This window comes from Sunxiuqinia rutila, from assembly GCF_050589705.1.
Lineage (GTDB): Bacteria > Bacteroidota > Bacteroidia > Bacteroidales > Prolixibacteraceae > Sunxiuqinia > Sunxiuqinia rutila.
Window position 1 is genome coordinate 1 of the sequence record NZ_JBNGOT010000001.1, and the last position, 57,671, is coordinate 57,671.

At 43.1% G+C, this 57,671-nt stretch carries 56 protein-coding genes (1 of these 56 running past the window's edge); 51 read left to right on the forward strand and 5 right to left on the reverse strand.

Annotation, left to right across the window (positions count from 1 at the left end):
* The first annotated feature begins 365 nt into the window (after positions 1-365).
* From ACRD6K_RS00005 to ACRD6K_RS00110, 23 genes are all read left to right on the forward strand, one after another.
* A complete protein-coding gene (locus tag ACRD6K_RS00005; protein ID WP_369489152.1) occupies positions 366-779 on the forward strand; it encodes a Fur family transcriptional regulator in 414 nt (137 codons plus the stop codon).
* Between the two features lie 70 nt (positions 780-849).
* The gene (locus tag ACRD6K_RS00010; protein WP_430971575.1) at positions 850-1,155 is read left to right on the forward strand and encodes a DUF6660 family protein; all 306 of its coding nucleotides are present in this window, start codon (positions 850-852) and stop codon (positions 1,153-1,155) included.
* A gap of 68 nt (positions 1,156-1,223) precedes the next feature.
* On the forward strand, positions 1,224-1,688 hold the full coding sequence (locus ACRD6K_RS00015; protein WP_430971576.1) for a hypothetical protein: 465 nt from the start codon (positions 1,224-1,226) through the stop codon (positions 1,686-1,688).
* 36 nt (positions 1,689-1,724) lie between these two features.
* On the forward strand, positions 1,725-6,068 hold the full coding sequence (locus tag ACRD6K_RS00020; protein ID WP_430971577.1) for a CusA/CzcA family heavy metal efflux RND transporter: 4,344 nt from the start codon (positions 1,725-1,727) through the stop codon (positions 6,066-6,068).
* Positions 6,069-6,086: 18 nt separating this feature from the next.
* Positions 6,087-7,385, forward strand: a complete 1,299-nt coding sequence (locus tag ACRD6K_RS00025; RefSeq protein WP_430971578.1) for an efflux RND transporter periplasmic adaptor subunit — start codon at positions 6,087-6,089, stop codon at positions 7,383-7,385.
* A gap of 12 nt (positions 7,386-7,397) precedes the next feature.
* Positions 7,398-7,730 carry a P-II family nitrogen regulator gene (locus ACRD6K_RS00030; protein ID WP_053180236.1) on the forward strand — a complete coding sequence of 111 codons (333 nt, stop codon included), beginning with the start codon at positions 7,398-7,400 and terminating at the stop codon, positions 7,728-7,730.
* A gap of 94 nt (positions 7,731-7,824) precedes the next feature.
* A complete protein-coding gene (locus ACRD6K_RS00035) occupies positions 7,825-9,906 on the forward strand; it encodes a heavy metal translocating P-type ATPase (protein WP_430971579.1) in 2,082 nt (693 codons plus the stop codon).
* Positions 9,907-9,950: 44 nt separating this feature from the next.
* Entirely contained in the window at positions 9,951-10,328 is a 378-nt protein-coding gene (locus ACRD6K_RS19995; RefSeq protein WP_488621821.1) for an HYC_CC_PP family protein, read from the forward strand.
* Positions 10,329-10,399: 71 nt separating this feature from the next.
* Positions 10,400-10,981, forward strand: coding sequence for a hypothetical protein (locus ACRD6K_RS00040; RefSeq protein ID WP_430971580.1), 582 nt, complete (start codon positions 10,400-10,402; stop codon positions 10,979-10,981).
* 109 nt (positions 10,982-11,090) lie between these two features.
* Entirely contained in the window at positions 11,091-11,591 is a 501-nt protein-coding gene (locus ACRD6K_RS00045) for a hypothetical protein (RefSeq protein WP_158868925.1), read from the forward strand.
* Between the two features lie 44 nt (positions 11,592-11,635).
* Positions 11,636-12,238 carry a hypothetical protein gene (locus ACRD6K_RS00050; RefSeq protein WP_430971581.1) on the forward strand — a complete coding sequence of 201 codons (603 nt, stop codon included), beginning with the start codon at positions 11,636-11,638 and terminating at the stop codon, positions 12,236-12,238.
* Positions 12,239-12,357: 119 nt separating this feature from the next.
* Positions 12,358-12,771 carry a Fur family transcriptional regulator gene (locus tag ACRD6K_RS00055; RefSeq protein ID WP_430971582.1) on the forward strand — a complete coding sequence of 138 codons (414 nt, stop codon included), beginning with the start codon at positions 12,358-12,360 and terminating at the stop codon, positions 12,769-12,771.
* 82 nt (positions 12,772-12,853) lie between these two features.
* Positions 12,854-13,378, forward strand: a complete 525-nt coding sequence (locus ACRD6K_RS00060) for a hypothetical protein (RefSeq protein ID WP_430971583.1) — start codon at positions 12,854-12,856, stop codon at positions 13,376-13,378.
* A 51-nt stretch (positions 13,379-13,429) separates the two neighbouring features.
* Positions 13,430-13,663: an SHOCT domain-containing protein gene (locus ACRD6K_RS00065; RefSeq protein WP_291855483.1), complete on the forward strand. Its 234-nt coding sequence runs from the start codon at positions 13,430-13,432 to the stop codon at positions 13,661-13,663.
* 12 nt (positions 13,664-13,675) lie between these two features.
* On the forward strand, positions 13,676-14,062 hold the full coding sequence (locus tag ACRD6K_RS00070) for a DUF302 domain-containing protein (RefSeq protein WP_430971584.1): 387 nt from the start codon (positions 13,676-13,678) through the stop codon (positions 14,060-14,062).
* 45 nt (positions 14,063-14,107) lie between these two features.
* Positions 14,108-14,575, forward strand: a complete 468-nt coding sequence (locus ACRD6K_RS00075) for a hypothetical protein (protein WP_430971585.1) — start codon at positions 14,108-14,110, stop codon at positions 14,573-14,575.
* A gap of 5 nt (positions 14,576-14,580) precedes the next feature.
* Positions 14,581-15,372 carry a cation efflux transmembrane domain-containing protein gene (locus tag ACRD6K_RS00080; RefSeq protein WP_430971586.1) on the forward strand — a complete coding sequence of 264 codons (792 nt, stop codon included), beginning with the start codon at positions 14,581-14,583 and terminating at the stop codon, positions 15,370-15,372.
* Between the two features lie 6 nt (positions 15,373-15,378).
* A complete protein-coding gene (locus tag ACRD6K_RS00085) occupies positions 15,379-16,269 on the forward strand; it encodes a cation diffusion facilitator family transporter (RefSeq protein ID WP_430971587.1) in 891 nt (296 codons plus the stop codon).
* 13 nt (positions 16,270-16,282) lie between these two features.
* Complete coding sequence (locus tag ACRD6K_RS00090) at positions 16,283-16,486, forward strand: GDCCVxC domain-containing (seleno)protein (RefSeq protein ID WP_430971851.1); 204 nt, start codon at positions 16,283-16,285, stop codon at positions 16,484-16,486.
* Positions 16,487-16,945: 459 nt separating this feature from the next.
* Positions 16,946-17,365, forward strand: a complete 420-nt coding sequence (locus tag ACRD6K_RS00095; protein WP_430971588.1) for a hypothetical protein — start codon at positions 16,946-16,948, stop codon at positions 17,363-17,365.
* A 119-nt stretch (positions 17,366-17,484) separates the two neighbouring features.
* Positions 17,485-17,919: a hypothetical protein gene (locus tag ACRD6K_RS00100; RefSeq protein ID WP_430971589.1), complete on the forward strand. Its 435-nt coding sequence runs from the start codon at positions 17,485-17,487 to the stop codon at positions 17,917-17,919.
* A 10-nt stretch (positions 17,920-17,929) separates the two neighbouring features.
* Positions 17,930-18,472, forward strand: a complete 543-nt coding sequence (locus ACRD6K_RS00105) for a DUF6680 family protein (RefSeq protein WP_430971590.1) — start codon at positions 17,930-17,932, stop codon at positions 18,470-18,472.
* A 32-nt stretch (positions 18,473-18,504) separates the two neighbouring features.
* Positions 18,505-18,732 (forward strand): hypothetical protein, encoded by a 228-nt coding sequence (locus tag ACRD6K_RS00110; RefSeq protein WP_430971591.1) that lies wholly within the window; start codon positions 18,505-18,507, stop codon positions 18,730-18,732.
* Here ACRD6K_RS00110 and ACRD6K_RS00115 read toward each other — a convergent pair.
* Positions 18,722-18,919 (reverse strand): hypothetical protein, encoded by a 198-nt coding sequence (locus ACRD6K_RS00115; protein ID WP_430971592.1) that lies wholly within the window; start codon positions 18,917-18,919, stop codon positions 18,722-18,724. The two genes, ACRD6K_RS00110 and ACRD6K_RS00115, sit on opposite strands and share 11 nt — an antisense overlap.
* Positions 18,920-19,585: 666 nt before the next feature.
* Here ACRD6K_RS00115 and ACRD6K_RS00120 point away from each other — a divergent pair.
* The 20 genes from ACRD6K_RS00120 to ACRD6K_RS00215 all read left to right on the forward strand — a co-directional run bounded on the left by ACRD6K_RS00120 (position 19,586) and on the right by ACRD6K_RS00215 (position 42,228).
* Positions 19,586-19,960 carry a hypothetical protein gene (locus tag ACRD6K_RS00120; protein WP_133465059.1) on the forward strand — a complete coding sequence of 125 codons (375 nt, stop codon included), beginning with the start codon at positions 19,586-19,588 and terminating at the stop codon, positions 19,958-19,960.
* Between the two features lie 2 nt (positions 19,961-19,962).
* The gene (locus tag ACRD6K_RS00125; protein ID WP_133465058.1) at positions 19,963-20,367 is read left to right on the forward strand and encodes a hypothetical protein; all 405 of its coding nucleotides are present in this window, start codon (positions 19,963-19,965) and stop codon (positions 20,365-20,367) included.
* Between the two features lie 404 nt (positions 20,368-20,771).
* Complete coding sequence (locus ACRD6K_RS00130) at positions 20,772-21,464, forward strand: GTP pyrophosphokinase (protein WP_299578607.1); 693 nt, start codon at positions 20,772-20,774, stop codon at positions 21,462-21,464.
* Between the two features lie 251 nt (positions 21,465-21,715).
* On the forward strand, positions 21,716-22,090 hold the full coding sequence (locus tag ACRD6K_RS00135) for a response regulator (RefSeq protein ID WP_299578609.1): 375 nt from the start codon (positions 21,716-21,718) through the stop codon (positions 22,088-22,090).
* A gap of 125 nt (positions 22,091-22,215) precedes the next feature.
* Complete coding sequence (locus ACRD6K_RS00140; RefSeq protein ID WP_299578611.1) at positions 22,216-22,641, forward strand: deoxycytidylate deaminase; 426 nt, start codon at positions 22,216-22,218, stop codon at positions 22,639-22,641.
* A gap of 7 nt (positions 22,642-22,648) precedes the next feature.
* Complete coding sequence (locus ACRD6K_RS00145; protein WP_430971593.1) at positions 22,649-24,283, forward strand: S41 family peptidase; 1,635 nt, start codon at positions 22,649-22,651, stop codon at positions 24,281-24,283.
* 40 nt (positions 24,284-24,323) lie between these two features.
* On the forward strand, positions 24,324-24,809 hold the full coding sequence (locus ACRD6K_RS00150) for an RNA polymerase sigma factor (protein WP_430971594.1): 486 nt from the start codon (positions 24,324-24,326) through the stop codon (positions 24,807-24,809).
* A gap of 3 nt (positions 24,810-24,812) precedes the next feature.
* The gene (locus tag ACRD6K_RS00155; RefSeq protein ID WP_430971595.1) at positions 24,813-25,862 is read left to right on the forward strand and encodes a hypothetical protein; all 1,050 of its coding nucleotides are present in this window, start codon (positions 24,813-24,815) and stop codon (positions 25,860-25,862) included.
* A 121-nt stretch (positions 25,863-25,983) separates the two neighbouring features.
* Complete coding sequence (locus ACRD6K_RS00160) at positions 25,984-26,880, forward strand: outer membrane beta-barrel protein (RefSeq protein WP_299578619.1); 897 nt, start codon at positions 25,984-25,986, stop codon at positions 26,878-26,880.
* 87 nt (positions 26,881-26,967) lie between these two features.
* The gene (locus ACRD6K_RS00165; RefSeq protein ID WP_299578621.1) at positions 26,968-27,768 is read left to right on the forward strand and encodes an outer membrane beta-barrel protein; all 801 of its coding nucleotides are present in this window, start codon (positions 26,968-26,970) and stop codon (positions 27,766-27,768) included.
* Between the two features lie 112 nt (positions 27,769-27,880).
* Positions 27,881-28,591, forward strand: coding sequence for a dipeptidase PepE (gene pepE / locus ACRD6K_RS00170; RefSeq protein WP_430971596.1), 711 nt, complete (start codon positions 27,881-27,883; stop codon positions 28,589-28,591).
* Positions 28,592-28,671: 80 nt separating this feature from the next.
* A complete protein-coding gene (locus ACRD6K_RS00175; protein ID WP_299578625.1) occupies positions 28,672-30,270 on the forward strand; it encodes an aspartate:alanine exchanger family transporter in 1,599 nt (532 codons plus the stop codon).
* The gene (locus ACRD6K_RS00180; protein WP_299578627.1) at positions 30,267-30,971 is read left to right on the forward strand and encodes an HAD family hydrolase; all 705 of its coding nucleotides are present in this window, start codon (positions 30,267-30,269) and stop codon (positions 30,969-30,971) included. Before ACRD6K_RS00175 ends, ACRD6K_RS00180 begins: the two co-directional genes overlap by 4 nt.
* A 44-nt stretch (positions 30,972-31,015) precedes the next feature.
* Positions 31,016-31,792, forward strand: coding sequence for a DUF2797 domain-containing protein (locus ACRD6K_RS00185; RefSeq protein WP_430971597.1), 777 nt, complete (start codon positions 31,016-31,018; stop codon positions 31,790-31,792).
* A gap of 132 nt (positions 31,793-31,924) precedes the next feature.
* On the forward strand, positions 31,925-33,001 hold the full coding sequence (locus ACRD6K_RS00190) for a branched-chain amino acid aminotransferase (RefSeq protein ID WP_430971598.1): 1,077 nt from the start codon (positions 31,925-31,927) through the stop codon (positions 32,999-33,001).
* 264 nt (positions 33,002-33,265) lie between these two features.
* Entirely contained in the window at positions 33,266-35,107 is a 1,842-nt protein-coding gene (locus ACRD6K_RS00195) for an alpha-L-fucosidase (RefSeq protein ID WP_430971599.1), read from the forward strand.
* A gap of 138 nt (positions 35,108-35,245) precedes the next feature.
* Complete coding sequence (gene lacZ, locus ACRD6K_RS00200) at positions 35,246-38,440, forward strand: beta-galactosidase, LacZ type (protein ID WP_430971600.1); 3,195 nt, start codon at positions 35,246-35,248, stop codon at positions 38,438-38,440.
* A 110-nt stretch (positions 38,441-38,550) separates the two neighbouring features.
* Positions 38,551-39,477, forward strand: coding sequence for a pyruvate, water dikinase regulatory protein (locus ACRD6K_RS00205; RefSeq protein ID WP_430971601.1), 927 nt, complete (start codon positions 38,551-38,553; stop codon positions 39,475-39,477).
* 429 nt (positions 39,478-39,906) lie between these two features.
* Complete coding sequence (locus ACRD6K_RS00210; protein ID WP_299578638.1) at positions 39,907-41,160, forward strand: MFS transporter; 1,254 nt, start codon at positions 39,907-39,909, stop codon at positions 41,158-41,160.
* Between the two features lie 90 nt (positions 41,161-41,250).
* Entirely contained in the window at positions 41,251-42,228 is a 978-nt protein-coding gene (locus ACRD6K_RS00215) for an ROK family protein (protein ID WP_430971602.1), read from the forward strand.
* Between the two features lie 51 nt (positions 42,229-42,279).
* On the opposite strand, the gene ACRD6K_RS00220 is transcribed toward ACRD6K_RS00215, so the two are convergent.
* The 3 genes from ACRD6K_RS00220 to dnaG all read right to left on the reverse strand — a co-directional run bounded on the left by ACRD6K_RS00220 (position 42,280) and on the right by dnaG (position 45,819).
* A complete protein-coding gene (locus ACRD6K_RS00220; RefSeq protein WP_430971603.1) occupies positions 42,280-43,302 on the reverse strand; it encodes an NAD-dependent epimerase/dehydratase family protein in 1,023 nt (340 codons plus the stop codon).
* 65 nt (positions 43,303-43,367) lie between these two features.
* Positions 43,368-43,859 (reverse strand): pyridoxamine 5'-phosphate oxidase family protein, encoded by a 492-nt coding sequence (locus ACRD6K_RS00225; RefSeq protein ID WP_430971604.1) that lies wholly within the window; start codon positions 43,857-43,859, stop codon positions 43,368-43,370.
* A gap of 13 nt (positions 43,860-43,872) precedes the next feature.
* Positions 43,873-45,819, reverse strand: coding sequence for a DNA primase (gene dnaG / locus ACRD6K_RS00230; protein WP_430971605.1), 1,947 nt, complete (start codon positions 45,817-45,819; stop codon positions 43,873-43,875).
* Between the two features lie 236 nt (positions 45,820-46,055).
* Between dnaG and ACRD6K_RS00235 the strand changes: the two genes are divergently transcribed.
* From ACRD6K_RS00235 to ACRD6K_RS00245, 3 genes are all read left to right on the forward strand, one after another.
* A complete protein-coding gene (locus tag ACRD6K_RS00235) occupies positions 46,056-46,751 on the forward strand; it encodes an SIR2 family NAD-dependent protein deacylase (RefSeq protein WP_299578648.1) in 696 nt (231 codons plus the stop codon).
* Between the two features lie 168 nt (positions 46,752-46,919).
* Positions 46,920-49,271: a TonB-dependent receptor gene (locus tag ACRD6K_RS00240; RefSeq protein WP_430971606.1), complete on the forward strand. Its 2,352-nt coding sequence runs from the start codon at positions 46,920-46,922 to the stop codon at positions 49,269-49,271.
* A gap of 6 nt (positions 49,272-49,277) precedes the next feature.
* A complete protein-coding gene (locus ACRD6K_RS00245; protein ID WP_430971607.1) occupies positions 49,278-50,132 on the forward strand; it encodes a DUF4249 domain-containing protein in 855 nt (284 codons plus the stop codon).
* 19 nt (positions 50,133-50,151) lie between these two features.
* Here the strand turns inward: ACRD6K_RS00245 and ACRD6K_RS00250 are convergent, their stop codons facing one another.
* A complete protein-coding gene (locus ACRD6K_RS00250) occupies positions 50,152-50,847 on the reverse strand; it encodes a ComF family protein (RefSeq protein WP_430971608.1) in 696 nt (231 codons plus the stop codon).
* Between the two features lie 381 nt (positions 50,848-51,228).
* Between ACRD6K_RS00250 and ACRD6K_RS00255 the strand changes: the two genes are divergently transcribed.
* The 5 genes from ACRD6K_RS00255 to recO all read left to right on the forward strand — a co-directional run.
* Entirely contained in the window at positions 51,229-52,761 is a 1,533-nt protein-coding gene (locus tag ACRD6K_RS00255; RefSeq protein ID WP_430971609.1) for an SUMF1/EgtB/PvdO family nonheme iron enzyme, read from the forward strand.
* 16 nt (positions 52,762-52,777) lie between these two features.
* Entirely contained in the window at positions 52,778-54,115 is a 1,338-nt protein-coding gene (locus ACRD6K_RS00260) for a Gfo/Idh/MocA family protein (protein WP_430971610.1), read from the forward strand.
* Between the two features lie 251 nt (positions 54,116-54,366).
* Positions 54,367-54,954: a non-canonical purine NTP diphosphatase gene (locus ACRD6K_RS00265; protein ID WP_430971611.1), complete on the forward strand. Its 588-nt coding sequence runs from the start codon at positions 54,367-54,369 to the stop codon at positions 54,952-54,954.
* Positions 54,951-57,278: a type IX secretion system anionic LPS delivery protein PorZ gene (porZ, locus tag ACRD6K_RS00270; protein ID WP_430971612.1), complete on the forward strand. Its 2,328-nt coding sequence runs from the start codon at positions 54,951-54,953 to the stop codon at positions 57,276-57,278. Before ACRD6K_RS00265 ends, porZ begins: the two co-directional genes overlap by 4 nt.
* A 15-nt stretch (positions 57,279-57,293) precedes the next feature.
* Positions 57,294-57,671, forward strand: the 5' portion of a protein-coding gene (gene recO, locus ACRD6K_RS00275; RefSeq protein ID WP_430971613.1) for a DNA repair protein RecO. 348 nt of this gene lie beyond the right edge of the window; only the first 378 of its 726 coding nucleotides appear in the window; the start codon lies at positions 57,294-57,296; its stop codon lies off the right edge, out of view.

Genomic DNA, 57,671 nt, shown 5'->3' on the forward strand with positions numbered 1-57,671 from the left:
GGGGTACTGACACCCAACTTAAAATTGTACATTTATGTGCAATAATTATTGAGTTGGCTGTCAGGCTCTACTCTACGGGGCAAGTGAAAAAGACACAACGACAACCTGAAATGATAATTATAAAAAATGATATATCAGTGGATTTAGCTTTATGATAAGACAGTGCAAATTTGATGGAAATTTATTTTGTTTTTTTTCTTCCTCCGCAAAAAAGAAACCCCATCCACCTTGCAGCACATTTCCAAGCCCCCACAAGCCAACGCCCAAACCAAAGGCTTGAAAAAGAGCTGCAATTCTGCCTACGCACAGGTGCATAATTGTTACATTTAAGCTTTGAACAAACCGAGATTGTTAAAGTTAGTATAATGAAAAAGGACATAGACAACAAACTCAAATCCAAAAACATCAAACCAACCGCCATGCGCGAATTGGTTTTACAGGTTTTGACCGAACAAAAAACAGCTATCAGTCTGCCGGAATTGGAACAAAAATTTGAAAAAGCGGATAAGGCAACGTTGTATCGTACGCTTAAAACATTTCAGGAGAATAAACTGATTCATGCGATTGAGGATGGTTCGGGTTCGGTAAAATATGCTTTGTGCCAGGAAGCTTGCGATTGCCAACCCGAAGACCTGCATGTCCATTTCCTTTGCTCAAATTGCAATCAAACATTTTGTTTAAACGATATTCCTGTTCCAAAAATAAACCTCCCCAATAACTTTTCACTCGAAAGCGTGAATATGGTGGTGAAAGGTGTTTGTTCAAATTGCAAACAATAACTTTGCAACCGGGTTGCATGAACTTTGGGGTATCTTTGCCGTTGTAATTCAGAAAATACATGAATTTTAAATGAAATATGTAGCAGTAATATTATCAGTGTATATCATGGTTTTAACAGCCATGCCGTGCGATGATGTTCATGCTGCCAATACAAATTCCGTTTCTTTGGAATTGGTAAAAAAAAGCCCAAATCAGACAAATGACATTGATTTATGCTCCCCGTTTTGTTTTTGTCATTGTTGCCAAACCCTTTCATTCCCTTCATTTTTTCGTATTTCCAATGTCAATTTAGTAAAAATCACTTTAGATATCAAATTGAAAGAACCTGCATTTTCAAGCCCTATTGCCCCTATCTGGCAACCGCCCAAAATTTAATTTCCTTTCAGTTTATTTTAACCGGTAAAGCGTTTTATCGGCAGTATTAATCACTTAATCTTTTAAGTATGAAAAAAAAGAGATTAAGCAAGCAGCAGCTTTTAGAAAAGCAAAAGCTTGACGATAAAAAATTTAACAGGACAATGCTGATTAGTTTCGGCATCCTTTTCATTGGCGTTTTGTCTGTTCTTGTTTTTTATACCTACTGGTGCGACACAAGATTTGCCTGGCGTAAAATAGCCTGGTATAAACATGAAGTACCTGCCAATTGGATATGTATGAAGGGGGACAACCTGCAAATTCATGAAAGCCATAAAGCGAAATACAAAGGGGAAACCTATTATTTCTGCAGTCAGTCGTGCTTTAATCATTTGGTAAAACATTTCAATGAGGTAGCCTACACGACTGATCCGGTTTCGGGTGATACCTTACTAAAGGCAAATGCTTTAATCGGTCTAAAAAAAAGGAACAAAACCGAAGTTGCTTACTTCAAAAACAAACAAAACTTTAAAAAGTATTATGAATCGAAATAATAAAACGAAGTCAATAACAAATAAAATCAATAGGAAATGATAAACAAAATCATAGCTTTTTCAATAAAAAATAAAGCCCTCATTGGTTTAATGACCATAGGGCTTATCATCGGAGGTATCTGGTCAATGACCAAAGTGCCATTGGATGCCGTGCCCGACATTACCAACAACCAGGTGCAGGTGATTACCACCGCGCCCAACCTGGGCACCGAAGACATTGAGCAGTTTGTAACCTACCAGGTGGAACTATCGGTGGCCAACCTGCCGGGGGTTATCGAAATTCGTTCGGTTTCCCGGTTTGGGCTGTCAGTGGTAACAATAGTTTTCGAGGACAATATGGGAACCTACCTTCCCCGGCAATTGGTAAGCGAAGCCCTGTCCGAAATTAAGGAAAAAATCCCGGAAGGATTTGCCGAGCCGTTTATGGCGCCAATCAGTACCGGATTGGGTGAAATTTACCAGTACACGCTTGAAGTTCAGCCCGGTTACGACACTGTGTATAACGACATGGAACTGCGCACCATGCAGGAATGGATTGTAAAACGCCAGATGGCAATGGTTCCGGGGGTGGTTGAAGTAAATTCCTTTGGAGGGCGCGGAAAACAATACGAAATTTCCATTAACCCCGATAAGCTTCGAAGCATGAACCTGACCATGTCTGACGTTTTTGAGGCTTTGGAAGAGAACAACCAAAACACGGGTGGGGCATACATCGAAAAAAATTTTCAGGCCAACTTTATCCGTGGCGAAGGTTTGATGCGCTCGCTCGATGACATCCGCAACACGCCGGTAGCCAATGTAAACGGGCAACCTGTTTTTATACGCGATGTGGCCGAAGTAAAATACGGAAGTTTTGTGCGTTACGGGGCTTTTACTAAAGACGGTAAAGGCGAAGCCGTAGGCGGTATCGTGATGATGCTGAAGGGTGAAAACTCCAACGATGTAATCAAGGATGTGAAAGAACGAATGGCGTTAATCCAAAAATCGTTGCCCGATGGCGTAGAGATAAAACCATTTCTCGACCGCAGCAAACTGATTAAAAGCACCACCTCCACCGTAGCCGAAAACCTTTCACTGGGGGCACTCATTGTAATCTTTGTCCTGGTCATCTTTTTGGGCAATTTACGAGGCGGTTTACTGGTAGCTTCTACCATCCCGCTTGCCTTGCTATTTGCATTTATCATGATGAAAGTGTTTGGCGTTTGGGCAAACCTGATGAGTCTCGGGGCTATCGACTTTGGGATTCTGGTCGATGGGGCGGTGATTATCGTGGAAAGCATGATATTTTATCTGCACCGGAATGAATTTATCGGGAAGAAACTGGGGCTGCCCCGGCGAAATGAAATAGCCTACAATTCAGCCAGTAAAATGATGAACTCCGCATTTTTCGGGCAGCTCATTATCCTTATTGTCTTTATCCCGGTACTGGCATTGCAGGGTGTGGAAGGCAAGATGTTTATACCCATGGCCATGACCTTTGGATTTGCCGTATTGGGTGTTATGGTACTGTGTCTTACTTACATACCCATGATGGCTGCACTTTTCCTGAGACCACCAAAAACAGATAAAAAAACCTGGGGTGAGCGTTTTATAGAGAAACTCGAAAACCTTTACGAACCGGTAATTGCCTGGGCTTTACGCAAAGGTAAGCTTGTACTGGGGATTGCCTTGGTGCTTTTAATTTCCGGAGGATTCCTTTTCTCACGTATGGGAGCCGAATTTATCCCTCAGTTGGACGAAGGTGATTTTGCTTTTCAGGCTTTCCTGAAACCCGGAACATCGCTGTCAGAGGTGGAAAAGGCATCTACTCGTATCGAACAGATTGTGTTGGAGAATTTCCCCGATGAGATAGCATCAATACAAAGCCGTATTGGGGTGGCAGATTTGCCTACCGACCCCATGCCGATTGATATTGCTGATATATTTGTTATTCTTACACCCGAGGATGAATGGACAAAGGTTGAATCAAAACAGGAGCTGATTGATAAGGTAAAAGAAAAGGTTAGTGTTTTGCCCGGTATAAACTACGAGTTTACCCAGCCAATCGAGATGCGGTTCAACGAGCTTTTAACCGGTATTCGTGAAGATGTGGCTATTAAATTATACGGCGACGACCTGGATATGCTGGCCGACAAAGCCGAAGAAATTTCCGGTTTAATTGCAGGGATTGAAGGGATTGAAGGCATAAAAGCCGAAGCAACCCGTGGGCTGCCTCAAATAACGGTAAAATACAACCGCACCAAACTGGGGCAATACGGCTTAAAAATAAAAGACCTGAATACGGTTGTAGAGACTGCTTTTAGCGGTGGCGTTGCCGGGGTTATCTATGAAGGAGAGCGCATGTTCGACCTTGTAGTTCGACTTGATGAAGCACACCGCCAAAGTATCGACGACCTTCGGAATTTATTTGTAAACACCCCAAACGGGAACCAGGTTCCATTGAAAGAAGTAGCTGATGTCAGCTACCAGCCCGGCCCGATGCAAATAAGCCGCGACAATACCAACAGGCGTACTTATGTAGGTATTAATGTGGAAGGCAGGGACATTAAATCGCTGGTAGAAGAAATTCAGCAAACACTCGATGAAAATCTCGAACTGCCTTCGGGTTATTACATTCGCTACGGAGGCGCTTTTGAAAATCTCGAACGGGCGTCAAAGCGTCTTACGTTGGTTGTGCCGCTTGCTTTGGCATTGATATTTATGCTGGTATTCTTCGCCATCAAATCGTTTAAACAAACCCTCATGATTTACGTGGCCATTCCATTGGCGGCCGTGGGAGGTATTTTTTCGCTTTACCTGCGGGATATGCCATTCAGTATTTCGGCTGGGGTTGGCTTTATCGTACTCTTTGGTGTAGCCGTATTGAACGGGCTGGTTTTGATAAGCGGTTTTAACGAGTTAAAAGAAGAGGGAAAACTCAGCCTTGGTGATATTATCAAAAAAGGTTCTATACGCCGGGTACGCCCTATTTTCCTGACTGCATCAACCGATATACTGGGTTTCCTGCCTATGGCCATTTCTACCTCAGCAGGGGCCGAAGTGCAACGCCCGCTTGCCACCGTGGTTATTGGCGGTATGCTAACATCAACACTTCTAACACTGGTTGTTTTGCCCGTATTGTACAAAATGGTTGAATCGGGAAAAACCAAACTGAAAGCGCCTAAACTCAATACCACGGTAATAACCGTTCTGCTCATCATTGGCGGACTTGGTGTTTCAGGAAGCTTAAAAGCACAGGAAAATTCAGTTACCCTTGAGCAGGCAATTGAACGGGCAAAAGAAAACTACCCTTCGTTAAAAGCAGCTTCGCTCGATGTGGAGAAACAAAAAGCCCTGAAAGCTACAGCTTACGATTTGGGCAATACGTCCATCTACACCGGTAAAGAGGAAACCGGAAACGGAGCAGTGGGTATTCAAAACCAAATAGGGGTTACACAATCGGAAATTGACTTGTTTGGCATACCTGCCAAAACCAAACTGAATAAATCACGTACCGACCTTGCTGTTTCAAAACTTGAACTGACAGAAAATGAACTGGTAAGAAACGTGAGCCTTGCATGGTACAGGTCACTGGTTGCAAAAAAGCAAACAGAATTGTACAATCAGCTTGACAGTATTTATACCAATTTTCTGAAAGCTGCCGAATTGCGGTTTAAAACCCAACAAACATCCAAAGTTGAGTACCTTTCTGCCTCGGCTAAATACAAAGAGTTAATGGTGAATATGAAACAGGCTGAGAGCGAATACCTGGCATCGCTGCAAATTCTGAACCAGTACCTGATGTACCCTGGCGGTGTTAAAATTACCGATGCCGGACAAGCATGGGATAAAACGATTCATGCTGCCTTTTCAGTTGATTCATTAAACAATGTTCCCTTATTAAATTATTACAGGAAGCAGCTTGATGTATCCGATGCAGAGTGGAAAGCCGAAAAGGCCAATTTTTTACCCAAACTAGATTTGGGGTACTCGCGGCAATCGGTCGATGGCACTTCGGGTTTTTATGGTTGGGAAGCAGGCATTTCCGTTCCTTTACTGTTCTTTTCCCAGTCAGGGAAAACAAAAGCCGCCCGTATCAATTACCAGATTACCGGACAGGAATACAAGCAAAGGGAATTGGAACTGAATGCCTCTTACAAGGAACTTTTAAGCCGTTACAAAGTAATGAGCGAAGTGCTGGAATATTATAAAAGCGAAGCTCTGCCGCTTGCTGCCGAACAAATTGAAGCGGCAAACCTGGGTTACCGGTTGGGCAGCCTCAGTTATATTGAATTTATCCAGAATACCGAATCAGCCATAAAAACCAGGCAGGAATATTTATCACGGCTATCAGATTTCTTCGAAATTAAAGAACAATTGGAATACATAACAGGTCAATAATTATAAAAACAGATAAAAATGAAAACGAAAATATTTTTAGCACTTCTTGTGGTAGTAACGCTCATGTCGTGCAACAGCAACAAAAAAGAAAACAGTGAAGCCGGGGAACATGCGGAGCATGAAGGCCCCGAAGGTGTGGTAATGCTGAACGAACTTCAGCGTGAAGCCCTGGATTTAAAATTAGGGACTTTCCAGATGCGCAACCTAACCACTATGGTTAAAACAAACGGTGAGATGCAGGTACCGCCCGCTAGCTCGGCAGAAGTTACCGCCGTAATAGGTGGAAATGTGAGGGATATTAGAATTTTTCAGGGCGATAAGGTACGCAAAGGACAAACACTTGCCATTCTCGAACACCCTGATTATATTAAGCTACAGGAAGATTTTGCTGATTTGGCCAGTCGGCTCGAATTTCTGGAAATGGAGTACGAACGCCAGAAAGAACTTTTCGAGAACAATGTAGGTGCAGGCAGGGAGTTCCAGCAGGTTAAGTCGGAATATAATTCGGCCAAAGCGAAGTACCAGGGATTGAAGGCCCGCCTGCAACTCCTGCATCTTTCACCCGAAAAAGTAAAAGAAGGAGAAGTTTCTAACAGCGTACCCATTGTAGCACCCATCAATGGCTATGTGAATGAAATAAATGTAAAAGTAGGCACCTATGCCGGGGCACAGGACATGCTTTTTGAAATTACCGACAACAGCAAAATCCACGCCGATTTTCTGGTGTATGAAAATGATGTTCACTTGCTGGAAAAAGGTCAAAAGATTCATTTTACCGTGGCCAATATTCCCGGTAAGGAGCTCATGGCCACCATATTCGCCATCGGGCAGGAATTTGAAGCCAACTCCAGGGCTGTACATGTGCATGCCAGCTTGAATGAACCCATGCCGGGGCTTATTCCGGGTATGTACATCTCTGGGCACATCCATACCGATGAAAATTATACCCGTACATTACCCAACGATGCTATTGTTACAGAAGGAACTAAATCCTATATCTTTATTTTGGATGAATCGCTTGAAGCTGAAGAACACGAGGGGCATGAACATGAAGCAGTAGCAGAAAACGAAGAAGGACACGACCATGAGGCTGAGGAAAACCATGAGGAACATGATGGCGAAGCAGGACATGACGACGAAAATGGAGGTCATGTTATGGCTTTCCGCATGATAGAGGTAATAACCGGAAAACAAGATGAGGGATACACCGAGATTAAATTGCTCAATCCCTTACCCGATGATACGAAAATAGTAATGAATGCAGCCTATTATTTATTGGCAGATTTAGGAAAAGAAGAAACTGAACACGAACATTAAAAAATTAACACGATGAAAGAAATTAAAGCATTTATAAGACCCAATAAAGTAGATGACATCGTGCATCATTTAAAAGATGCAGGGTTTGAGAACATGACCATTTCAATGGCTGAAGGAACAGGGAAATTTCAGGATGAAGAAGCTTTTGTATCGCAAAAGTTCTCAATAACCGATAGTGAAATAGCAAAGCTTGAACTTGTTGCAAAAAAAGAAAAAGTTGATGCTATTGTGAAAATAATCTGCGAGTATGGCTGTACACTAAATCCGGGCGATGGGTTTATCTATGTTTCCGATGTTGAAAAAGTGTACCGGGTGAAAACGGGATTGAAAAACGGCGAAGAATAATCGCCGGATGAAGGGCAGGTTGCTATGAAATGAATAGTGACCTGCTGTTTTAATGATTATCGGTTTATCTGGATAAATTTTTAAAATCAATGGTATGAAAAAATATAAATTAAAAAACCTGGACTGTGCTTCATGTGCGGCAAAGGTTGAAGAAGGCGTCAGCAAACTGGAAGTAGTAAAATTTGTGAGCGTTAATTTTGCCACTGCTTCAATGACAATAGATACTGATGACCTGGAAAAAGTAAAAAGCAAAATAAAAGAGATAGAACCCGAAGTTGAAATTGAAGATAATAAGAATGAAAAAACAATTGTTTCGTCAAGTGAACTTGCTGAAAACAAATGGACAATTATTAAAGCAATTTCAGGTATCCTGCTCTTAGTGGCAGGCCTGATTTTTGAAGAGGAGCTTCACAATACGCCTTTTCATCTTGCCGAATATGCGGTATTCGTGACGGGCTACCTTATCGTGGGCTGGAATGTTCTTGCATCGGCTGTTAAAAACATCAACCGGGGACAGGTTTTTAACGAGCAATTTTTAATGTCGGTTGCAACCCTGGGCGCCTTCGCAATACATGAAATGCCCGAAGCAATTGCTGTTATGTTATTTTACGTAGTTGGCGAACTGTTCCAGGATATCGCTGTAAACCGTTCCCGCGGGTCAATAAAATCGCTTCTTGAAATTAAACCCGATTATGCCAATCTGAAAGATGGCGGGGATATAATAAAAGTTTCACCGGAAGATGTGAATCTTGGAGACGAAATAATAGTTAGGGCTGGTGAAAAAGTTCCGTTGGACGGACTGGTAATTGACGGGAATTCCTTTGTGGATACCTCAGCGCTTACAGGGGAAAGTGTACCGCGTAAAATAAATCCAAACGATGAAGTATTAGCGGGCATGATAAATCAATCCGGTTTAATTACGGTTAAAGTCTCCAGGCTTTTTGAGGATTCTTCTATTTCAAAAATTCTTGAGATGGTTGAAAATGCCACATCCAAAAAAGCGGAAACCGAAAAGTTCATCACCACGTTTGCCAAATATTATACTCCTGTGGTAGTATTTGGTGCTCTTTTGATTGCTGTTGTACCCCCGCTTTTAATAAGCGGCGCAACTTTTAGCGAATGGATTTACCGGGCATTGGTAGTACTGGTTATTTCATGTCCCTGTGCACTGGTAATCAGTATTCCGCTTGGATATTTCGGAGGAATAGGCGGTGCTTCCCGCAGAGGCATCTTAGTGAAAGGTTCCAACTTTTTAGATGCACTTACCCAGATTAAAACCGTGGTGTTTGATAAAACAGGCACACTTACAAAAGGCGAATTCAAAGTAACAGAAATAGTCACCTCAAATGGCTTTTCAAAGGAAGAAATATCAGAATACGCGGCGTATGCCGAATATAATTCTAACCACCCGATTGCAAAATCTATAATAGAATCATATAAGCCGGATTTTGACAATTCAAGAATCGGGAAAGTGGAAGAAATATCCGGGCATGGCATCCGTGCAAGCATTGATAATAAAGTAGTATTTGTCGGCAACGATAAGCTCCTTCATAAAGAAAACATAGCGCATGACAAATGTGAAATTGAAGGTACGGTTGTGCATGTTGTGGTTGACAGGAAGTACGCCGGCTATATTGTTATATCAGATAGTTTGAAAGTGGATTCCATTGAAGCCATCGGTCGATTAAACAAAAAAGGCATTAAAACAGTAATGCTCACGGGTGACAGCAAGTATGCCGCAAGTATTTTTGCCCGGAAGCTGGGTATTAAAGAATATTATGACGAATTGCTTCCTGAAAACAAAGTTGAGCATATCGAAAAAATGCTGAACAAGAACAGCAAAGTTGCTTTTGTAGGCGATGGCATAAACGATGCCCCGGTACTTGCCCGAGCCGATGTGGGAATTGCCATGGGTGCACTCGGTTCAGATGCAGCAATCGAAACAGCTGATGTGGTGCTGATGACTGATTCTCCTTCAAAAGTTGCTGTTGCTATGGATGTTGCCAGGAAAACCAGAAATATCGTGTGGCAAAATATCATTTTTGCTTTGGGGGTTAAAGCAGCATTTATTGTCCTTGGAATTTTGGGGATTGCCAGCATGTGGGAAGCGGTATTTGGGGATATGGGCGTTGCTTTGATTGCTGTTTTTAATGCCATGAGGGTAATGAGAAATTAGCATACAACATTTGTGGATAAAGTAACTTTTATAAAGTTTGAAAGATGTTTAAAAAAGTGATTCATATTACATTTGCCGTGTTTTTCACCTTAACTACCACAGGGGTGACCATACAGGAGAACTTTTGTTTCGAAAAACTACTTTCAATTTCTTTTGATAAAACCTCAAATAAATGTTGTGATAATCCTTGTTCGGGTTGCCATATTCGGGTTGTAACATTTAAAATAACCGATACTTTTTTCAACACTTCAAAAAAAGTTAGTAACAATACCAAGCCATTCGTAAAATGCCCGTTTTTTATATGTAAAACTAAATACTTCAACCAAGATAAAAATGGCAGAATAATTAATTATCCCTTAAATTTATTTTTAACACCTAAGTTTGCTTTAAACAGGGCACAACTACAGGTGTTCTTGTGTTGAGATAATATTTAATTCCTCCACAAAGTAAAATATTAAAATAACAATTTAGGTTTCAATTAAATATTATCAGTATGAAAACAAATAATTTTAAAATAATAATAGCAGCAATTTTTGCTGTAATAGGTCTAAATGTAAGCGCACAAAAATGTGGGGTTTACAAAACCTATGAAGATTACACAAATGGCAAAATGGAAGTTTCAATTAACTGTGCTACAAAAGAGGGCAAAATAAAACCAAACGATTTCTTTAAAACAGATTACGTAACAGTAATTAAAAATGGTGAGAAAACTGATTTGAAGAAAAACGAAATATTTGGCTATCAACTTTGCGATGGGAAATTTTTCCGTTTTTTAAATAATGACCGCTTAACTTTGGCAGATAAAAGTGGTTTATGGATTTACACCAGAGAAGAAGTAGTATCTCATTCCCCATTTACAGGCACAAAAAAAAGAACAAAATACTATTTCAGCAAGGATGGAAGTGGGGAAATTAAAAGCCTGACATTTAACAATCTCAAGGATGTTATCCCAGCTAACGACCCACTTTATTCTGAAATGGAATTGTTATTTAGTTCAAATTCAGCGCTACACGCATATAATCAATCAAGTGGTTCATATAAAATCAACTCCTTTCTGAATAGCAAAGGATTGTAATAGTTTAGATGCTTTTTTTTGAAGGCAGGCAAGGCAACTTGCCCGCTTTCAAAAAAGCGAAATCAAACAGAAATTTTCATACAAAAGTTTAAAATTTAAAAAATTCAAAATGAACAAGATATTAAATGTAATCAAAGCAACAGTTCTGATTTTTGGTGTATCAATTGCGAACATCTATGCGCAGGAAACAGAAAAAATTATTGGAACAGTCGGTGGTGAAAAATTAGGTGACGATGGAATTGTAATATGTGTTTTAGGAACACAGGCTTGCATGCCGGTTCAGATAGACAAAAGCATGAGAGTAACATACAACGGAAAGGAAACAAAATTGACAGATTTGCCTTTTGCCCTCTATTTAGAAGCTGAACTCAATGAAAATAATAAAATCACTACAATTAAAATTGATGAAAGAAAAACCGTAATCTGTTTTGTTGAGCATAAAGAAGGTGATAACGAGAAATTGACGACTTTGTTAAACGGAATTAAAGGTGTTGAAGATTTTAAGTTATATCGTAAATCGAACCAGGTACTTATTGAATACAATCCAAAACAAATTGCGTATAGCGAATTGGAGGCAAAAGTTAAAAATGCAGGATTTATATTGGAATAAAATAGGAGGATAGAAAAATGAAACGAAATAAATTATTTACTGGCATGAAAAATACAAAAGTTATTTTTTTAATGGTAGCAGTAGTTGGATTCCTTTTTTATTCATGTAACAAGGAAGAAGAAACACCCTTGGATAATACTTTAGCTTCCAGCGTAATCGGCACATATACAGGTACTCTTAAGAGTACAGCTACTAATCAGTCCAGTCCGGCAACACTAAATGTAACGCTAATAAACGATAGCTTAGTTAGTATGCATTGTTTGTCCTACAATTTTGATTCAACCTTTACAATGCAACTATACCAAAACTATGACAGCATTATGGTGTGTCATACCGGACAAGAATTTTACAATGAATATGGACACAACAGGAATAATTACGATTTTTGCACAAACCGCCAATCCGGTTGGGAAAATAATGCCTGGATGAACGATGGCAATTGCTGGGGAAATATGAATCAAGGTTGGGGCAACAGCAATTGGGCAGGAACTGACCAATGGAACGCCTGGACCAATCACATGAATACCCAACACAATCAAAATGACAATCATTTTGGGGGATTTAATCCAAATATGAATTCGTGTATTTACAAATTTTCAATCGAGAACAGTTCAAATTATTTGAAAGTATTTGAAGGAGTCAAATAATAAAGTTTGTCTTGACCTGCGGTTGTTCCTGTTCATCTTTTGCTGTTTGTTTCAAATTCTATGTAAATTTGGGATATCGAAAGCAATGAATAATATTTGTCTCATAAATATTTGCAGGAATGGAAAATAATGAAATCGACAAAAAACTCGAATCGAAAAACGTCAAACCAACAGCCATGCGCACCCTGGTTTACAAAACACTTGCCGAAACCGGGAAAGCGCTGAGTCTGGCGGATTTGGAACAACGGTTTGAAAAAGTGGAGCGTTCAACCATATTTAGGGCGCTTAAAACATTTGAAGACAATTTCATTGTGCATACAGTTGATGATGGTTCAGGCTCAGTGAAGTATGCCGTTTGCGATGATGAATGTACCTGTAATATACATGATTTACACGTTCATTTTTATTGTACGCGTTGTGGCAGGACACGTTGTATGAAAGAACTTCCAATTCCCAACATTAAACTGCCTGAAGGCTACACCTACGATAATGCGCAATTCATCATTAACGGGGTGTGCCCGCGCTGCGATTAAACTTTGCAATAGTGTTGCACTAACTTATTGGTAATTTTGATGTTGAAATTATTAGAATGTCTAACATTAAAAATTATTAATTATGAAAACTGGAAAATTTAAAATGGCTTTTTTACTTGCAGGATTGATTGTTTTTTCTGCATCGCAGGCAATGGCACAACCTCATTGTTGTAACTCAAACTGGTCGGCTAACGCAGATGCCCAATGGTGGAATTACAACACCCCGGCAGAATATGCTTTAACAGCCGAACAAATTACGGAAATTAATGAGCTCCGTAAAAACAGCTACGAGAAAAAGCTCCCAATCGAAAATGAGCTTCGCAGTTTAAGGATGGAATACCAGGCAGCCAATTCAAATCCAAACCTGGATGTAAAAAAGGTGAAATCACTGAGAAGCACTATCCGCGATAAAGAAGAAAAGATTGAGGATATCAACCTGGAAACAAAAGTTCAGGTAAAAAAACTTCTTACTGAAAAGCAACTCACCTACTTTAACAACAACAATTACAATTGGTGGGATATGTCGGAAAATTGCTGGCATGCAGGTAATATGGGAATGAATTCTCGTAAACAGATGATGATGTCACGTCGCAGCAATTGTTGGTAAACACCAGTTCGGTTTTTAAAAAAACAAGCGATAAAAAGAAAGGAGAATGTTATGATGGATGGATTTGGGTGTCACGGATGGGGAATGGGAATGGGCTGGTGGTGGGTTATAGGGCTCATTATCGTAATTGCCGTTGTTTGGATGGTTGTTAAAGGAATGAGTCAAAATAACCGCCCCGGCAACCCACCCGAAAGTAAGTCGGCGCTCGATTATTTAAAAGAGCGCTACGCCCGTGGCGAAATAAACAAACAGGAGTTTGAAGAACGAAAAAAAGATTTAATGTAAAATAAAAATATCATGAAGTATTACATTGAAAAAACAACAGAGTACGGTTTCGACAAAGCCATTAAAATTGTAACCGAAGAACTAAAAAAAGAAGGTTTCGGGGTGTTGACCGAAATTGATGTACAGGCTACATTAAAAAAGAAGCTGGACGTAGATTTCAAAAAATACCAAATTTTAGGGGCTTGCAATCCTCCTTTTGCACATAAAGCGCTGCTGGCCGAAAACAAAATCGGGGCCATGCTCCCCTGCAATGTAATTGTGCAGGAACTGGATAATGGCAAAACAGAAGTAGCTGCTGTTGACCCGGTGGCTTCGATGCAGGCGGTTGAAAATGACGAATTAAGTGATATCGCCAATGAAATCAGGGCGAAACTTGAGAAGGTGATTGAGAATCTATAATTCTGCTTGCAGTTTATTTGGGGAACATATTCAAAACTTTTGAAAATGAGAAAACAATTATTGTTATTAGCCTTCGCACTTTTCTGGGCATTCACCACGAATGCCCAGGAAGGCGAGCGGTTAAAAGTAATTACAGGGGTACGTGTTAACCCTTTTGTGATGTACGATTTTGATGGTAACAAAAAGGAAATAACCCGTATCCATGCCGAATTGGGCGCCATGTTCAATAATAAAACCTACCTGTCGGTGGGATACACGCCCTTTGCCAACGCCATCTACAATTTTAACGAATACTGGTTTGTAGGGTTCGACAAAAAAATCCCGGTATCGTGGGTTTTGGCGGAAGAGTATATGATAGATGAAAATAAATTCATAGTCCAGACCGGCCCCAATTTCAAATTAGGGAACGTGGGAAATGCCTTTGTATTTCTGTTTACCCCTGTTGATAATATTGACTGGGGCTTGAAGGTGGGCGCTTTTATCCCGCTAAATGTGGTTTTGCATAAAGAATAGTTCACATGTTCAAATCTGTATTTACCATCAGTAAAATGGACTGCCCTTCCGAAGAATCCCTTATCAGGATGAAGCTGGAAGGGATTTCATCCGTTAAAAACCTGGTTTTTGATATTGAAAACCGGAAGCTGGAGGTATATCATTCAGGCCCTGTGGATGAAATCCACCAGGCAATCAGCCAGCTAAAATTAGGTGACAAACTCGGAAATACTACCGAAACGGAATTACCGCCCGGTGCAGACGATTCACAACAGCTGAAAATACTCTGGTGGGTGCTGGGCATCAATTTTACCTTTTTCGTGGTGGAAATGACTACCGGATGGATATCGCATTCCATGGGATTAGTGGCCGATTCGCTGGACATGCTGGCCGATTCTATTGTTTACGGGCTCAGTCTTTTTGCAGTGGGTGCGGCCATTTCCCGAAAGAAAAAAGTAGCCAAAATCAGCGGATATTTCCAGATGGGCCTGGCTACGCTTGGTTTTGCCGAAGTGCTTCGCCGTTTTTTCAGCAGTAGCGAAACGCCCCTCTTTCAGTGGATGATTATTGTTTCCATCCTGGCGCTTGCCGGAAACCTGGTTTCGTTGTGGCTCATCAACAAAGCCAAAAGCAAAGAAGCGCACATGCAGGCCAGCGCCATATTCACTTCAAATGATATTATTGTAAATGGCGGTGTGATAGTGGCAGGTGTTTTGGTTTACTTTTTGAACAGCAAATGGCCTGATTTGGTCATTGGTGGTATTGTTTTCACCTTTGTGATGCGCGGGGCAGTGAGGATTTTAAAACTTTCGAAGTAATCAGTTTTGGCACACTCGCATGAACATAATACGCAAAAAAGTTACGGAAAAGCTTTTGCCATTGGCATTGGTTTAAACATCGCCTTTGTTGCTGTTGAAATATTTTATGGTCTGGTAGCCAACTCATCAGCATTATTAGCCGATGCAGGTCACAACGCCAGCGACGTTCTGAGTTTGATTTTTGCCTGGGCAGCAATCCGGCTTGCTTCCATAAAACCAAAAGGAAAATACACTTATGGTTTGCGCAAAACAACCATCCTTGTATCGATACTCAATGCGCTGTTGCTTTTTGGAGCAGTAATAGCCATCGGCTGGGATGCTGTGGGGAAATTCAAAAATCCCGAACCCGTGGCAGGTACTCAAGTGATGATTGTTGCCGGAATAGGTGTAGTAATCAATACCATTACTGCTTTACTGTTTATGAAAGGCCAAAAAGACGACCTGAACATCAAAGGGGCATTCCTGCACATGGCTGCCGATGCCGGGGTGTCGTTGGGCGTGGTTGTTGCCGGGCTATTGATTAACCTCACCGGAATTCAATGGATTGACCCTGTGATGAGCTTTATCATCATCCTGGTCATACTTTGGGGCACCTGGCGCTTGTTTACCGATTCCATAGATTTGGCGCTGGATGCCGTACCTAAAAACATCAACCTCGAAAAAGTCAGGGAATTACTGTTGGCACAAAAAGGTGTTGAAGAAATTCACGACTTACACGTTTGGGCAATGAGTACCACCCAAACAGCATTAACCGCCCACCTGATAATGCCCAAAGGGTATCATGATAAATTTATTGCTGAATTACAGGAGAAACTTGAACACGAATTCGGGATAGGACACACAACCTTTCAAATTGAGAATGAAAGGATTGAAAAAGAATGCAAAACTGTTTGTTGAAAACTTTAAAGAAATGAAAATTCAATACCATTCAATCATAACCTGCCCAAATTGCGGGCATCAAAAAGAAGAAGAAATGCCGGAGGGTTCCTGCCAGTTCTTTTATGAATGTAAAAATTGCCATACCGTTTTAAAACCAAAACAGGGCGATTGTTGCGTGTTTTGTTCGTATGGAACAGAAAAGTGTCCTCCCACTCAATCTGGGCAATGTTGTTGAATTTTTGTTTATATAAAATTTAGTTCTTAAAATCATTAGAAAGCCCACCCTATTTGTTAGCACATTGGCAAGCCCCACAAGCAAACACACGACCAAAGCTTACCAAAGAGCTTACAAAGCCAGCCCAAGTAACCGCCTTTAAGGGCGGTTTTAGGGTTGCCCTCCCACAAAAAAGCAAAATAAATTTGTGCTTCGTGGATAGGTTGGTGCGGATTGAAAAAGACAGTGAAATGACAGCTAAATAATTGATAAACAGACAGAAATGAATGAACACCAGCCCCTAACACGCGGTCATAAAACATTGCGCGGATAGTGCTATATTTGAGCAATATAACATTTAATCAACAGCTTAGCGGGCTGATAAGTTTGTGTTTCAAAATGCGCAACGTTTCATACCGCCGACCGTTAGCGCAAATATTGAAAAGAAAACACGAGGATAATGCTTAAAATGATTTAAAAATGGATACACAAAAAATTGAACAAGTCTTTTCAATGGCAAATAAAATAGCCTTTCATCCGACAAGAAATGTTCAAAAAGAACCATCTGTTGTCGGATTGGAATTTCACAAAAACTTATTAGGAGAAGCAATAGATTGCTATTCAAACTTAAAAAATGAATTAACACATAGAGACTTGGTGTTTACGTTTAAAAGAATTAAAAACGGAATAAAAGCATCAATAATATCAAAAGCAAAAGGAGAAGTAATGTCATTTAGAATAAGTCAAGAAAAAGGAATGACTGAATTTGCCAAAGAAACAAATCCAAATCATCCTTTCGCTTTTGTAATATTACAGCCATCTAACGACGGATATCATCTTGTTCCTGATTCAAATCCTTATCAACCGATTGTTTTCGACAAATATGTTTTGATAGAATAAACTTTCCATTAGGTGATTCTTTTACCAGAATATCTCTACCGTTTTTAGCAAATATAAAATCTACTCTTTTCATATAGCAAAAATACAACTTAAAAAAGAAACCTTTAAAAAAGCAACAAATGACAACAACAGACTACATCATAATTGCAGTAATTGTAATTATTTCGAGTATATACTACAAAACAAGAGAACACGTGAATGAAATATCACAAATTATGTCTCCAAGTAAAATAGAACAAAACAAATTACAGGTAGTAATGCAGCCAAAGTGGTTTTTAAATTCTATATGGATTATTCTCATTTTGTGGGTAATTGCGTTTTATGTTTTAATATCTTCCGTAAAATGGTGGAGTATTTTATACATAATTGGATGTGTCGTTGCAACAGCAATTTTATCGTTTATTGTACCACCGAGCAAAAAATCACTTTCAATATTCTTCTTCCGCGTAACCCACAAAAGATACAGACAAAGATTTAATTACACACCGGAAGAAGAGGAACTACTTATAAAAGCAAATGATTTTTTATCTAAACTAACAGGGCTTAAAAACTAAACTAAACAATATGGAAACAATAGGAATGGTAACATTAATAATAAATACTGTTATTCTCGGAATAAATGTTTGGGTAATAAGCAAATCTCCTACTGACGCAGTAAAAGTTGGAAGAGAACTAAACGAAACAAAACAAAAAGACGACGCAAAACGCAATTTATTTTTCACACTATTTTCATATAGGGGTTCACCGGTACCCCAATATTTTGTAGACGCTCTAAATAGGATAGATGTTGTATTCGCTGATACTCCAACTGTTTTAACTGCATGGCATAAATACTATGATTCTCTTCAACAGAAAGACTTGGTTGACCCTGACAAAACGTGGAGACTTTTGAGGGTTGACCTTTTGTCTGAGATTTCAAAAGACCTTGGGTACAAGGACTTAAAAAATTACGACTTTGAGAAACATTATTATCCACAGGGTCACGAGAAACAGTTTCTTGACCAAATGGAATTTCATAAGGAACAGTTCGAGTATTACAAAAATTCAAATCAACTGACTCTAAAACTCCTCGAAAATCTAAACCAAGAAGATGACAACAAAGAATAGCTAAATCCATTAACTTTTAAATTTTATAAATTATGAAACTTGATTACACCAAAAATCTCGACGAACTAACCGAAAAAGAATTAATGCAATTTATAATCGGAACACAAACGTTAATTCTTCGCAGACTTGATGACATTGAATCAAAAATCAAAGACCGCAAAGAGCAAACACACCAAGAAACTGTTGACGAAATACTATTCAAAGTAGAATCAAACATTGACAGAATAAACGAAACACTTGAAAGAAAAGCTACAAATTAATGCTGTATCGCATCTTGACCATATAACAATCAGCAGTGGGATGGTCGTCTGCTTTTGGATAGGCAGTAATCATATTAATTTTAGCATCTACAATTTTTCGGTTTAGCAAATCAACTGTTTGTTCAATGTCCGCCTTGATGTTATCAATTTTTTCTTGCGTTAATTGGTCAATGACATTTACTGACATATTACTTATTTTTAAAAACAAGCAAATTGACTAAAGAGACAAAATACTTGCGCTAACACCGTGCAATATGCCATTTGCAATTAGCAACCTGACAATGAACAATAATTAGCTTGTTACGCGCCGTTAATTACCTAAAATCCTGACAATACAGCCGGCAAAACTTATACGGATATAAATTTAATCAGCTGTACCTTAAAGCGGCTGTTACATCTTAGTTCTTATGAGCGGACTGTTTTCACAACTACTGTTGTTGGGAATAGGAACAGGCGGTGGTAACAAACAACATAAACACAACACTGTGCATATTTCATACTGACAGGCCGGTATAAACATTAAGGCTGGCACTTTGTACGCAACATGCACTTTACGTCAGACTGTCTAAAAACCTAACCTAATTTTGTTAAAAACTAAAGCACATACTGACACCACTGAAGAACAATCATATGAAAACTAAAATATGAGATTAATTCTAATTTTTTCAATGCTGATGTATACTTTCAATTTGAATACACAAAACAAATATGGATTTGATGATTTCCAAACCAACAATTGGACAATGTTTAGCTGTTGAGTTATTTGATGTTATGAAAAATAGAAACCTTATAACAATGAGCGGTATATAAAGAATTTATTAGCTTTACCCAAAGATCCAATTGTATAGGTTAAATGAAAAATACTCCAAAAAGAGAAAGACGACTTAATTCTGCTAAAAACTGGATACAAACATATTCAGGTAACAATCTTGTTAAAGGATATTCAAAAAAGTATTCTGTTGACAAATTGTGTGCGGTTAAAGAACTAAGAATGATTGGAGTGGAAATCTCAGAGGAATACGAAAGACAATTGATTAACTCAATTCAAACACATAGGCTGCAAAGACTTTTATTCAAGAAAAAACGAGAAGAAGAATTAAATGGTCGGAGCAGTTTTGAAAGTGATGAAAATTTGGCGATGATTATTGGTTATACAAGTGGCGGTTTTCCATACGGAGTGACTCATAAAGAAATGGAAGAAATAAATAATGGACAAAAACCTGAATAATTATGCCAAAAGGTCAAGCACAGACAACTTGGTTACCTGAATTAAAGGTTATTCTAGAAAATAGGTGGAATTCAAAAATGTCAATTAAACAGCATTTTGATTTAGTAGATGATTTGAATAAAGCCTTAAGCCAAATTAGAACTGATTTAAATATTCAACCGCCTATGATGTGGTGTCCTAATTGCCAAAAACGACATCGTTCAAAATTTACGGATATATCAATAACAGCGATGTACTATGCACTAAAAAGATTTGAGCTTTGTGATAAAGATGAGTTTAATAAGTTGCAGAGGGATTGGAAAAAATACTCAACGTCAGAGAATATTGATATTTATGGCAAAAAAAATGACAGACAGGAAAATTACAATAAAAAAGGATTGAAAAAAAGTACGACGGCACAACGTTAAATGTATGCAAAGTATTGATTATCCAAAATTATTAACAACGGAGAAAGACGATGTTCGAGAAATATATTATCTCTAACGGACAATTAAAAGTCCCACCAAAAGTCCCACCAAAAAGATTGAAATATTTTATATATTTGTCCTGAAAAACAGTGTGTAACAAGCATTGAATATCAGATAGGCGGGTTCGATTCCCGCCCCGGGTACAACAAACGCCTGACTATTTAACGATAGTCGGGCGTTTTTGCTTTAAGGTGCAAAGATCCAGTGAGTTAAACTTGAAACTGCCTTTGTCAGCTCTCCCCGCGTTTTTATAACGCCTCCTTTTTAACCTTTTTTAAGCCCGATGTTCTTGCTTTGATCTTTCAAATTCACTTATTTCCACCAAAGTTAAACACTAGTTAGAAATGGAAAACAATAAATTGTCAGATGAAGCCTACTTGTTTGAAGGTTTGACTGAAATGCACTTCACGTCTAAAGACCTTCAAGTTATCCGCTCATTAATTGAAACTCAAAATTTATATGCAGCCGCTATTCGTGAAATAAGAACCAAACTTGAGAACCTGAACGATGAGTTTAAGTACACCAAGGACAGGAACCCCATTCATGAAATTAAATCGCGTGTGAAGTCGCCCCGAAGCATTATGAAAAAATTGCACAAGCGAGGGCTGGAAATGAGTGTTGAATCGGCCCGAAAGAACCTGACAGACATTGCCGGAGTGCGGGTGATTTGTCCTTATATTCATGATATTTATCTTATTGCCAATCTGTTGTCTTCACAGTCCGATATTGAGTTGATCCGTAAGTCTGATTACATTGAAAACCCCAAGCCCAATGGTTATCGGAGTCTGCATCTGATTGTCACAATTCCTGTCTTTCTATCGGAGCGCACAGAGATGGTAAGTGTTGAAGTTCAGATACGGACGATTGCGATGGATTTTTGGGCCTCGCTGGAACACGAATTGGCCTATAAGTTCTTGAATAATAAGCCGGAAGATGTTTCTGAAGAGTTGAAGGAATGTGCTGACGTTATTGCGAATACCGATACCAGAATGCAGCAACTATTTAACAGGATTCATCACGATGCACTTGAAGAATAAGACAAGGCAGAAAGTATGATGGAGCGATAAAAGAGGCTCAGAGTTGAACTGGCTTCGTGAATTGTGAACGGATTAGGCTGTGAATGTACTGGCTAAGGGTGTGCTGCACGCAAGGTTCTTTAAGGGAGCTGAGCGTATAGGCTGACTGAAAATGGAGGTGTTCTTCGATTTTCAAAAAATAAATACAACTATGGTATTTAAATAAATCTTTCAATATCTTTGATTAAATAAAGGAGATTAATCACGAAGCAATGACAATAGTTGACAACCCTAAAATTCTTATCGCCGAAGACGTTGAGTCGAATTACCTGTACTTAAGTGCTGTATTGAGCAAAATTAAAGCAACGATTTATTGGGCAAAGAATGGCAAAGAGGCTGTTGATATCTTCAAGAAGGAAGCTATTGATTTGGTGTTGATGGATCTTCAGATGCCTGAAATGAATGGTTATGAGGCAACAAAAATCATGAAGTCCATTGATCCGGACTTGCCTATTGTGGCACAAACCGCCTTTGCCATGTCCGATGACCGGGAGAAAGCCCTGGAAGCCGGATGTGACGATTACCTGGCCAAACCCATTAAATCCAAAGATCTTTTAAATACGGTGGAAAAATTTATTCACGTTTGATATTTTTAGCTGAAATTAAAGATGAAACGTTCATTTCGAAATCAGGAATGAACGTTTTTTTGTAATTGATTCAGCAATTTGCGACTGATGATTTATTACTTTTGGACAATTAATTAATTCATCTGATGGAAAAGAAACAATTTTTACTTGATCAACGATATTTGAAAATGGCTTCAATCTGGGCCAAGAATTCGTATTGCAAGCGGCGCCAGGTCGGTGCACTTTTAGTTAAAGATAAGATGATCATATCGGATGGATACAATGGAACTCCTTCTGGTTTTGAGAATGTTTGTGAAGACGAAAATAATCTGACCAAACCCTATGTGCTGCATGCCGAAGCCAATGCGATAAGCAAAGTCGCCAAATCGAACAACAGCAGTGAGGGCGCGACCATGTATGTTACTTCGTCTCCTTGTCTTGAATGTTCCAAGTTGATCATTCAGGCTGGTATTAAGCGGGTTGTTTTTACCGATAACTATCGTCTGGAGGATGGAATAACCCTGTTGAAACGAGCCGATATCGATGTGGTTCAGGTTGAAATAGAAGAATAGAAAAGTCATGAACAGAAAACAGATAAGCATATACCTACCCATTCTAATTGCTGTTTCAGTGATTATTGGAATCATTCTGGGCAACAACCTGAGTCAGCTTCACCAACCATCGCTTCAGAACTTGACGCCTCCCCGGGGAAACAAGCTGAGCACCATTGTTGAGCTGATCAATCAGGCCTATGTTGATTCTGTAGAAACCGATGAATTGGTAGAGAAAACCATTCCGGAGTTGCTGAAAAACCTGGATCCGCACACGGCTTATATTCCGGCCCGCGACATGCAGGAAGTGCATGAAGAGATGCAGGGAAACTTTGGGGGGATTGGTGTGCAGTTTTCTATTCATAACGATACTGTTCAGGTTATTGATGTGGTTTCGGGCGGCCCTTCTTCTAAACTCGGCATTTTGCCGGGCGACCGCATTGTTACGGTCAACGACTCGGTGATTGCCGGCATTGATATTAAAAACCAGGATGTGCTTACCGTGCTTCGGGGCGAAAAAGGCACCAAGGTGCGGATTGGCGTAAAACGCCGGTCGATTGATGAGTTAATTGAATTTGAAATTACCCGCGGCGACATTCCAATTTACAGCATCGACGTGAGTTATATGATTGATGACAGCACCGGATTTATTAAAGTGAACCGTTTTGCAGAGAAAACTTATGATGAGTTCATCAATGGTATTTCCAAACTAAAAGCCGAAGGGGCCGAGAAGTTTATTATTGATTTACGTGGAAACCCAGGAGGTTACCTGGCTTCTGTGGTAAGTATGGTTAACGAATTTTTATCGGAAGGGAAGTTGATTGTTTATACCGAAGGGAAATCGCAACCGCGAAAAACATACACGTCAACCGAAAGTGGAATCGTTAAAGATAAAGAAGTCATTGTACTTATTGATGAATATTCGGCATCGGCCAGCGAAATTTTTGCCGGTGCTATTCAGGATAATGACCGCGGAATTGTGGTTGGACGTCGTTCGTTTGGTAAAGGTCTGGTGCAGGAACAGATTCCTTTTCGCGATGGTTCAGCGCTTCGCCTAACGGTTGCTCGTTACTATACGCCAAGTGGTAGAAGTATTCAGAAACCTTACGAAGAAGGCAATATGGACTATTATCACGACATCATTAACCGGGCCGAACATGGCGAGTTTCAGGTGGCGGACAGCATTCATTTTGCCGATTCGCTGAAGTATGAAACTGCTGGAGGTCGAATCGTTTACGGTGGTGGTGGCATTATGCCCGATTACTTTGTTTCGGCCGATACCACGGGCTATTCCGGTTACTTTTCGAAGATTACTCAAAAAGCCTTGGTTTACCATTTTGCGTTCCAATACAGCGATGAACACCGAGAGCAGCTCAACATGTTGAAAACGGCCGCCGAATTTGTTGACTACCTCGACAAAAAACAGATTATGAATCAATTTGTGGCCTATGCCGAGAAGGAAGGTGTCAAGCGCGATTCGAAAGGCCTTAAAGCCAGTGGTAAAATTATCGAAACCCAGATTAAAGCCTACATTGCCCGAAATATCATCGGCGAGGAAGGCTTCTTCCCAATTATTAAGGATATTGATGAAACACTGAAGGAGGCTATTCGCCTTTCGCATTCAAAAAAACAATTAAGTCAGTTGCTGGCTGTAACAAATTAGTCGTTTGGTCGTCCTAAGGTTGTAATGATCTTATGAAAGAATGACCGTTGACGATTATAATCAAGCCATAAATTGGCATGCCGATGCTGTTTTTCGATTTGTACTGAAGAATATCAAGGATGAAGAGAAAGCCCGGGATATTGTTCAGGACAGTTTCGAGAAACTATGGATGCATTTGTATTCGGTAGATGCCGCTAAGGTTAAGTCGTATTTGTTTTCAACGGCTTATCATCGCACCATCGATGTGATTCGGAAAGACCAGCGCCAGGTGAGTTGCGAGGAGTCGCAGCTTCCTGAAGAGGGGCATTCCACCCATTACTCTGATGTTGGAGAAGTGCTGGATCATGCCATTAAACAGTTATCCGATGATCAGCGTGCGGTGCTACTCTTGCGCGATTATGAAGGCTATTCGTACAAAGAAATCAGCGACATAACCGCGCTTAGCGAAGCTCAGGTTAAGGTATACATTTACCGGGCCCGGGTGTTTCTGAAAAATTATATTGGGAAATTAGATGTGCTTGTTTGAACCATGAATATTAACCGATCCAATTACGAAATTTATTTTCTGGATTATCTGGATGGTAATCTGCCGGATAGTCAGGTCGATGATTTCCTGGACTTTTTGGCGAATAATCCCGACTTGAACGAAGAGCTGAAAGCGGTTTCGTCGATTCGGGTTCCGGTTGATGAGCGCATGTTCCCGAATAAGAAGGCCCTTTTGAAAAAGGAAATTACGGAAGAATCTTCGTTCGATTACCGGGCGGTTGCCTTTTTGGAAAACGATTTGGAAGAAGACGATAAACTCGCTTTTTTAAGGGAGTTGACCACTGATCCCCAAAAGGAGCAGCAATTCGATTTGCTTTTGAAAACCCAGCTGAAGCCAGACAATTCCATTCAGTTCAGCAATAAAAAGTCTCTGTATAAAAAGCCGGCGCGAAAAGTTGTTTTGTTATGGGGAAGCCGGGTGGCTGCTGCCCTGGTTCTGCTTTTTGCGGTATGGGCTGTTTGGGATACGGAGTTTAAGCGGGAACAGACAATTCAATACACCGATCAGGTTACGCCAGTAATGGAGCCAACAACTTCGAAAGAAAAGGAACAGCTCGCAAGTCGTCCGGCAACAACTCCTGAAGAAACAGCTGCAGAATCAAAGGGACAAACCGTAATGCCGAAGGAGCCAGTAGCACCCATTCAGCCTCAATTAGCCAGACAGGAACCTGTAGTATCGGATCGGCTACAGCCTAAGCGGGAAGAAGTTCCTCAAAAGTTGACTCCGATCTCAAGCCGGTTGGAACTACCAGACAGTAGTGCGCCTGTTGCCTTAGCAGGGACGACCAAGCAGGCCGAACCTTTGTCCCCCGACTATCTTACGGTTGACGAATACCTGGCTCAAAAAGTATTGCACAAGGCCAAAGATGAACCCCTGAAGTTTTCGGACCTGGTTAATGCCGGACTGAATGTCGTTTCTTCGGTGAGTAGCGAGCGGTTGGACTACGAAACCAATGAAAAGGGAAAACTTTCAGAGATCAGTTTGAATACCCGATTGCTGGCATTTTCCATTCCGCTGAAAAAAGAGCGCTAAGCTGTAACTTTTTTTAATTGTTGGCCGTCCTACTCCTGAAAGCAATTAAACAATGATTAGTGGTTGACTACTCCTGGCCAGGAAGAAAACAAACACCATGTAACACGCTAAATTGAAAAAGATGAAAACAACAGTTTTACTTAGTCTGATGATTTTTTGCCTGACCCTGACTTATGCTCAGGATTCAACGAAGGTGGGAAACCTGGTTGATGTAAAGGAAGGTAGTGGCCGAACTGAGGTGGGAATTTTAAATGACCGTATTCATATTGAAGATGATTATAGCAACGATACAACGCACATCCGGATTGGAAATCGGAATGTTGAAGTGATCGAGAAAGAGGGGCGTACTACTGTCAACATGCATCGCGATGGTTTCCGGGATAAGAAAAAAGACAACTGGCGGCACAAAGGCTTTGATGGTCACTGGGGTGGTTTTGAATTGGGAATTAATACCTTTTATGATGACGGGCACTTTGGTGGTACCGGCTTTATGTCGCTAAACCAATCCAAGTCCATGGAAGTGAATATTAACTTTCTAGAATACAATATTGTTTTGAGCGATCAGCGTGTTGGTCTGGTTACTGGTATGGGCTGGACGATGAATAACTACCGCTTTGACAATGCTATCACTCTTCAGAAGGTGGATGGGCAGATTGTTCCTCTGGAACTGGAGCATGATGGGCTGAAAAAGTCAAAACTGACGGTTTCTTACCTGACCATTCCCCTGTTGCTTGAATTCCAGATTCCGGTGAACGATCATTCCAATGAAGTTTATATATCGGGCGGTTTAATTGGTGGATTCAACCTGGGCTCGCACACCAAAGTAAAGACAGATCGCTCTAAAAGTAAAGATCACGGCAACTTCAATATCAATCCTTTCAAGTATGCGGTTACCGGGCGTGTGGGTTTGAAAGACATAGGTGTGTATGCGACCTACAACCTGTCGTCCATTTTTAAAGATGGGGGAGGCCCGGAATTTTTTCCCTTTAGTGTAGGAATCAGTATCGTTAATTTCTAAAACCAACTTTCAGAAAACAAAATAGCCTGCCTGGTGCAGGCTTCTTTTTTCAATAATCATGCGTAACTTTGTTGGATGATTAGAGTCATGAAACAATTTTTCGCCATAGTCTTATCTTCCTTATTGAGCTTGGGTGCCAGCGCTCAGTTGAACGATAGCATTCCTGTAAGTCAACCTGGCTGGGGTAATCAACCTAACATTATTCAGTTCGAAGGTGTTGTTACGGATGGCTTTAATTACTGGGAAGATAAATTTACGGGGCATTGGTCGGGCATTTACCTAGGATTGAATGGCTTTATGGATAAAGATTACTCTCTTTATCCGGAAGACGAAGCCGGTTTTTTGGATGTCAACTTTTTACGGTCAACCGTATTGAACCTCAATCTTATTCAGATTTCTCAAAGTTTACAGCACACCCGAAATACCATTGGATTGGTCACCGGCGTAGGGATGGAATTTCAGACCTATTTTCTGGATAAGAAAACCAGTATTGAGCAAACTCCCGACCGGATTGAACCCATTGAACGCTTGTATGATTCGAAGCAAAAATCAAAATTATCGTCGTTTTACCTGACTGTTCCTTTGTTGGTTGAGTTTCAGATACCCGTGAAACACTATGGCAACCGCATTCATCTGTCAGCAGGTGTTGTTGCCAGCAAGCGGTTGAGTACCCATACTAAGGTGAAATACCGGGAGAATGGAAAAAAGGAAAAGCTGAAAACACCCGACGACTTCCACATGCATGATTTTCGTTTCTCGGGGCAGGTGCGTTTGGGGTACCGATGGATCAATCTTTACGCCAGCTACGATCTTCAGCCTTTGTTTAAAGAAGGTAAAGGGCCTGAGCTTTATCCTTTTTCTGTTGGGGTGGCTTTGTTATCCTTTTAATGAGAAGTTGCTGGCTGAGAAATTTCCTGTTTTTGTGGAGGACATTGTGTATTTTAGTCCCCCGATTTAAAACTGATTTAATGACCGATGTCGGTCACAAAATAGATGAACCATGAAATTATTACTTCTGAGTAACTCAACCATGCCTGGTGAAGACTACCTGGCTTATCCCAAGAAAGAAATTCAGCAATTTTTAGGACCTCAAAAAGTGAAAGCCTTGTTTATCCCGTTTGCAGCGGTTACTTTTTCCTTTGAGGAATATGAGCGTAAAGTAAATGAAAGTTTGCAGGAGGTTGGGCATGAAGTTATCAGTATTCATCGGTTTAAGGACCCCGTAAAGGCGGTGGAAGAGGCTGAAGCCATTGTTATTGGTGGTGGAAACACCTGGCAGCTGGTACGTATGCTGCATGATCAGGATTTGATGGAGGCTATTCGTCGGAAAGTGCAGCAGGGAACCCCTTACATTGGATGGAGCGCTGGCTCAAACGTGGCCTGTCCGACCTTGCGCACAACTAATGACATGCCAATTATCGATCCTAAAAGTTTTAACACCATCAACTTGGTTCCGTTTCAAATTAACCCACACTACTTGGATGCTAATCCGGAAGGGCATGGAGGAGAGACCCGCGAACAGCGTATCTCGGAGTTTTTGGAGATTAATCCAGACACTTATGTGGTTGGTTTGCGTGAAGGAACAATGTTGAAGTTGGAAGATGGTCAGTTAAGCTTAATCGGAGAACGTTCAGCACGTCTGTTTTTAAAAGGAGAAGCACCTTGTGAGAAGGCTGCGGGCGATGACTTTTCTTTTCTGTTAAAAGAATAGCGACTTCTGGACAATTCCGAGACTATTAGATGCTTTACAGCATAAAGTTTGTACTTTTGTCGGCCTAAAAAAACATTGTCATGGAATTGTTGAGGAATAGCTATTTTGCCCTGTTTTTGATCATTTTGATCGGTTTCATTTTGGGTCGTATTAAAATCAAGGGAATATCATTGGATGTTTCTGCAGTCATTTTTGTTGCCTTGGTATTTGGCCATTTTGGAGTCATCATCCCCAAAGATTTTCAATATCTTGGACTGGTCCTGTTTATTTTTACAATTGGCATTCAGGCCGGTCCCGGGTTCTTCAGTTCATTCAAAAAGAATGGACGGGAACTGGCCATTCTAGCGAGTTTGCTTATCCTAAGTTCGAGTGTTATCACCTACTTGGTTTTTCAACTTGGTGGTATTGATAAAAGCCTTTGCATTGGTTTGCTAACCGGCGCTTTAACCAGTACGCCAGGCTTGGCTGCCGCCATCGATACAACAGGTTCGCCGCTGGCGTCCATTGGCTATGGTATCGGCTACCCGTTTGGTGTGATTGGCGTTATTTTATTTGTGAGTTTCCTGCCACGCTTGCTACGTGTAAATGTTAAAGATGCTGAGGAACAATATAAAAAGGAAATGTCAGCCGGATTTCCGGAAATCATGAAAAAGAATTTCCTGGTTGAAAACGAGAATGTGGTGGGCAAAACCATTCGCGAACTGCGAATCCGTTATATGACCAAAGCTGTTGTGTCGCGCGTGATGCAGGGGGAGGAAGCCATCACTCCTGCTCCGGAAACCGTTTTGCGTAAAGGAGATGTGATTAAAGCAGTGGGAACAGCTGAAGCACTTGGCCGAGTAAAACTGCTGATTGGTCCTGAGGTGGATGTTGAAATTCCGTTGAGCAACCAGTACGATGTACGTTCGGTGCTGGTAACCAACAAAGAGGTGGTTAATAAAACACTGGGCCAGCTTAATATGCTCAGTACCTATAACGCAACCATTACCCGTATTCGCCGGTCGGGTATCGACTTGTCCCCAACCCCTTCGTCTAAGTTGCAGTTTGGCGATAAATTGGTTGTTGCCTGCAACAAGGAAAATATGGAGCAGGTCAACCGCATTTTTGGCGATGACGACCGCCGCCTGTCCGATACCGATTTTTTACCCATTGCAACCGGGATTATTCTTGGAATTTTAGTTGGCAAGCTGAGCATTAACTTTGGGTCTTTCTCATTTAGTTTGGGGCTGACCGGTGGTATTCTACTTACAGCTTTGGTACTTGGACGAACCGGAAAGACTGGCCCTGTAATGTGGACCATGACCGGGGCTGCCAACCAGTTATTACGACAGTTTGGCCTGCTGTTTTTCCTGGCAGCTGTTGGTTCCAGTGCAGGTTCCAGCCTGGTTGACACGTTCCAGGAATATGGGATCGAGTTGTTTATTTATGGAATTTTGATCACCCTGGTTCCGATGATAATTACGAGTTTGGTCGCTCGGGTGTTTTTGAAGATGAATATTTTAACTTTGTTAGGAACACTGACAGGAAGTATGACCAGTACCCCCGGGCTTGCTGCCATTGATGGAATGACCGACACCGATGCGCCTTCAGTTGCTTATGCCACGGTATATCCAATCGCTATGGTGTTGCTTATCGTTTTTGTGCAGATTCTTAGCCTGATTGAACCCCTGATATTATGAGTTTAAAAGAGATTGATGTTATTGCTTTTGATGCCGATGATACCTTGTGGGAAAACGAAAACTTTTTTCGTGATGCCGAAAAGGAGTTTTGCCACATCATGGAAGAATATCAGTCCACCGAAAACATGATGGCTGAGCTATACCGTGTTGAAGGCCAGAACATGGAGATGTACGGATTTGGGATTAAAGCATTTATCCTTTCCATGATGGAAACCGCTTTGCTGGTGTCGGATAAGCAGGTACGGCCCGACCAAATGGAGGCAATCATTGCCATTGGCAAAAGCATGCTGCACAAAGATGTAGTTTTGCTGGATGGCATCCGTGATTTGCTGGAGAAACTGGCTCCCCATTATCGGTTGGTGGTTGCCACCAAAGGCGACTTGCTCGACCAGGAACGCAAGCTGGCTAAGTCGGGCTTGCTGAAGTATTTTCACCACATCGAAGTGATGTCGAACAAGCGGGAAGAAAACTACTGCGAATTGCTCAGGCACCTCGATTTGGAGGCCGGGAAGTTTATGATGATTGGAAATTCCCTGAAATCAGATGTGTTGCCCGTTGTTAATCTCGGCGGTTACGGAGTGCATGTTCCGTATCACACCACCTGGGAATTTGAGCAGATGGACCCGGCCGAGATTAAAAGTGATCGCTTTTTTGAACTAAAGGAAATTCATGATGTTTTGACTTTATTTGAAGAGGCTTAACTTTACCTGAAAAACCAATGGAATACCAAGGGAATATACTTAAAATGAAGACTGAACTGGGAGAGCCCATTCAGTACCAGTTGCCAATTGGCGACCAGCTTGTTCCAATGAATGAGCTGATCGGTCAGCATATTCATTTCAAATTTGACGGGCAAATTAACTGCATCTCCTGCGGTAAGAAAACAAAAACATCCTTCGGACAAGGTTTTTGTTATGCCTGCTTTCAGACGGTTCCGGAAGCCGACGAATCGGTTGTGCGTCCAGAACTATCCAAAGCCCAGTATGGGCTTGCCCGCGACCTGGAATGGGCCGAGCAACACGACCTGATTGACCATTATGTCTATTTTGCGGTTTCCAGTGAGCTGAAGATCGGAGTGACGCGTCATCATCAGGTGCCCACCCGTTGGATTGATCAGGGTGCCAGCCGCGCTATTAGACTGGCTAAAACACCCAACCGCCATATTGCCGGCATTATTGAGGTACTGCTGAAAAAGCATTTTACCGATAAAACCAACTGGCGGGCCATGCTAACCAATAAGGTAGATAATTCGATTGATCTGGTAACGGAAAAGCAAAAAGCACTTCAGTTGATGCCACTGGAGTTGCAGCAATACTTTTCGGATGAAAACGAGGTGCTTGATCTGCACTATCCGGTAACTGAGTACCCGACCAAGGTGAGTAGCGTTAGTTTTGATAAAAAGCCGGTGATTGAGGGAACCCTGAAAGGGATCAAGGGACAATATCTTCTGCTTGATAAAAACCAAGTGTTGAACATGCGTAAGCATAATGGGTACTTTTTGACCCTTTCTACGAATTCGTAGCTCGTGTCTTTTGTTCTGTTTTAAATCGTAGGTGTTATTGGTGTTTCGCTTTTAGTCTTCTAATTGCTTGTTTTTGAATATGTTTATAGAACACGTTTTTAAGACGCTAATTAGAAGGGTTCTTCGGTATAATTGGTCTTTTTTTTCGTTAATTTTAGGGATTCAAAAAAAGCGGTTCAGCAAATAACATACACTATGGAAAATCAAGATTGGAAGAAGATAGGCTTCGGCTATCGTAAAGCAAACTTTAACGTTCGTTGCACTTATAAAAATGGCGAATGGGGCGAACTGGAGTTGAATGACTCTGAATACATCAACATGCATATGGCTGCTACGTCACTTCATTATGGTCAGGAGGCCTTCGAAGGGCTTAAGGCTTTTATGGGGAAAGATGGTAAAATCCGAATTTTCAGAATGGATGAAAATGCCAAACGCATGCAAAGCTCTTGTGATGGGATTTTGATGCCACGTTTGCCAATTGAAAAATTCCAGGAAGCCGTTAAATTAGCGGTGGAAAAAAACAAGGATTTTGTCCCTCCTTATGGCTCTGGCGCCTCTTTATACATTCGACCTTTGCTGATTGGAACCGGGCCTGAAATTGGGGTAAAACCTGCCGGAGAATACTTGTTCATTATTTTTGTAATGCCCGTAGGCCCTTACTTCCCGGAAGGATTCAAACCAACTGATTTGCTGATTATGCGCAAGTTTGACCGCGCTGCTCCACAAGGAACCGGAAAATACAAGGTGGGAGGTAACTACGCTGCCAGTCTGACTGCCGGTAAAAAAGCGAAATCCGAAGGATATTCAGCGGTGCTTTATTTGGACTCGCGTGAGAAAAAATTTATTGACGAATGTGGTCCGGCGAACTTTTTCGGAATCAAAAATGAAACCTACATTACGCCGGAATCGGACTCTATTTTGCCATCCATTACCAATAAAAGCCTGATGCAGATTGCTAAAGATCTGGGTTTGAAAGTAGAATGCCGCAAAGTGCCCGTGGAAGAACTGGAAACTTTTGAAGAAGTTGGTGCCTGCGGTACTGCTGCCGTTATTTCGCCGATCAAGCGGATTTACGACGACGACTTGGATAAGGAATATAACTATGGTACTGAGCCAGGGCCCTGGAGCACGAAACTTTACGAAAAACTGCGTGCCATTCAGGATGGCGATGCGCCAGACCCTTATGGTTGGGTAGCTGTGATTGACTAATCATTTTTAAGTAAGATATTGAAAACCTCATTTGCTGGCGTGAATGAGGTTTTTTTTAAGGACCTGACTTCTGCTTGACGAAAACTGAAAATGAATGTGATCGGACGCTTTTGACTTGTTTTACAGATTTCGAGGAAAGTACTACATTTGAGTTTTCGATAGAATTTCATGGGCTGGAAAGGAGCGTACCTTGCATTATAGCCCAGGAGTTTTAATGAAAAAGCACCTTGTCACTGATTGTTCTATTCTGCTAAATTATATGAAATGAGCCAACTAACACCTTTTATTGAACTTCGCAGAAGCTTACTTCTTCTGCTGTTATCCCTTATTGGCTTTACACAACTACATGGCCAGTCGCAAACCAATGAGCGGGCCCGGTGGTTCGTTGATGCCCGTTATGGCATGTTTATTCACTGGGGCCTGTATAGCGCTACCGAAGGAATATGGAAAGGAGAGCCTTTGCGGAATGCGAACAATTACGCGGAGTGGATTTACTACCGTAACCGGATTGAAAAAGATGAATACCTGGAATTAATGGATCGCTTCGATTGGGAATCCATTGACCCGGAAGAATGGGTGTTGCTGGCCAAACGGGCGGGCATGAAATACGTAACCCTGACGGCCAAGCATCACGATGGCTTTGCGCTTTGGGACAGCCAGGTGTCAGATTACGATATTGCAGAATATACGCAGCCCAAACGCGACATTGTGAAGGAACTGGCCGAAGCTTGCCAGAAACATGGGCTGAAGCTGGGGCTTTATTACTCGCACTGGGTGGACTGGGAACATCCTTATGGTTGGGACCACACCAAAGAAATTTACCCCATCACTGCGGAACAATATGACCAGTATTGGCAGGAGAAAGTGATGCCGCAGATGCGGGAGCTTTTATCCAACTACGGGTCCATTGGGATGATTTGGTTTGACATGTGGATCAACCATTCCGAATCCATTATCAGCAAGGAACAACTGCTTCAGCTTAAGAGCCTCATTCGAACCTTACAACCCGACTGCCTGGTGAACTCCCGCTTGGGCCTTTCCATTGAGGAAGACAGCGATATTGACTACCGTACCTTAGGCGACAACCAGCTGGGCACACAAAAACTGGATTACCCCTGGCAATCGCCCGGAACGGTTGCGCACTCCTGGGGCTTTCATCAGCTGGATACCGAATGGAAATCGACCACCAGCTTGTTGCAGGCGCTGATTGGCAATGTGAGCCTGAATGGAAATTATATGCTGAACATCGGACCAAAGGCAAACGGCAAGGTGCCCTATGAAATTAGCCAGCGCCTGCTTGAAGTGGGGCAGTGGCTGGAGGTCAACGGAGAATCAATTTACAAGGCGGAAGCTTTTGATTTGCCCGAAAATCAGCATGATTGGGGGAAAATTACCTACAAGGAGATTGCCCATGGCATTCACCGGCTTTATCTGCATGTGTATAATTGGCCTTACAATTCGCAACTTCCGCTTACCGGGGTGACGACTCAGGCACAAAAAGCTTTCGTATTGAGCGATAAATTGCAAATGCCTTTAAAAATGAAGCATCAAGAGGTGCTGACAAGCATTGAGCTTCCGGCAGAACAACCGGATAATCTGATTTCGGTGATTGTGCTGGAGTATGATCAAAAGCCGGAGATTCAGGAAAACCTGGTTGCTAAAACAGTGGATGGCGGTTTCTCGTTGAAGGCGGAGAACGCTTTTGCAGAAGAAGGACAAGCGAGCCGGGTTGATTACGAACGGGGAGGAACCATTCCACCACATGTGCTGGTGGAGGATACTTACCAGCTGCACTGGAAGCTTTTTATTGATGAGCCGGGAAACTATCGGGTGGATGCTTCGTACAGTTTTCAAGGAAAGAAACCAGCCGGACGGTTGAAGGTACTTGGAGCCGAAAGTAGTTTGGAGCAATCTTTTGTTCCTACGGGATTGACCGTGGGGGAGCCCAACAGCGATTGGCATATTCCCAATTTCAGCTCGCACGATTTGGGGATACTGTATTTTCCTCGGGCCGGAGTTTATGAAATTTCGATGCAGGTGGAAGCCCGTAAAAAGCTGCCGGCCCAATTTCAATGGCTTTGGGTGAGAAAAGTTAACAGGAACTGATCCTGGATTTGGAGGTGACCCCATTTTGTTGGCCTTTTCTACGAAAAGCCTGAACCAGACCTTAGGCAGTCTGGTTGTCAACAGGGGGACATTTTTCAGGTCCATTCAAAATATTCAACATTAATAACTACTCATACTATGAATCGAATTGTATTAACATTAATTACTTTTTTCATGTGTTCCTGGGCAGTTTCTGCGCAGCAACAGGATTGGGAGAACGAGCAGGTGATTGGGATTAACAAATTGCCGGCCCGGGCTACTTCCTATTCATTTTCTACGCCTGATGAGGCTTTGACTGGAAACCGGGAGCAGGCACGTATGTTGTCGCTGAACGGCAGCTGGAAATTTCATTTTACAGCTGATTCCAAAGACCGGCCAACGGATTTCTATCAGCAAGATCAGCTTTACAGCGAATGGGATGACATTACTGTTCCCTCTTGCTGGGAGATGCAGGGCTACGGAACCCCGATCTACACGAACGTAACTTATCCGTTTCCTAACACGCCACCAACCATTGAACGCGAAAACCCGGTGGGTTCATACCTCAAAAAATTCACTTTGCCGGAAACTTGGGAGGACAACCAGATCATCCTGCATTTTGGCGGAATAAGCTCAGCTGCTTATGTGTGGCTGAATGGCGAATTGGTGGGCTACACGCAGGGAAGCCGTTTGCCGGCAGAGTTTGATATTACCTCACTGGTTCAGGCAGGCGAAAATAGTTTGGCGGTTCAGGTGTTTCGCTGGAGCGATGGCAGTTACCTCGAAGATCAGGATCATTGGCGCATGAGCGGCTTACACCGGGAAGTGCTGCTTTTGGCTCAACCCAAAGTAAGCATCAATGACTTTTTTGTGCGCACAAAGTTTGATCCGCAGTTCGAAGACGCTTTGTTTATGGTGCGTCCCGAAATTTCGGTGGCTGGCGATATCGCTACCAAAGACTGGACGCTTGAAACCCAGTTGTATGGTCCGAATCAGGAAGCCACTTTTGCAGACCCGCTTTCAATACCGGTTAACCGGGTACGCTTTGAAGGGTATCCGCAACGCGACAATGTGTATTTTGGCCTGTTGGAGGCAGAAGTGAAAAGTCCGCAAAAATGGTCGGCCGAATCGCCGGCTTTGTATACTGCTGTTTTGACACTTAAAAACGAGCAGGGTGAAGTGGTGGAAGCCAGAAGCACCAAAGTAGGATTTCGACATGTTTCTACGGATGGAGGCGTCTTCCGGGTTAATGGCAAAGGTGTGAAGCTGTATGGAGTCAACCGCCATGATCATAGCCCGAAGGGAGGAAAAACGGTTACCCGCGAGGAAATGCTGAAAGATGTTTTGCTGATGAAGCAGTTTAATTTCAATTCGGTACGAACCAGCCATTATCCGAACGATCCTTATTTCTACGATTTGTGCGATGAATATGGCTTGTATGTGGTTGACGAGGCCAACATTGAAACTCACCATGCTGGCGGATTCCTTACCAACCAGCCCGAGTGGCTCCAGTCGTTCAACGAACGGGTAATCCGCATGGTTGAACGCGATAAAAACCATGCCTCTATTGTGATTTGGTCGTTAGGAAATGAGTCGGGAACAGGGCCCAACCATGCTGCAGCAGCAGGCTGGCTTAAGGATTTCGATCCAAGCCGACCCATTCATTACGAAGGCGCGCAGGGAGCCCCTAGCCATCCTGAATACAAGAAAGTGGGAAGTAAAGAGTACTGGTCGATCACCAACTCATCCAACCCAACCGATCCGGCTTTTGTGGATATGTTGAGCCGGATGTACCCAACACTTGAGGAGCTGGAAGGAATGGCCACCAGTCCGTATATTCACCGGCCTATTTTGATGTGCGAGTATGCCCACTCAATGGGTAATTCATTGGGTAACCTGAAAGAATACTGGGATCTGGTCCGTAAGCACGACAACCTGATGGGTGGTCATATTTGGGATTGGGTGGACCAGGGAATCACCAAAACCGATGAAGATGGCACGGAGTATTTTGCTTATGGCGGCGATTTTGGCGATACACCGAACGACAATAACTTCTGCCTGAACGGGGTGATTAATCCTGATCAAACCTTGAAACCACAGATGTATGAGTGTAAATACGTGTTTCAACCAGTTGCCTGGGAAGCTTATAAACTCGAAGATAAGCAGGTGATTGTAAAAAACCGCTTCAACTTTACCAGTCTGAGTAATTATGAACTTCGCTGGTCGGTTTCAAAATACGGCACTGAGATTGAAAGTGGTGTTCTTGAAGACATCAACTTGCTGCCGGGTGAGTCGAAAGTTATTCGGATACCTTATACCAAAGCGTCTGATGATGCTGAATACTGGCTGCGTTTGAGTGCTCACCTGAAATCGGATACCAAATGGGAAAAAGCGGGTTACGAAATTGCCAAGGAGCAAATGCTGATTCCCGGATCAAAACCAATGGTCTTAGCGCCTTCAAAAGGACGTGAAACTGTTGGTATTTTGACGGATGATGCGCAACAGCTGGTGATTGGGAACAAGAATTTTGAAGTACAGTTTGATAAGCAATCGGGCTACCTGACATCCTATAAGGCGAATGGGGAAACCTTTATCGCATCTCCATTGAAACCCAACTTCTGGCGTCCACTGACGGATAATGACAGCCGGGGTTGGCGTGTTCAGGAGCGTTTGTCGAAGTGGCCCGAGCTGGCTGAAAACTTTAGCCTGACTGACTTCACTACCGATGCAACGGATTCAAAAATTCGTATTCAAACCACTTTGGAAAACGAAGGTGTTCAGCTGCAATTGGCTTACGAAGTAACGGCTGATGCACGGGTTCATGTGGCTTATGCCATCCAGATTCCGGAAGAAGTTTCGGAGCCCATTCGCATTGGAATGACAACCACGGTGCCTCAGTCAATGAATAACATGGTTTTTTATGGAAAAGGTCAGCATGAAAATTACATTGACCGGAATCAGGGAGCTGAAGTGGATGTTTTCCACGGCAAGGTAAGTGATTTTATCTTCGACTACATTGTTCCTCAGGAAAATGGTAACCGCACTGATGTGCGTTGGTTGAACCTTGCGAATGCCAAAGGGCAGGGGATCATGGTTTTTGGTGATCAGCCGTTGGGAACTTCGGTATGGCCTTATACGGCAGATATGTTGAATAAGGCACGGCATACCAATGAGCTGAAAGAGGCTGGTTTCTTCACCCTGAATATTGATCTGACTCAGGCTGGAGTTGGGGGAATTGATAGCTGGTCATTGCGTGCCCGGCCGATTAATTCCTACCGCTTGCTGGAGAAAAGCTACAGTTACGGCTTTACCTTGATGCCATTGCCCCAAAGGGGCGCAGAGAAATTATTTTAAATCGCATTGAAATTTGATTTAAAGGCCTCTTTTTTAGGGGCCTTTTTTTGTGCCTGATCATTTTAAGTGCTACTTTGTTTTCTATAATACAGGAATCTAACTTGTTTGCCATGCCCGATTCAAACAAAAGAAAAAAAGGAAAGCCGATTTATGTTGTTTCCGGAGGGAAAGGCCTTGCCGGGAATAATATGGTTCAATCGTTACTCATTCAGTATCCGGATAATAAAGTGCCGGTAATTATTGTTTCCGATGTTTCGGATGAGCAAAAAATAGAAGAGGTGGTGCTTCGTGCTCAGAAAGACAACGGGTTGATTACCCATACCATGGTTAATTCGGAACTGCGTAAAAAATTGATTGCCCTGGCTCAAAAACATCAGGTGAAACAGGTGGATTTCATGGGGAAATTGGCCGATTACCTCGATGAGGAACTGGGTATTCCATCGTTAAAATCACCCGGGCTTTTTCGGGAAATCAACCAGCGCTATTTCGATCGTATTGAAGCCATTGAGTTTACTTTGAACCATGATGATGGCATGAGTCCTGAGCGCTTGCACAAGGCTGAAATCATTTTGTGTGGTGTTTCCCGATCGGGCAAAACTCCGCTGAGTGTTTACCTGGCGATGTATGGCTGGAAGGTGGCCAATGTTCCTTTGGTGAATGGCATTCGTCCTCCGCGCGAATTGTTTGAGGTTGATTCGCAACGGGTTTTTGGACTTCATATTGGTTACCAACATTTAATTGCCCATCGCATCAAGCGTTTGCGGAGTTTGCCACGGCACGACAGTTCAAACTATACCGATGAAGCAAAAGTGAGAAATGAAATCCGGAATGCCTCCTTCATCTTTAAAAAAGGAGGGTTTACGGTGGTGCATGTGTCGAACAAGCCGGTGGAGTCTACGGCCAACGAAATTCTGAATATTATGAATGAACGCTTCGAGTATGGTGGGCGGCGCATCACTTCGCCCTACCAGAATACCATCAATCCGGCCGGAGTTGGAGAGGAAAGCAAACAAGATGACAACAACAAGGATAAATGAGTTTCTAGTTATGATCAGTGAAGGCGATTTCTCAACAGACAGGGCTTGGTAAGCTTACTTTTTCGGAAATATTACCAGAAACAAAAAGTGTTAATGATTTGGCGATTGTCCTTGCTAATTGGCTGTCTGTGTGTTTTTTTGGCATGGACTTCATGCGATTCTTTAAATCAGGAATATTGGCTCCTTTCTTTTGCGCTTAATCCATGAAACCGTTTGATGGTTTGCGGTTTGCATCTAAAAAACTTCTCAGATTCAGGTCGAATCACTAATATTTTGACTTATTTAGAACAATTATAAGAGCAGATTAAAATCATTTTGGTATTTTCGGACTCGTTACTGAAAATGGAATTATTAATCAAAAGATAACAATCGAGTTTAAGACGAAAACTATAACAATAAATCAACTTTATAAGAATTAATAATCAAATTATGAATCAGCAGAAGAGTTATTTAGGGCCATTTCTTACAATGGTATTTTTATTTTTTATCGTTGGATTTTTGACGGTAGTCTTTCAACAGTTTCAAAAACCTTTAGAGTCAGCATTCCTTGGTGCTGATAGTATCCAAGGGATTAAAAACACTTTGTCAATATTAGTAACCTTTACTTGGTTCCTGGCATATCCGGTAATGGGTGGAACTGGAAGTAAGTGGGTTGACAACTATGGTTATAAGAAAACCTTGATCAGAGCCTTGATCTTAATGGTTTTTGGTTTGTTAGTCAGTGCTGGTTCAGCATGGATTGGTTCAATGGAAAATTCACCCGCAGTTGCCGGTATTCCTGTTGGATTCTTTGTATTCCTGTTAGGTTCATTTGTTGTCGGATCAGCAGCAACGGTAATGCAAGTTGTAATTAACCCTTACCTAACTGCTTGTGATGTAAAAGGAACAAGTGCTATTCAGCGTATTACTATTGGAGGTTCTTCAAACTCTATTGGTACAACTATCGCTCCTTATTTTGTGGCAGGTATTGTGTTTGGTGGTGTATCTATTGCCGATGTTAAAATCGACCAGGTATTATTACCATTCGTGCTGTTAGCAGTAACGATTGCAGTTGTTGTTTTTATTGTAAGCAAATTAACACTTCCTCATATTGAAGGAACAACAAACGACGAAGGTGTAAAACTAGAAAAAAGTATCTGGTCATTCTCTCACCTAAAATTGGGTGTTATTGGTATCTTCTTTTACGTTGGTGTTGAAGTAGCTATTGGTGCTAACATTAACATGTATGCTGACTGGCTGGGTGGAAGCTTTGCTGAAAGAGCTTCACGCATGGCCATGTTATACTGGGGAGGTATGCTTGTTGGACGTTTGGTAGGAAGTACTTTAAGTAAGATTTCGGCCAAGGTACAGTTAGTGGTTACTTCGGTAGGAGCAACGGTATTGGTTTTGATTTCGATGATTACAGGTAACCCTTGGTTCTTGGTTGGTATCGGACTATTACACTCAATTATGTGGGGTGGTATTTTCTCTTTGGCAGTTGCTGATCTTGGAAAATATACTTCTAAGGCATCAGGAGCATTGATGATTGGAGTAATTGGTGGTGCGATTCTTCCACTGATGCAAGGTATGATGGCTGACGCTTTGGGTGGTAACTGGGCTTGGACCTGGACGCTTGTTGTTATTGGTGAGCTTTATATCTTATATTACGCTTTGATTGGTTCTAAAGTGCACCAAAAAGGCTAATTGTCATACAGAACTAACTTCATGACCCTCTAATCAATTAAAGGGTCATGAAGAGTTAATAAGAACTTGTTAGTTAATAAATTTAATTATATGAAAAAAGTAGCAATAGGAGTCGATATCGGCGGTACCAATACTGCAATTGGTGTTGTTGACGAGGCGGGCAATGTGATGGTTAAAGATTCAATTCCTACGCCTTCGCATGGTAACCTTGAAAAATATATTGATGAACTGACTGTAGCCATTAAAGAGCTGATCAAATCAGTAAAATTGGTGAACAGTGACCTTGAAGTTTTGGGAATTGGAATCGGAGCTCCCAACGGAAACTATTACAGCGGAACAATTGAATATGCACCAAACCTTTCATTTAGGGGTGTTGTGCCATTGGTTGAGTTGTTGAAAAAGAGTTTCCCTAATATGGATGCTTTGGCCTTGACCAATGATGCAAATGCTGCTGCCATCGGTGAGATGATTTACGGTGGCGCCAAAGGCATGAAAAACTTCGTAATGTACACACTGGGAACAGGAGTAGGAAGTGGTGTTGTAGTTAATGGAGACTTGGTTTATGGTGCGGATGGCTTTGCCGGCGAATGCGGACACACTGTTCTGATTCCGGGAGGTCGTACTTGCGGATGTGGAACGAAAGGTCACCTTGAAGCCTACTGTTCAGCTCCGGGAATGAAACGTACTGCTTTTGAAATTATGGTACGCGACAATGCCGTTGACAGCTTGTTGGCTGATAAATCATTTAAAGAATTGGATTCGAAAATGATTTTTGATGCTGCTGAAAAAGGAGATAAAGTGGCGTTGGAAGTGTTTGAGCTGACTGGTAAGTGGCTGGGACAAGGATTGGCTGATACGGTTCATCACCTGAGTCCGGAAGCAATCTTCCTGTTTGGTGGCCCAACAGCTGCCGGCGATTATATCTTCAAGCCAACTAAGGCTAGCATGGAAGAGTACTTGCTGCCAATCTTCAAAAATAAGATCAAAATTCTTCCTTCAGAACTAAAACAAGGAGATGCCGCTATCGTAGGTGCCAGTGCTTTGGTTTGGAAAGAAATTGAAAAATAAGGTCAATTTGATCCATAAAAAACGGGAATTCGAAAGAACTCCCGTTTTTTTTTAGCTAATATCTTTTTGAAACAAATGAGCGATGTCGCAAATGGTTTCGTCCAGGTTGCGGTAGTGAAAATCAATTGTTTTCTGAATTTTCTCTCCATTGTACCGATGAATTAGGTTGGAGCCGGAAACAGCTTCCCGCGTGATTTGAGGACGTTTCCCTGAGAAAAAGCTGGCTAAACGCGCAGCCCGCCAAGCCATTTGTAAAACAAGGTCGGAAGCAAAGGTTCGGGGGCGTGGCTTCTGCAGTGAATCAGCTATCTTATTGAAGAAATTCTGATAGCTCATGTTGCCTGCGTTCAATATAAAACGCTGGTTTTTAGTCTTCATAAAGTTCTGCTCATCCATCAGTTGAACCATAGCCGAAGCGACATCCCGCACATCCACAAAACCGGTTTCGCCTTTGGTGTAATACTTTAGGCCTTTGGCAATAGCCTGGAAAAGCTTGGGACTCCCAATATCCCAGTTGCCCGGCCCCAAAATAATGGATGGATTGACAATAACAGCTTCCAGTCCTTCTTCAATGCCGCGCCACACTTCCATTTCAGAAAAGAACTTACTCAGGCTGTAGCCCGATTTTCGCTTGGATGGAATCCAATAGGTTTCTTCGTTAATTTCGCTGCCGTCCTGGGTTTTTCCCAAGGCCGCAATGGAGCTAACATGGCAAAACTTCTTTACGTTATGATGAAGAGCCGCATCAATGATATTGGCTGTTCCTTTCACATTGTTGTTAAGCATGCTGTCGCGGTCGTTGGCATGAAACGATACAATGGCCGCACAATGATAGACTTCAGAAACCCCGACAAGGAGCTCTTCCATGCTGTGGTTGTCCAAAATATCACCTTCCACCCATTCAATTTGCTCATAAAGCTGGTCGGCTTGGTCGGTGTAGTAGGCAAACACTTTTTTCACCCCTTTCACATTGCTGGTGGATCGCTTTAAAACGCGCACCTGTTTGCCTGAACTTAATAAATTGAATAGCAAATGTGAACCAACTAACCCTGTGCCTCCGGTAACAAAAATCATAGTTTACAATTCAAAAGTAAGCGTTTAAAAGTAACAAGAATCTGCGAGCCGGCCAACGGCTATTCTTATTCTTTATGCTGGTTCCAGGGAGTCACGGCCTTGGCTCCAAATTCTTTGGCGGTAATCTTTTTGATGTGAACTTTCATGATGCCAACGTTGAGTACAGCTGGTTTTCCGAATTTAAACTCGCGGTCGCTGTACTGAGCCATGGTTTGCTGAAGCATGCGGTACTTTTCGTCATAGTCATCAATAATTTCAACTTCACCTTCAACAAGCACCGATTTTGATTTGACGCGGTAGCTGCAGCCTACCCGGACATCCTGCCAGGTCAGTTCTTCGCCCAGGGTCCAGTTAATGCATACGTTGGGGTTTTTTCGGATGGTTTCCCAAAGGCGCCCTTCCTGGGCCGAATGCAGGACAATCGTGTCGCCATCATAGCCAAAGTTCATGGGCAAAACGTAGGGAACATCACCGTCTGACATGGCCACAAAACAGGTTTTGCAAGCTCGGATAATGTCGTCTATTTCTTCACGATTCTCAATAAACAAAGTTCTCATGTGATTCTATTTTTTAGCGGGTAATGGTCCGGTTTCCCAGCTGGATCGACAGGTGTTTTTCTACTTTTTTCAGGTTGAGGTATTGGTTTTGAAGGCTCATCACCTTTTCGATGTCGGAGGCAGCCAGCTGAATGCTTTTTTCCAGCTCCGAAAGCATGTTTTTTACTTTCCGGAGTTTGTATTCCTGCACAACCTTGGGAACGATCAAATCCAGAATTTCATCTTCAGCCTCCACAAAGGCGCCGCCACGGGTCCAACGTTTGCTCTCGGTGTACTTTTCAGAAAGCAGGTCGCTGGCAAGTTGGCTAATGCGCTGGTCGGAGTGATTGGTGAAAAACGGCATGGGCTTGAAATCGGTATTGTCAAGGTTTTCGCGGAAAAAGTCCAGAAACTGGTTGATCAGCGCATTGTCGGAATTCAGCCCATCATTTTCAATTTCCTCCAACACAAAACGCCCAACCGAGATAGAAATCGTTTCATCGGGATTTTCGCCTTCCTCCTCAAAAACTTCGGTGTGAAAATATTTAAGTAAGACACGCAGAATTTCGCGTTCTTCAATTTCGCAGAGGTTCTTCACCGTATTTACCGGCTGAGGAGTCGCTGGCTGTTGCTGTTGAACAGCTTTTGCCCGGTACTCTTTCCGACGATGATCCTCTGACTCTTTCATCATAATTTTTCGGATCTCGGTGTACAGAATATCTTCTCCCACATCCATCAGCGTGCTGCATTCTTTGATGTACATTGAGCGGGTGATGGTATCGGGAACTACCGATATGGAGCGCACAATGTTGCTGATCATGCGGGCTCTGCTTACCGGATCGTTTTCCGACTTTTCGAGCAGCAGCTTGGTTTTAAACCGGATGAAATCGGTTTGGTGTTCCTCGATGTACTCCTGCAGTTGCGTCGAGCTCATGGAGCGGGCAAACGAGTCGGGGTCTTCTCCTTGCGGAAGGAGCAGCACTTTGACGTTCATGCCTTCTTCAAGCACCAGGTCAATTCCGCGCAGCGATGCTTTGATTCCAGCCTCGTCGCCATCATAAATAATGGTGATGTTGGGCGAGAATCGCTTGATTAGTCGGATTTGATCCGGGGTGAGAGCTGTTCCCGAGGAAGCTACTACATTTTCGATGCCTGCCTGGTGAAAGGCCAGCACATCGGTATATCCTTCTACCAGGTAGCACTTGTCTTGCCGTGTAATCTCGCGTTTAGCCTGGAAAATGCCATAAAGTACCCGGCTTTTGTGGTAAATTTCCGATTCGGGCGAATTCAGGTATTTGGCTATATTTTTATCACTTTTCAGTGTTCGCCCCCCAAAAGCAGTCACCCGTCCCGCCACATTGTGAATGGGAAACATGACCCGTCCGGAGAAGCGGTCGCGCACCCAGTCATCGCGTTTAATAGTCAGCCCGGTTTTTTCCAGGTATTCCATTTTATAGCCTTGCTTTTGCGCGGCCTGGGTAAAGATGTCTTTGCCATCAGGACAGTATCCCAATTCAAATTTTTTGATGATGGTGTCCTGAAGTCCCCGTTCACGCAAGTAGCTAAGGCCAATGGTTCGGCCTTCATTTTCTTCCCAAATGTAACGGGTGAAATATTTTTGTGCGTAAGCCGATGCAATCATCATGCTTTCGCGGTCGTCTTTCAGTTGCTTCTGATGTTCTGTTTCCTCTTCTTCCTGAACATCGATATGGTATTTTTTGGCCAGCCATTTCAGGGCTTCGGGATACGAGAGTGCCTCATGCTCCATGATGAAGTTAACGGCATTGCCTCCTTTTCCACAGCCAAAACACTTAAAAATACCTTTTGCGGGCGACACGATAAACGATGGTGTCTTTTCGTTATGAAACGGACATAACCCAAGCTGGTTGACTCCCCTTCGCTTCAGTGTCACAAACTCCGAGACCACATCTGAAATCTCGGCTGCATCCATTATTCGGTCAATTGTTGCCTGGTCAATCATACCCACAAAAGTAGGAAAATAGTCCTTAACTGGGCCGCGCTGTTGAAAAGTAATCGGCTACTGTGTGGAGTTCTCCTCTTTTAGCAAACAACTACCTGATGGGCGGCTGTTTCGTAAAATTGATCAAGGCTTTGAAAAGAGAGCAGACTTATCTTGCCGTGGCGCTTGAGTTTCTGACGGATCGTTGCAAGTCCTGGCATTTCAGCTTATCTTTAAAAACAAAAAAACGCAGCGGAATGAAAAAGAAATTGGTGGTTCTCACAGGGGCAGGAATGAGTCAGGAGAGTGGTATTCGTACTTTTCGGGATATGGGTGGACTGTGGGAAGAATATGATATTAGCGAGGTGGCCACACCTGAGGCCTGGGAGCGGAATCCGGAGCTGGTCATGCAATTTTACAATGACCGGCGCAAGCAGCTTTATGAGTGTAGCCCCAATGCCGGGCACCTTGGTCTGGCCGAGTTGGAGCAGGATTTTGATGTGCAAATTATCACGCAGAATGTGGATGACCTGCACGAACGGGCCGGAAGTTCCAAGGTGCTTCACTTGCATGGCGAATTGAAAAAAGTACGCAGCACCCGGTATCCCGATTTAATTTACGAACTGGATGGTTGGGAACTCAAATTTGGCGATTTGTGTGAGAAAGGACACCAGCTCCGTCCACACATTGTTTGGTTTGGCGAGGAAGTTCCGGCGATGGAGCAAGCTGTTCCCATGGTTGAGCAAGCCGATATTTTTGTGGTGGTAGGAACCTCGCTCAATGTTTATCCGGCAGCAGGACTCATGCATTATACCCACAAGGATACCCCGGTGTTTGTGGTTGATCCGGAGCGTCCTCCGGTTAGCATGAAGAAGGTGCAATTCATCGAAGAAAAGGCGGGGCTGGGCGTTCGCCTGTTGCATGAAAGGCTGCAGAATTTTCGAAATTTCTAGTGGTTTGCATGCTTAACCCCGTTTAACAATTCCTGCTGCTTCCCCGAACACTTTTCGATTTTTAAAATTAAAGATCAATTTTTTCAAAAAAAGTGAAACGATTGCAGGGAACGGGAGTCTTATTGAAAGCCAGAAAACAAATACAAACCATTTGAAAGAACCTGAACAATGCTCAGAAAACTAATTTTCCTGTTGCTTGTATGTGCCTGTACCGTTGGTTCGATGCACGCCCGGAATGATAAGGAGAAACTTAACCGGAAAACCTTAAGTGGTCACGTTGTGGATGCCAGCAGTGGTGAAAGCCTGATTGGGGCATCGGTTTTGATTCAGGAGCTTGGGATGGGAACTGTCAGCAACAGCTATGGGTTTTATTCACTGGCTGTTGCCCCCGGAACTTATACGCTGGTATGCAGTTATATCGGTTACGAGGATTTGGTGCAACAGCTTGTATTGACCGAAGATCAGCGACTGGAAATTGGTTTGGCTGCGGAGTCGGAAGAACTGAAGGAGATTCAGGTGTTTGGCGAACGAAAAGATCAAAACATCACCCGGGTGGAAATGGGGGTGGAGCGGCTGCAAACGAAAACCATAAAATCCATTCCAGCGTTGATGGGGGAGGTGGATTTAATTAAAGCGATTCAGCTTTTGCCGGGCGTGCATTCAACGGCTGAAGGTGGTTCGGGCTTTAGTGTGCGTGGCGGAAGCCCTGACCAGAACCTGATTTTGCTGGATGAAGCAACGGTTTACAATGCCTCTCACCTGATGGGCTTCTTTTCAGTATTTAACAACGATGCGGTCAAGGACCTCAAACTATACAAGGGCGATGTGCCTGCCCAATACGGGGGACGCCTTTCATCGCTGCTTGATGTGCGGATGAAGGATGGGAACTCCAAAACGTTTGCGGGAGCAGGTGGCATTGGCACCATTTCGAGCCGACTGACGCTGGAAGGGCCGCTAAAAGAGGACCAAACAACCGTGCTTTTATCGGGACGACGAACTTACATGGATTTGTTTCTGCCGCTCTCGTCGGATGAGGATGTAAAAAACAGCCGGCTCTATTTTTACGATGCCAGCCTGAAACTTTCGCATCGCTTCAACGAAAATAATCGCTTATATGTGAGTTCCTACCTCGGACGCGATATCATGAAAAGCAATTTCTTCAGGATGGGGTTTGGAAATAAAACCTTGACTACGCGCTGGAATCATATCTTTTCCAACAAACTGTTTATGAACTTAACGGCGGTCTGGAGTCGCTACGACTATGAATTGGGAACCGATGAAGAAGACCCGGAATCATGGCTTTGGGAATCAGACCTGGAAGATCTGGGCATAAAGGTGGATTTTGGCTATTACATCACCCCGTGGCATTCACTGAAATTTGGATTGCAGAGTTTTCACCATGCCTTTAATCCGGGAATGGCGATGGGGATTGGCGAGCAATCGATCTTTGGTGAGTACCAGGTGGGTGAAAATTATGCCTTGGAGCACGCCGGCTACCTTTCGCACCAGCACCATATTGGCGAGAAACTGGTGTTGAAGTACGGGCTAAGGCTATCCCTTTTTCAGAATATTGGCGAAGGGACTGTTTATGAGTATGGTGAAAATTATGAACCAGTTGATTCGACCAGCTACGCATCGGGCGAAGTGTACCAAAACTACTGGGGAATAGAGCCGCGCTTTGGCGTAAACTACCTTCTGGCCCCGGATTGGTCACTGAAATTCAACTACAACCGCTCACGCCAAACCATTCAGCAGGCTTCCAATACGGCGGCAGGCAGTCCGCTTGATATCTGGTTTCCGGCCAGCCCCAATGTTAAGCCGCAGCTTGCCGACCAATTTGCGCTGGGAGTGTTTCACAACCTTCAGCAGAACCGTTATCAGCTTTCCATGGAAGCCTATTACAAGGATATGAAGAATACGGTTGATTTTGTGGATCATGCGGATTTGTTGTTGAATAAATACCTTGAAGGAGAATTGCGGGTGGGCAACTCCAAAGCGTATGGGCTGGAGTTGTTGATGAAAAAGACCGAAGGCAGATTGACCGGATGGCTTGGGTACACCCTGTCGCGGGCCGAACGTACGATTCCGGGCATCAATGATGGAAACAGCTATGCGGCTCCTTTTGATAAAACCCATGACTTTAGTTCGGTACTGAATTACGAGTTGAGCCAGCGTGTTTCGCTTTCGGCCAACTGGGTTTATTCCACCGGGCAGCCCGTGACTTTACCTGTTCAGCGCTATGAAATCAATGGCACCATTGTTCCACATTATTCAGAGCGAAACGGGGCGCGTTACGATGATTATCATCGGTTGGATTTGTCGCTGACCCTGCAAAACCGGAAGAACAACAGTAGAGCCTGGAAAGGGGAGTGGGTATTCTCGATCTACAATGCTTATAACCGCAAGAATACATGGGCCTTGAATTTCGTTCAGGATACCGAGAATCCGACGCAAACCTATGCTGAAAAGACCTATTTGTTTCCGGTGATCCCAGCTGTTACTTATAACTTCAAATTTTAATTCACCATGAACGCAAAATACTTGATCTCAATGTTGATGTTGTTGCTGGCCTGTACCGAGCGGGTTGACTTTGAGTTGGATGAAGCCGGAGAGCCGCTATTGGTTGTTTTTGGCGAAATAACCAGTGATACCCTGGCTCATGAAGTGAGGCTGAGTAAATCGGCTCCTTATTTTTCGAACCAGGAAGTAGAAATGGTGTCGGATGCACAGCTAAGCCTGAATGATGGAGAACAAACCATTCAGCTGACTGAAGATCCCATGCGGCCGGGCATTTACCAAACACCGGCCAATTATTTTGGGGTGGTTGGTCGGAAGTACCGGCTTGACATTTCGAATGTGGATGTGAACTCGGACGGGGAGTGGGAAACCTACCGGGCCGAAACGGTGATGAAACCAACGGCGCCGGTTTATGGAGCGGCCGTGGTTTATAATGTGAGCTGGGAAGGTTGGGAAGTTGGGGTGTTCAGTAAAGATAATCCGGCTACTGAGGACTATTATTTGTTTAAAGTTTATCAAAACGGCGTTCTTGCTACCGACTCGCTGCATAATTACCGGGCTGTGGATGATCGTTTTTTTAATGGCAATGAACTTCAAGGAGCCTTTGTGCAGTATTTTGATGAGGAGAAAGGGGAGTATGTTGCCAAAGGCGACACCATTACTCTGGAAATGGCTGGAATTACGAAGGCTTATTACGAATTTCTTGTTGGGGTTGATCGGGAAACAGGGACAAAAGTGCCGCTATTTAGTGGTCCGCCAGCCAATGTTAAGGGAAATATCAGCAATGGAGCTCTTGGTTTTTTTGCGGTAATGGAGGTTGAACGGGCATCCACTATTTTTACAGGCGCTACGATTAGCGATTGAGCTTTGGTCAGCTTATAAATCAGGCTATAGCCAGGGTCAGAATGCTGATTTTTGCCGAACAGTCCCTCAAAATGGTTGCTCCACAGGCTTCCAGCGTTGCTCCGGTTGTAACCACATCATCAATCAGTAACAGGTGCTTGCCTTCGAACCGTTCCGGATGTCGGAGCTCGAAAATGGTTTCCACATTTTCCCATCGTTCGTAGCGTCCTTTTTTGGTTTGGGTACTCGAAAACTTTTTGCGAATGAGTGCTTCCTGTTCAACCGGGATGCCAAGTTTATCCGACAAGCCTTTGGCCAGATGATAGCTTTGATTATAGCCTCTTTTGCGTTCTTTTCGAGGATGGAGGGGAACCGGGCAAAGAAAATCGACAGATTGAATCCATTTGGTATCCTGAATTTCCAAAGCAAATTGAGCGCCCATGTATTCTCCAAGTTGTTTCAGCCCACGGTATTTGAGTTGATGCAGTATTTTTTGGTACGGACTTCCTTTTTTGAAATCGAAATAAGCACAGGCTCGTTCAATGGGCAGCCGCCCGTAAAAAAGCTGTTCCATGGGGTTGTCTGGTTCGTTGTGGTAATTAGTGCGGGGCAGATGAAGCTGGCATTTCAGGCACAGGTAAGTTTCGGTAGCAATCAGCTTGTCGCCACAGACCAGGCACAAACGTGGATAAAACAGCTCCAAAAAAGCATTTAGGTAATTTGACCGATTCAACATGAACAACTAATTTTTAAGAAAAGATAATGCAAATTGATCAATCGGGCACTTTGTTTTAACAATTCACTCACAGGAAGATAAACCATAGTTAAACTTAGCTTGCAGGGGAGTGCTTATCTTGTGGTAGTTTTAAATAACATGAAACAGAAAGCAGATGATGAAGACACCACCATCCCAGAAGGTCTTCATGGAGTGCTCCCGGAGGTCTTTTCTGGATCACCATTTGGTTTTCTGATTACCTCTTTCATTTTTTCCTAAAAGAAGGTTGCTCTCAGGCGGCCTTTTTCACTTAATTTTTACAAAAAAACTATTTTTGAACTTGTTTTTGCTAAATTTGGGTGCAAACTACTCTTAATTCAAACCAACTAAATGATTACAGCAATGGCTGGGAAACTTCGAAAATTCTTTCAGGAAAAAATTCTCCTTGTACTTTTTATCGGATTTGTCTTTGGTTTGTTGGCTCTTATCAGTTTCAACAAGTCGGTAGAATATACTTCAACGAACGAGTTTTGTGAATCATGTCACGTTCATCCGCATGTAACAGAGTCCTGGAAACTGTCAACGCATTATGACAACAAAAGCGGGATTCAGGTGAAATGTGTGGATTGCCACCTGCCTCCCAAAGGCGAAGGCTATTTGATTGAAAAAGCCCGATTGGGAGCAAAAGACATTTACGGGTATTTATTTAAAGACCACGAAAGTTTTAACTGGGAAGCCAAGTCAACCGTTGAGCAGGCACAGCATTTTACGTACAAAGCTTCGTGTATTCAGTGTCATGTCAACTTATTCCCTTTAACTTTATCGAAAGAAGGACAGGATGCGCACCTTTATTATTCTCAGAATGAAGAAGAATTGCGCTGTATTAACTGTCACCTGCATGTCGGTCATTTCGACCCGAATGCGACACACGAAAGCAACATTGGCTTTGGAAAGGATATGCAGGCCAATATTGAGATTTATGATGACCCCACCCCGGTAGATCAACACGAAGATTTTGAAGAAAAGATTCCGGAGACTCCGGTTTCCTTCGAAATGGTTGCTATTCCAGGTGGAACCTTCAAGATTGGTAGCCCGGCTGACGAACCTTACCGCGATGAAGATGAAGGGCCTCAAAAAGAAGTGAAGATCAGTCCTTTCTTTATGGGAAAAGTTGAGGTGACCTGGAACGAGTTTTTGGCTTTCTATAGCCAGACAGGCGCCGAAGGCAGAAGCACCGATACAGAAGGCTCGCGCACTGAAGGTGATGTGGATGCCATTACCGGACCAACGCCACCGTATGGCCAACCAGACCAAAATTGGGGCTTGGGCGATCGTCCGGCTATTACCATGCGTCATCGGGCAGCCATGGTGTATTGTGAATGGCTTTCTCAGGTAACCGGAAAAACCTACCGCTTACCCACCGAGGCAGAATGGGAATATGCCTGTCGTGGTGGCACGCAAACCCCTTACTTCTTTGAAGGGGATCCAACCGATTTCTCGCAAGCCAAATTCTGGAATAAGATTTTTGGAGCAGACACCACCAATATTAGTTCTTATGTGATTTATGATGTTAACAGCATGGCAAAAACCCAACCACCTTCAGCTGTAAAGGCCAATCCGTTTGGCTTGAAAAACATGTTGGGGAATGCCGCTGAATTTTGCCTGGACTGGTATGCTCCGGATGCTTACAATGCACTTCGCGATGGTGTTGAGGACCCGAAAGGACCGGCAAGTGGTACCGAGCGGGTTGTTCGTGGAGGCTCATTCAAAAGTTCGGCTGAAGATGTACGTTCGGCTGATCGCGATTTTACCAAAACCGAAGCCTGGATGAAGACCGATCCACAAATGCCTAAAAGTATCTGGTGGTACTCTGATGCCAACATGGTTGGCTTCCGGGTGGTGTGTGAGTTTGATGAAAATACTGGAAATCCATAACTAAATCTAAAGAATCATGACAGAAAAATCGAATTTCTCAAGACGTAAATTTTTAACCAATGCCGCAGCGCTAGGCGCTGTAGGTGTGATAGGAGCGAATGCACTGGTATCGTGTTCCGAAAAGAAGAAAGCGGTTGAACTGAACTTACCTCCTTTGCTTGATCAGGCGCCGGATGGCAAACCCCTTAAAGCTGGTGTGATTGGCTGTGGTGGCCGTGGCTCGGGTGCTGCACTCGACTTTTTAAATGCCGGTCCTAACCTGGTGATTCATGCTTTGGGTGATGTTTTCCAGGATCGGATTGACGACTGCCGGAATAAACTGAAAAACCAGGCCAACAACGAAGTGGCCGACGAAAATATATTTGTAGGATTTGACGCTTTTGAAAAAGTGATTGACTCGGGCGTTGACGTGGTGATTTTGGCTACGCCTCCTCACTTCCGTCCGGAGCATTTTGCGGCTGCCGTTCAGGCGCGCAAGCATGTTTTCATGGAAAAACCAGTGGCTGTTGACCCAACGGGTATTCGTTCGGTAATGGCTACGGCCAAGAAAGCCGAATCATTGGGATTGAAAATTGTCACCGGAACACAGCGCCGTCACCAACGCGATTACATTGAAGTGTACAAGCAGATTGCCAATGGAGCAATTGGCGACATTGTGAGCGCGAACTGTTACTGGAACCAGTCGAAACTGTGGCACCGTAACCCGAATGCCGACTGGAGCGAAATGGAATTCATGATTCGCGACTGGGTAAACTGGCTGTGGCTGTCGGGCGACCACATTGTGGAGCAGCACATTCACAACATCGATGTAATTAACTGGTTTACGGGTAAGCACCCGACAAAGGCGGTTGGTTTCGGCTCGCGCCAGCGTCGTGTAACCGGCGATCAATATGATAATTTCAGCATTGATTTTACCTACGACGATGGGATGCATACCCACAGTATGTGCCGCCAGATTAATGGTTGTACGAACAATGTTTCAGAGTTTGTTATGGGAAGCAATGGCTCATCAAACTGCCGCAACATGATTTGGGATGCCAAAGGAGCAGAGTTGTACTCGTATGCTTATCCAGCTGAGGAAAGTGGCGAGCGCATGATCAGTCCTTACGTTCAGGAGCACATTGATTTGGTTACGTGTATCCGGGAGAATATTCCGGTGAATGAGGCCGAGCAAACAGCCATCACAAACATGTGTGCCATTATGGGCCGTATGTCAGCTTATACGGGTAAGGAAGTTACTTTTGAAGAGCTGATGAACTCAGACATTAAACTGGGTCCTGATACGTACATCATGGGTGATGTGGGTATTGTTGATACAGCCCAGGTGCCTGTTCCCGGCGAAGCTGCCGTGTAAATTATTGAAACCTTATATGGAAGAGGGGTGCTCCGGACAAGGGCACCCCTCTTGTTTTTTATGATTCTTTTCACAGGCTGTTGCCCTCGATTTTAACTCCTTCAGCATCCTGTCAATTATTTGGGCATTGGTCATTGACAGGTTTTTGTAAATTTGACTTCGAAAAGAATGAAGAATAATAAAGAGCCAGACTTGCAATAAGATGTTGATTTACCCATCTTTTGAGGCTGTGCTTCAATTAAAATTGATTTATGAAACTTGTTTTTGCTACTAACAATCCCCATAAGCTCCGCGAATTACAACAGCTTTTAGGCGATGAAATTCAGTTGCTCAGTCTGGCCGATATCGGTTGTAATGAAGAAGTACCCGAAAACCAGGAAACCCTTGAAGGAAATGCTGCAGAGAAATCGTTTTTTGTTTTTGAGAAATACGGCTTTAACTGTTTTGCTGATGATACCGGACTTGAAGTAGATGCGCTGAACGGAGAGCCGGGAGTTTATTCGGCCCGCTATGCCGGAGAAGCAAGGTGTGCTGAGGCGAATATGGCTAAGTTGCTTGATCAGTTGCAAGGGAAAGAAGATCGGACTGCCCGCTTCCGAACAGTGATTTCGTTGATTATTGACGGAAAGGAAACCCAGTTTGAAGGCATTGTTGAGGGGCAGATTCTGAAAGAGAAACAAGGTGATGCCGGATTCGGTTATGACCCTGTTTTTCAGCCGGATGGTTTTTCGGCCTCTTTTGCTGCAATGGATGCTAACCAAAAAAACCAGATTAGCCATCGGGGGCGTGCCGTTGAGAAACTGGTTGCTTACCTGAAGAACTTGAATAAAACCGCATGAAACAGCTTTTCAGCTCACTGATGTTTATGATTCTGTCGCTTTCGCTGACCGCACAGGTTGGTGTTGGCGAGTGGACCGACTATCTGTCCTACACATCTGCTCGGCAGGTAATTGAAACTGACGGGCAGATTTATTGTATCACAGCAGGTGGGCTGTTTTCGTATAATCGTGCTGATAATAGTCTGCATAAGCTCAATCAGATTAATGGTTTGTCGGATGTTCAGCCACATGTAATGGCTTATAGTATTGAGCAAAATGTGGTTTTGCTGGCTTACCAGAACAGTAACCTCGATTTGATTTTTGAGCAAGAAATTGTTAATCTTTCTGATATCAAACGAAAACAAATTCAGGGAGATAAGAGCGTCTACAATATTTTGATGGCGGGACCAACCGCTTACCTTTCGTGCGGCTTTGGCATTGTGGCAGTCAACCTTCAAAAACTAGAGATAAAGGATACCTACTATATAGGAGAAAATGGCTCGCCCATAGTGGTGATGGACATGGCTTTTGATGGGACCTACCTGTATGCAGCAACGCGGGAAGGGGTATTTCGGGCCAATGCCAATTCGCCGAATTTGCAGGATTTTCATGAATGGAATCAGTTGGAAACCATTCCGCATGCTGACGAGGCTTTTACCCAAATCGAGTTCTTTAATGGCGACTTAATTGCCTGTTACTCCAGTGCTGATGGTAGTGTTCAGGAGCTATACCGTGACAGGGGTGATGGGTGGCAGCGTTTTTTGCCTGCGGTAAGTTCGGTTAACCGGTTGCGGGCTTGTCACAACCAATTGCTGATTTCCTTGGGGGAACAACTGCATGTTTATACCGCTGATGATGAATTGGTAGGACAGTTAAGCCGTTACTCCTTTTCGGGAGGTGAAGTGGCTACGCTGAATATTCAGGATGCCATTTGCGATGAAGATGGTGGACTTTGGGTTGCCGATGCCTGGACGGGGCTGGTACATCAGCAAGGGGATGATTCTGAACTAACCATTCCGAAGGGACCTGTGGATAATCGCGCTTTTTCCTTATTGGGAAATGGAACGGATTTATGGGTAACCACCGGTGGACGAACGAGTGCCTGGAACAACGTTTTTAATGACGCTCAGGGACAATTGCTTCGGAATGGCAGCTGGCAGTTGTTTAATGGTTGGACCCACGAGGAGCTGCGTGGATTTCATGACTTGGTGACTGTTGCTGTTGATCCGAGGAATGCAGATCATGTGTTTTTTGGCTCCTGGGGAGGTGGTGTTGTTGAGTTTCAGGGTAAGGAGTTTGTCAATCGTTTTACGCAGTTTAATAGCTCGTTGCAAACCGCTTTACCCGGAGATGCCAACCCCAACTATGTTCGCATTGGGGGCATGGCTTTCGATTCAAAAAATAACTTGTGGATAACCAACTCACTGGTTGGAAAACCGCTGTCGGTTTATCGGGCAGATGGGAATTGGGAATCGTTTGAGTTGGAAGGAATAGGTGGCATTGATGTCGGGGAGATTGTGTTAACCGAAAATGATGACCAGTGGATTGTATTGCCGCGGGGCCGCGATTTGTATGTTCGGAAAGCGGATGGCTCAGCGGGCAGGCGTTTACAGCTGGTTGCCTATTTCAACAATGGCGACCGGGAGGAGTTTTTCCGGATGAATGACGTTTATTCGATTGCGGTGGATCAGGACGATGCTGTTTGGGTTGGAACATCGCAGGGTGTAGCTGTTTATTTTGATCCGGAAGGAATTTGGGAACAAAACTCGTTTTATGCATCGCAGCCGGGACTGGACCTGGATGATGGCATTTATCATCCGCTGTTGCGCGGCCAGAGGGTGACGGCGATTGCTGTTGACGGTGCCAACCGAAAGTGGCTGGGAACGCAAAATTCGGGCGTGTTTTTGGTCTCTGAAGACGGCCGAACGGAATTAAAGAGCTTCAACAAATCCAACAGTCCGCTTTTGTCCAACACCATTCAATCCATTGCCATTAATGACCAAACGGGAGAGGTGTTTTTTGCTACACCCGAAGGGCTCATTGCCTACCGGGGCGAGGCAACCAAAGGAGGAAGTGAATATGCGGACGTGTATGCTTTTCCCAACCCGGTACGCGAAGATTATGACGGGGATATTGTCATTACCGGTTTAATTACGGATACGGACATTAAAATCACGGATATTAGCGGAAACCTGGTGTGCCAAACCACTTCGCTTGGCGGACAGGCAATCTGGGATGGGAAAAACCTGAACGGAAACCGGGTAAGTACCGGCGTGTATGTGGTGTTTGGAAACGATAAATTCGGAGAACGAACCTTTACGACTAAAATTCTTTTCATTCATTAAACAGGAGATTCAAGCGTGCTGGAAAAAACAAGGGGCATTTATTTGCATCACATCAATTATTCTGAAAGCAGCATTATTGCGCGGATTTACACCGAGAAGTTCGGCATTCAGTCGTACCTGATTCAAGGGGTTCGAAAGCGGAAAGCAAAATTTAGCAAGAGTTTGTTTCAGCCTTTGTTTTTGCTCGACATGGAAGTGTATCATCGTCCGGGACGTGATTTGCAGCGTCTGAAAGATGTTCGGATGAGCATGCCTTTTGAGAGTTTGCCGTTTGAAATGACAAAAAGCTCTCAAGCCATTTTCTTGTCCGAGGTTCTGCTAAAATGTTTGAAAGAGGAAGAACCCAATGCTGAACTGTTTGACTTTTTATTTCATGCCATTGCCCTTTTGGAC

Coding starts and splice junctions, on each gene's coding strand:
- ACRD6K_RS00205 (WP_430971601.1), top strand. CDS start 38,551: ATGCCCGATTCAAACAAAAGAAAAAAAGGAAAGCCGATTTATGTTGTT.
- ACRD6K_RS00175 (WP_299578625.1), top strand. CDS start 28,672: ATGGAATTGTTGAGGAATAGCTATTTTGCCCTGTTTTTGATCATTTTG.
- ACRD6K_RS00165 (WP_299578621.1), top strand. CDS start 26,968: ATGAAACAATTTTTCGCCATAGTCTTATCTTCCTTATTGAGCTTGGGT.
- ACRD6K_RS00105 (WP_430971590.1), top strand. CDS start 17,930: ATGGAAACAATAGGAATGGTAACATTAATAATAAATACTGTTATTCTC.
- ACRD6K_RS00055 (WP_430971582.1), top strand. CDS start 12,358: ATGGAAAATAATGAAATCGACAAAAAACTCGAATCGAAAAACGTCAAA.
- ACRD6K_RS00050 (WP_430971581.1), top strand. CDS start 11,636: ATGAAAAATACAAAAGTTATTTTTTTAATGGTAGCAGTAGTTGGATTC.
- ACRD6K_RS00265 (WP_430971611.1), top strand. CDS start 54,367: ATGAAACTTGTTTTTGCTACTAACAATCCCCATAAGCTCCGCGAATTA.
- ACRD6K_RS00155 (WP_430971595.1), top strand. CDS start 24,813: ATGAATATTAACCGATCCAATTACGAAATTTATTTTCTGGATTATCTG.
- ACRD6K_RS00015 (WP_430971576.1), top strand. CDS start 1,224: ATGAAAAAAAAGAGATTAAGCAAGCAGCAGCTTTTAGAAAAGCAAAAG.
- ACRD6K_RS00185 (WP_430971597.1), top strand. CDS start 31,016: ATGAAGACTGAACTGGGAGAGCCCATTCAGTACCAGTTGCCAATTGGC.
- ACRD6K_RS00035 (WP_430971579.1), top strand. CDS start 7,825: ATGAAAAAATATAAATTAAAAAACCTGGACTGTGCTTCATGTGCGGCA.
- ACRD6K_RS00090 (WP_430971851.1), top strand. CDS start 16,283: ATGAAAATTCAATACCATTCAATCATAACCTGCCCAAATTGCGGGCAT.
- lacZ (WP_430971600.1), top strand. CDS start 35,246: ATGAATCGAATTGTATTAACATTAATTACTTTTTTCATGTGTTCCTGG.
- ACRD6K_RS00135 (WP_299578609.1), top strand. CDS start 21,716: ATGACAATAGTTGACAACCCTAAAATTCTTATCGCCGAAGACGTTGAG.
- ACRD6K_RS00070 (WP_430971584.1), top strand. CDS start 13,676: ATGAAGTATTACATTGAAAAAACAACAGAGTACGGTTTCGACAAAGCC.
- ACRD6K_RS00125 (WP_133465058.1), top strand. CDS start 19,963: ATGCCAAAAGGTCAAGCACAGACAACTTGGTTACCTGAATTAAAGGTT.
- pepE (WP_430971596.1), top strand. CDS start 27,881: ATGAAATTATTACTTCTGAGTAACTCAACCATGCCTGGTGAAGACTAC.
- dnaG (WP_430971605.1), bottom strand. CDS start 45,819: ATGATTGACCAGGCAACAATTGACCGAATAATGGATGCAGCCGAGATT.
- ACRD6K_RS00020 (WP_430971577.1), top strand. CDS start 1,725: ATGATAAACAAAATCATAGCTTTTTCAATAAAAAATAAAGCCCTCATT.
- ACRD6K_RS00045 (WP_158868925.1), top strand. CDS start 11,091: ATGAACAAGATATTAAATGTAATCAAAGCAACAGTTCTGATTTTTGGT.
- ACRD6K_RS00215 (WP_430971602.1), top strand. CDS start 41,251: ATGAAAAAAGTAGCAATAGGAGTCGATATCGGCGGTACCAATACTGCA.
- ACRD6K_RS00065 (WP_291855483.1), top strand. CDS start 13,430: ATGATGGATGGATTTGGGTGTCACGGATGGGGAATGGGAATGGGCTGG.
- ACRD6K_RS00110 (WP_430971591.1), top strand. CDS start 18,505: ATGAAACTTGATTACACCAAAAATCTCGACGAACTAACCGAAAAAGAA.
- ACRD6K_RS00005 (WP_369489152.1), top strand. CDS start 366: ATGAAAAAGGACATAGACAACAAACTCAAATCCAAAAACATCAAACCA.
- ACRD6K_RS00145 (WP_430971593.1), top strand. CDS start 22,649: ATGAACAGAAAACAGATAAGCATATACCTACCCATTCTAATTGCTGTT.
- ACRD6K_RS00150 (WP_430971594.1), top strand. CDS start 24,324: ATGACCGTTGACGATTATAATCAAGCCATAAATTGGCATGCCGATGCT.
- ACRD6K_RS00095 (WP_430971588.1), top strand. CDS start 16,946: ATGGATACACAAAAAATTGAACAAGTCTTTTCAATGGCAAATAAAATA.
- ACRD6K_RS00250 (WP_430971608.1), bottom strand. CDS start 50,847: ATGTTGAATCGGTCAAATTACCTAAATGCTTTTTTGGAGCTGTTTTAT.
- ACRD6K_RS00180 (WP_299578627.1), top strand. CDS start 30,267: ATGAGTTTAAAAGAGATTGATGTTATTGCTTTTGATGCCGATGATACC.
- ACRD6K_RS00245 (WP_430971607.1), top strand. CDS start 49,278: ATGAACGCAAAATACTTGATCTCAATGTTGATGTTGTTGCTGGCCTGT.
- ACRD6K_RS00220 (WP_430971603.1), bottom strand. CDS start 43,302: ATGATTTTTGTTACCGGAGGCACAGGGTTAGTTGGTTCACATTTGCTA.
- ACRD6K_RS00075 (WP_430971585.1), top strand. CDS start 14,108: ATGAGAAAACAATTATTGTTATTAGCCTTCGCACTTTTCTGGGCATTC.
- ACRD6K_RS00255 (WP_430971609.1), top strand. CDS start 51,229: ATGGCTGGGAAACTTCGAAAATTCTTTCAGGAAAAAATTCTCCTTGTA.
- ACRD6K_RS00060 (WP_430971583.1), top strand. CDS start 12,854: ATGAAAACTGGAAAATTTAAAATGGCTTTTTTACTTGCAGGATTGATT.
- porZ (WP_430971612.1), top strand. CDS start 54,951: ATGAAACAGCTTTTCAGCTCACTGATGTTTATGATTCTGTCGCTTTCG.
- ACRD6K_RS00140 (WP_299578611.1), top strand. CDS start 22,216: ATGGAAAAGAAACAATTTTTACTTGATCAACGATATTTGAAAATGGCT.
- ACRD6K_RS00025 (WP_430971578.1), top strand. CDS start 6,087: ATGAAAACGAAAATATTTTTAGCACTTCTTGTGGTAGTAACGCTCATG.
- ACRD6K_RS00240 (WP_430971606.1), top strand. CDS start 46,920: ATGCTCAGAAAACTAATTTTCCTGTTGCTTGTATGTGCCTGTACCGTT.
- ACRD6K_RS00100 (WP_430971589.1), top strand. CDS start 17,485: ATGACAACAACAGACTACATCATAATTGCAGTAATTGTAATTATTTCG.
- ACRD6K_RS00225 (WP_430971604.1), bottom strand. CDS start 43,859: ATGAGAACTTTGTTTATTGAGAATCGTGAAGAAATAGACGACATTATC.
- ACRD6K_RS00030 (WP_053180236.1), top strand. CDS start 7,398: ATGAAAGAAATTAAAGCATTTATAAGACCCAATAAAGTAGATGACATC.
- ACRD6K_RS00010 (WP_430971575.1), top strand. CDS start 850: ATGAAATATGTAGCAGTAATATTATCAGTGTATATCATGGTTTTAACA.
- ACRD6K_RS00040 (WP_430971580.1), top strand. CDS start 10,400: ATGAAAACAAATAATTTTAAAATAATAATAGCAGCAATTTTTGCTGTA.
- ACRD6K_RS00120 (WP_133465059.1), top strand. CDS start 19,586: ATGAAAAATACTCCAAAAAGAGAAAGACGACTTAATTCTGCTAAAAAC.
- ACRD6K_RS00260 (WP_430971610.1), top strand. CDS start 52,778: ATGACAGAAAAATCGAATTTCTCAAGACGTAAATTTTTAACCAATGCC.
- ACRD6K_RS00210 (WP_299578638.1), top strand. CDS start 39,907: ATGAATCAGCAGAAGAGTTATTTAGGGCCATTTCTTACAATGGTATTT.
- ACRD6K_RS00130 (WP_299578607.1), top strand. CDS start 20,772: ATGGAAAACAATAAATTGTCAGATGAAGCCTACTTGTTTGAAGGTTTG.
- ACRD6K_RS00115 (WP_430971592.1), bottom strand. CDS start 18,919: ATGTCAGTAAATGTCATTGACCAATTAACGCAAGAAAAAATTGATAAC.
- ACRD6K_RS00195 (WP_430971599.1), top strand. CDS start 33,266: ATGAGCCAACTAACACCTTTTATTGAACTTCGCAGAAGCTTACTTCTT.
- ACRD6K_RS00160 (WP_299578619.1), top strand. CDS start 25,984: ATGAAAACAACAGTTTTACTTAGTCTGATGATTTTTTGCCTGACCCTG.
- ACRD6K_RS19995 (WP_488621821.1), top strand. CDS start 9,951: ATGTTTAAAAAAGTGATTCATATTACATTTGCCGTGTTTTTCACCTTA.
- ACRD6K_RS00080 (WP_430971586.1), top strand. CDS start 14,581: ATGTTCAAATCTGTATTTACCATCAGTAAAATGGACTGCCCTTCCGAA.
- ACRD6K_RS00235 (WP_299578648.1), top strand. CDS start 46,056: ATGAAAAAGAAATTGGTGGTTCTCACAGGGGCAGGAATGAGTCAGGAG.